We start from the raw sequence: 56,189 nt of genomic DNA on the forward strand, positions 1-56,189 counted from the left end.
TCCTTGAAGAACATCTTCAGCATGTCGGCGGCGATCTGGAACATGCCGAACGGGCCAACGCGGTTCGGACCGTAACGGTCCTGCCACCAGCCCAGCAGGCGACGTTCGACAAAGCTGAGCAACGCGCCTGCGACCACAACGGCCAGCAGGATCACGATGGCTTTGATGACCGTCAGGATCACATCGATCACTTCAGGGGTGAACCAGGTCATTGCGCTGCCTCCTGCAGACCGTCGACGGACACGCCGGCGAATGCCGGTGGAATGCCGGCGATGCCCGCAGGCAAGGCCACCAGACCAGCGCCCAGTTCTTCATTGATGCGCAGCGGCAGACGCAGGGTCTGGCCGGCCACGTTCAGGCTCAGCAGAGCACCGTCGTTGACGCCCAGACGATCCGCTTCGGATTTCGCCAGAGCCACGTACGGAGCTGGAATGCGTTCTTGAACCGGTGCGGCTTTCGACGAGTTCTCGTCGCTGCCGAACAGGTGGTAGAACGGCACGGCCTGCCAGGTGCCCGGCGCCGGGCTGAACGCACGCGGTGCGGCAGCGAACCAGTTCAGCGAGTCGCCGGTGCTTTCGATCAGGCGGGTGCCCGGGTCGCCAGCGCGCAGGTGACCACCGACTTCGTCCTGGAACTTGTTCCAGGCTTGCGGCGAGTTCCAGCCCGGCGACCAGGCGAATGGCACTTGCTGACGAGGTTCAGCCGAACCCGAGTAACCTTCCATGGAGAAGGCGAACGCGGTGTCTTGGTCTTGCGGGGTGCGTGGTTCGTGAACGCTGATGTCGGCGCGCATCGCGGTGCGACCGGAATAACGCAGCGGCTCACGCGCCAGTTTCAGACCCTTGATGCGGAACGCGGCAGACGGCGCGGCATCGACGATACGTGCCAGTTGCTCGGTGCTTGAAGCCACGGCAGCGGTGACGTGGTCGAGTTGCGTCCAGTCGATCGGCTGGTTCAGCAGGGTCGAGCGCAGGGCGTGCAGCCAGCGCCAGCCTTCGTGAACCAGGATGCTCGCATCCATGTATTGCGGATCGAAAACCTGGAAGAAGCGCTGGGCGCGACCTTCCTGGCTGACCAGGGTCCCGTCGCCTTCCGCGAAGCTCGCCGCAGGCAGAACCAGTTGCGCGCGGTCGGTGGTGGCGGTCTTCTGGTGGTCAGCAACGATCACTACTTTCGCAGCGTTCAGGGCCGCATCGACCTTGGCTTTCGAGGTGCGGGTGTACAGATCGTTTTCCAGCACGACGATGGCGTCGGCCTTGCCGTCGATCACGGCTTGCAGCGCGGCGTCGACCGATTCGCCACCGAGCATGGCCAGGCCGAGGCTGTTGGCTTCCGGCACGATCAGGCTGATCGAACCGTTCTTCTCGCGCAGCTTCAGAGCCTTCGCAATGTTTGCCGCAGCCTCGATCAGCGCTTTGGAGCCCAGCGAAGTACCGGCGATGATCAGCGGGCGCTTGGCCGCGAGCAGGGCGTCGGCGATGCGCTTGGCCAGTTCCAGGGCTTCTGCGTCCAGACCTTCAACGGCCGGTGCGCTGGCGTCCAGGGCGTGGGCCACGGCGAAACCGATGCGCGCCAGATCGTCTGGAGCGGCGTGTACGCATTCTTCGGCGATGTCGTCGAGCTTGGTTTCGGCCAGGCTGGCGATGAACAGCGGGTTCAGCGCGTGCTGACCGATGTTCTTCACGGCGGCGTCGAGCCAAGGCTGAACGCGCATGGCTTCGGCCATGTCTTCGGCCTTGCCCTTGACCGACTGACGCAGGGACAGCGCCATACGTGCAGCCGTCTGGGTCAGGTCTTCACCGAGGACGAAGATCGCGTCGTGGTCTTCGATGTCGCGCATGTTCGGCACTGGCAGCGGGCTGTCTTTGAGCACTTGCAGGACCAGACGGATGCGCTCCAGTTCGCAGGCTTCGATACCGGAGTAGAAGTGCTCGGCGCCCACCAGCTCACGCAGCGCGTAGTTGCTTTCGAGGCTGGCACGCGGCGAACCGATACCGACGATGTTGCGACCGCGCAGCAGATCGGCAGCCTTGTCCAGCGCCTGATCCAGTCCAAGCTTGGTGCCGTCGGCCAGCATCGGCTGACGTGGGCGATCGGTGCGGTTGACGTAGCCATAACCGAAACGGCCACGGTCGCACAGGAAGTACTGGTTCACCGAACCGTTGAAACGGTTTTCGATGCGACGCAGTTCGCCGTAACGCTCGCCCGGGGAGATGTTGCAACCGCTGGAGCAGCCATGGCAGATGCTCGGCGAGAATTGCATGTCCCATTTGCGGTTGTAGCGCTCGGAGTGAGTCTTGTCGGTGAACACACCGGTCGGGCAGACCTCTGTGAGGTTGCCGGAGAACTCGCTTTCGAGGGTGCCGTCTTCAACGCGACCGAAGTACACGTTGTCGTGGGCGCCGAATACACCGAGGTCGGTGCCGCCAGCGTAGTCCTTATAGAAACGCACGCAGCGATAGCAAGCGATGCAGCGGTTCATTTCGTGGGAAATGAACGGGCCCAGTTGCTGGTTCTGGTGGGTGCGTTTGGTGAAGCGATAACGGCGCTCGTTGTGGCCAGTCATCACGGTCATGTCTTGCAGGTGGCAGTGACCGCCTTCTTCGCACACAGGGCAGTCGTGCGGGTGGTTGGTCATCAGCCATTCGACAACACTGGCGCGGAACGCCTTGGATTCTTCATCGTCGATGGAGATCCAGGTGTTGTCGGTGGCAGGGGTCATGCAGGACATGACGATGCGACCACGGGTGTCGTTCTCGTCGGTGTACTGCTTGACCGCGCATTGGCGGCAGGCCCCGACGCTACCAAGCGCGGGGTGCCAGCAGAAATAAGGGATGTCGAGGCCCAGCGACAGACATGCCTGTAACAGGTTGTCTGCCCCGTCGACTTCGAGCGCTTTGCCGTCTACGTGGATAGTGGCCATGGTTCAAAGGTCTTCGTTGGCCCGGTGTCAGCGGGCGTGGCTAATGGAATCTTGTTATCCGTCCGAATCCAGTCAGCCCCGAAAGGCGTCATCGGACGAAAGGCGAAGGGCACGGACCCTTCGCCTTTTTAAGCGTTTACGCGCCGACTACGATCGGCCTTGCCAGAGGCGGGACGGCGGCGCTTGCAGGCGCGATACCGGCTTCGAACTCTGGACGGAAGTATTTGATGGCACTGCCCAACGGCTCCACGGCACCCGGTGCGTGAGCACAGAAGGTCTTGCCCGGGCCGAGGAAGCCGACCAGACCCAGCAGGGTCTCGATGTCGCCCGGCTGACCGCGGCCTTCTTCGATGGCCATCAGGAGCTTGACGCTCCATGGCAAGCCATCACGGCACGGGGTGCAGAAGCCGCAGGATTCGCGAGCGAAGAACTGCTCCATGTTGCGCAGCAACGACACCATGTTGACGCTGTCGTCCACCGCCATCGCCAGGCCGGTACCCATCCGGGTGCCCACTTTGGCGATGCCGCCGGCGTACATTTGTGCGTCGAGGTGTTCCGGCAACAGGAAACCGGTACCGGCGCCACCTGGCTGCCAGGCCTTGAGCTTGTAACCGTCGCGCATGCCGCCGGCGTAGTCTTCGAACAGCTCGCGACCGGTGACGCCGAATGGCAGTTCCCACAGGCCCGGGTTCTTGACCTTGCCGGAGAAGCCCATGAGCTTGGTGCCCATGTCTTCGCTGCCTTCGTGAGCCAACGATTTGTACCAGTCAACGCCGTCGGCAATGATCGCCGGCACGTTGCACAGGGTTTCGACGTTGTTCACGCAGGTCGGCTTGCCCCATACGCCGACGGCGGCAGGGAAGGGCGGCTTGGAGCGCGGGTTGGCGCGGCGGCCTTCGAGGGAGTTGATCAGTGCGGTTTCTTCACCGCAGATGTAACGCCCGGCGCCGGTGTGGACGAACAGTTCGAAATCGAAGCCGCTGCCCAGAATGTTTTTACCCAAAAGGCCCGCAGCCTTGGCTTCTTCCACGGCACGGTTCAGGTGCTTGGCGGCGGTGGTGTACTCGCCACGCAGGAAGATGTAGCCACGGTAGGTTTTCAGTGCGCGGGCACTGATCAGCATGCCTTCGATCAGCAGATGGGGCAGTTGCTCCATCAGCATGCGGTCTTTCCAGGTGTTCGGCTCCATTTCATCCGCGTTGCAAAGCAGGTAGCGGATGTTGATGGATTCGTCTTTAGGCATCAGGCCCCACTTCACGCCAGTGGGGAAGCCTGCACCGCCGCGACCTTTCAAGCCGGCGTCTTTCACGGTCTGGACGATGTCGTCCTGAGCCATGTCGGCGAAGGCTTTGCGCGCAGCGGCGTAACCGTTCTTGGCCTGGTATTCGTCGAGCCACACGGCTTCGCCGTCGTCACGCAGACGCCAGGTCAGCGGGTGAGTCTCGGCCGAACGCTTGATGCGGTTGGCGGGACTGAAAGATGTCAGGGTCATACGTAGCCCTCGAGCAGTTTGGCCACGCCAGCAGGCTGCACGTCGCCAAAGGTGTCGTCGTCGATCATCAGCGCCGGTGCCTTGTCGCAGTTGCCGAGGCAGCAGACAGGCAGCAGGGTGAAACGACCGTCGGCGGTGGTCTGACCCAGGCCGATGCCCAGATTGTTCTGGATTTCGCTGACCACCGACTCGTGGCCGCCGATGTAGCAGACCATGCTGTCGCAGACGCGAATGATGTGACGGCCAACCGGCTGACGGAAGATCTGGCTATAGAACGTCGCCACGCCTTCTACGTCGCTGGCCGGGATGCCGAGGATCTCGCCGATCGCGTACAGGGCGCCATCCGGCACCCAGCCGCGTTCTTTCTGAACGATCTTCAGGGCTTCGATCGACGCCGCGCGCGGGTCTTCGTAGTGATGCAGCTCGTGCTCGATGGCCGAGCGCTCGGTTTCACTCAAGGTGAAACGGTCTGTCTGGATAAGCGTGCTGTTCATGCTTAGCGGTCCACGTCGGCCATAACGAAGTCGATACTACCCAGGTACGCAATCAAGTCCGCGACCATGCTGCCTTTGATCACCGAAGGGATCTGTTGCAGATGCGGGAAGCTCGGAGTACGGATCCGGGTACGGTAGCTCATGGTGCCGCCGTCGCTCGTCAGGTAATAACTGTTGATGCCCTTGGTCGCTTCGATCATCTGGAAGGATTCGTTGGCCGGCATGACCGGGCCCCACGAAACCTGCAGGAAGTGCGTGATCAGGGTTTCGATGTGCTGCAGCGTGCGCTCTTTCGGCGGCGGCGTGGTCAGCGGGTGATCCGCCTTGTACGGGCCTTCCGGCATGTTGCGCATGCATTGATCGATGATCTTGATGCTCTGGCGCATCTCTTCGACGCGGACCATGCAGCGATCGTAGGCATCGCCGTTGGCGGCCAGCGGTACTTCGAACTCGAAGTTCTCGTAGCCGGAGTATGGGCGCGCTTTACGCAGGTCGAAGTCGCAACCGGTGGAACGCAGGCCGGCACCGGTGACGCCCCATTCCAGGGCCTCTTTGGTGTTGTACTGGGCAACGCCGATGGTCCGACCCTTGAGGATGCTGTTCTGCAGGGCAGCCTTGGTGTATTCGTCGAGGCGCTTTGGCAGCCATTCGACGAAGTCTTTCACCAGTTTGTCCCAGCCGCGTGGCAGGTCGTGGGCGACGCCACCGATGCGGTACCAGGCCGGGTGCAGACGGAAACCGGTAATGGCTTCGATCACCGTGTACGCCTTCTGGCGGTCGGTGAAAGTGAAGAACACCGGGGTCATCGCACCAACGTCCTGGATGTAGGTCCCCAGGAACAACAGGTGGCTGGTGATCCGGAAGAACTCGGCCATCATGATGCGGATGACGTCGACCTTCTCGGGCACCTTGATGCCGGCCAGCTTCTCGACCGAGAGCACGTACGGCAGGTTGTTCATCACACCGCCGAGGTAGTCGATACGGTCGGTGTACGGAATGAAGCTGTGCCAGGACTGACGCTCGGCCATCTTCTCGGCACCACGGTGGTGGTAACCGATGTCCGGTACGCAGTCGACGATCTCTTCACCGTCCAGCTGCAGGATGATGCGGAAGGCACCGTGCGCGGAAGGGTGGTTCGGGCCCAGGTTGAGGAACATGTAGTCCTCGTTGGCACCGGAACGCTTCATGCCCCAGTCTTCAGGACGGAAGCGCGCGGCTTCTTCCTCAAGCTGTTGCTTGGCGAGGTTGAGGCTGAACGGATCGAATTCGGTGGCGCGCGCCGGGAAGTCCTTGCGCAGCGGGTGACCTTCCCAGGTCGGCGGCATCATGATGCGCGACAGGTGCGGGTGGCCTTTGAAGTCGATGCCGTACATGTCCCAGACTTCACGCTCGTACCAGTTGGCGTTCGGCCAGATGCTGGTGACGGTCGGCAAGCTCAGGTCGCTTTCGGACAAGGCGACTTTGATCATCACGTCACTATTACGCTCAAGCGACATGAGGTGATAGAACACGGTGAAGTCGGCGCCCGATGGCAGCCCTTGACGCTTGGTGCGCAGACGCTCGTCCACGCCGTGCAGGTCATAGAGCATGACGTACGGCTTGGGCAGGTTGCGCAGGAAAGTCAGGACTTCGACGAGTTTGGCGCGCGCCACCCACAGCACCGGCATGCCGGTGCGGGTCGACTGAGCGGTGAACGCTTCGGCGCCAAAACGGTTGTTCAATTCGACGACCACATCCTGGTCGTCTGCCTTATAAGGCGGGATGTACAGAGCGCTGCCTGTAGTCATGGTTATTTTTTCGCTTTCGGTCAACGTAAAGAATGAAGCCAGCTTCTCGTTTCTTTTGTAAGAACAGATCTGGATCAGACTTCGTCAGGGCTGCGCAGGTTGGTCACTGCGATTCGCTGTTCGCGGCGCTGTTCCTTCTGCGAAGGCATGTCGGCGCGATAAACGCCTTGATCACCAACGACCCAGGACAGTGGGCGACGCTCCTGGCCAATCGATTCCTGCAACAGCATCAAGCCTTGCAGAAATGCTTCTGGACGGGGCGGGCAGCCAGGTACGTAGACGTCCACGGGCAGGAACTTGTCCACCCCTTGAACCACGGAGTAGATGTCGTACATGCCACCGGAGTTGGCGCACGAACCCATGGAGATCACCCACTTCGGCTCGAGCATTTGCTCGTAGAGACGCTGAATGATCGGCGCCATCTTGATGAAGCAGGTACCGGCGATAACCATGAAGTCGGCCTGACGCGGTGATGCCCGGATAACTTCGGCGCCAAAGCGCGCGATGTCGTGGGGCGCCGTGAAGGCGGTGGTCATTTCCACATAGCAGCACGAAAGGCCGAAGTTGTACGGCCACAGGGAGTTTTTACGCCCCCAGTTGACCGCACCACTCAGCACGTCTTCGAGCTTGCCCATGAAAATGTTTTTGTGGACTTGATCCTCTAACGGATCGGAAACGGTTTCCCGTTCGCCAATCGGATACTGCTCGTTAGGAGCATCGGGGTCGATTCTGGTGAGATTGTATTGCATTGCCAAAGCCTCATTGTTTCAGCTTCGCCTGCCGCTTGCGACGAGCTTCCGGAGCCCAGTCAAGGGCGCCCACTCGGAACAGGTAGACAAGACCTGCCAACAGAATTGCTATGAAAACGAGAGCTTCGACGAATCCGGTCCAGCCGCTTTCGCGGACGGACACAGACCATGCAAAGAGAAAGAGGGCTTCGATATCGAAGATCACGAACAGCATCGCGACCAGATAGAATTTGGCTGAGAGCCGCAAGCGGGCGCCACCGGTAGGTAGCATGCCGGACTCGAACGGTTCGTTTTTGCTGCGGCCCCAGGCTTTTGACCCGAGGAGGCTGGAGACGCCGAGCATGAAGGCACACAGGCCGACTACACCCAGAAGGAAAATGGCAAAGCCCCAGTTGTGGGCCATGAGTCCTGTCGCTTCGGGCATGCTGGTAATCCTTAACAGAGAGCAAAGGTCTCTGAGCTTGATAAAGAAATAAGGCAGTGACGATATGTCGCAGCAATCAATCGCGCTGATTTTATGGCTAAACACCCTGCAAGTAAAATTCCTATAGCGAAATTATTTATTGGAATAAGGACATAGCGCACCTCCAATGCCCTGCAGCCCATGCATTGCGGGCATTAGCCGGGTTTCTGCCAATTATGTTTTGTAAGAAATGTAACGAACATAGTTGCCGCTAAATGATAATTGATATCGTTTGGAGTGGTTTTGTAACTGTTTAGCGGCGCAGTAACCGGAAAGTTGTCTTATATGCCTGTTACTGCAAGTAGCGGTGGCGCTCGTTTTACCCGATTTTTGTGACGCGGGTACTGGTCTGGATCAATGTTTTGTCCGAGCGCCGCCGGTCATTGCAGGAGTGAGCCTGCTCGCGATGGCGGTGTGCCTGCCAAGACATAAGGTGACGGACACACCGCTATCGCGAGCAGGCTCACTCCCACAAGGTTTCGTGGCGCTTGGGAGGTCTTGAGCCCAACACATGCCCCATGTAGGAGCTGCCGAAGGCTGCGATCTTTTGATTTTGCTTTTAAAAGACAAGATCAAAAGATCGCAGCCTTCGGCAGCTCCTACATGGGGGAGGGCGTGTTTTCGGGGCGCAAAAAAACGCCCCGAACCAGTCGGGGCGTCAGTCTTGCGGCTTTGCGGTTAGCTTTCTATACGATCCGCAAAGGCCGTTTGCTCAGCGAAGCCGAATCAGTGGAACTGTTCTTCTTCGGTCGAACCGGTCAGTGCGGTGACCGAGGACGAGCCACCCTGGATCACGGTGGTCATGTCGTCGAAGTAGCCGGTGCCCACTTCCTGCTGGTGAGCCACGAAGGTGTAACCCTTGGCGGCGTCAGCGAATTCCTGCTCCTGCAACTTCACGTAGGCAGTCATGTCGTTGCGGGCGTAGTCGTGCGCCAGGTTGAACATGCTGTGCCACATGTTGTGAATGCCGGCCAGGGTGATGAACTGGTGCTTGTAGCCCATGGCGGACAGTTCGCGCTGGAACTTGGCGATGGTCGCGTCGTCCAGGTTTTTCTTCCAGTTGAAGGAAGGCGAGCAGTTGTACGACAGCAGTTGGTCCGGGTATTCCTTCTTGATCGCTTCAGCGAAGCGACGGGCTTCTTCCAGATCCGGCTTGGCGGTTTCGCACCAGATCAGGTCGGCGTACGGCGCGTAGGCCAGGCCACGAGCGATCGCCTGATCCAGGCCTGCACGCACCTTGTAGAAGCCTTCCTGGGTACGTTCGCCAGTCACGAACGGCTGGTCGTACGGGTCGCAATCCGAGGTCAGCAGGTCAGCAGCGTTAGCGTCGGTACGGGCCAGAATGATGGTCGGGGTACCGGCAACGTCGGCAGCCAGACGTGCAGCCACCAGCTTCTGCACGGCTTCCTGAGTCGGAACCAGTACTTTACCGCCCATGTGACCGCATTTTTTCACGGAAGCCAGTTGGTCTTCGAAGTGAACGCCGGCGGCGCCTGCTTCGATCATGCTCTTCATCAGCTCGTAGGCGTTCAGTACGCCGCCGAAACCGGCTTCGGCGTCAGCCACGATTGGCGCGAAGTAGTCGATGTAACCTTCGTCGCCCGGGTTCTTGCCGGCTTTCCACTGGATCTGGTCAGCACGACGGAACGAGTTGTTGATGCGCTTGACCACGGTTGGCACGGAGTCCACCGGGTACAGCGACTGGTCCGGGTACATGGATTCTGCGGAGTTGTTGTCCGCAGCCACTTGCCAGCCCGACAGGTAGATCGCCTGGATACCGGCCTTGACCTGCTGAACAGCCTGGCCGCCGGTCAGGGCGCCCATGCAGTTGACGAAATCTTTCTCAGGGCGGAAGGATGGCTTGGCACCCTGGGTCACCAGGTTCCACAGCTTCTCGGCGCCCATTTTCGCAAGGGTGTGCTCAGGTTGAACCGAGCCACGCAGACGGACGACGTCAGCAGCGGAGTAAGTGCGAGTCACGCCTTTCCAGCGCGGGTTTTCAGCCCAGTCTTTTTCAAGGGCTGCAATTTGCTGTTCGCGTGTCAGTGCCATGGAGATAAACCTCGTCGCGTCTTTATGAAAAGTAGTTCTGCGGTGGAAAATTCCTGCGCTCGCTGACCAGAAGCTTAGGTGGTCAAGTCGGATTCGGCGGGGTAGGCGACGGGATGAACGATGGGCTCGAGGGGAAGTGAGCAGGTAGTGGCGGACTGCGGGGCGCATTCGGGCGTCGTGGGCCTTTATACGAACTACAGCGTGAAGCCGGGTTACCTAATTACGCTTCCGTCCCTCGGGACAACTTCGTTCCAGTCGGCAACCTCGTCAAACACACCTTGTGGGCGGTACAGACACGAAGCGGTTCGCGGGGTAGGTGCGAACGTCGCTTCGAAGGCCCTTGCCAGGGCCTCTGATTAGCGGGAGCGAGGCCATCATGCCTTCGCTTTTTTGCCTCGTCAAACGTTTTGTAGTGCTTTTTTACAGGCACTACATCTTTCGTCTAATACGACTAATCAGTCAGTTTTCGGTGCTTTAGTCCAGGGCGTCGACTTTTACCTTCAAGGTCATGTCATCCCGGCCTTGAGTCGAGTAGCTGCGGGTCAGGCCCTGTTTGTCGGCCTGAGTCTGGCGATTCACGCCGGCGAGGGTGATCCATTCGCCCAGGCGTCCGCTGACGGTTGTGTCGGTGCTTTGCACGTTCACTACATCAGGACGTTCCTGGCTCATGCGGTCACGGTTGGTGCTGATCGACAGGTGAACGATGTCGCCGGTGACGCTGGCCGTGACATAGAAGCCCTGGGTGACGTTGCGGTATTGCGTCTGGCTGCTGTAATCGCCGTACGAGTTGGTCTGGCTGCTGGTGATCGGCACGCTCTGGCCGACCTGGATCAGTGCCGGCATGCCGTCGGTGGCCTGCACTTGCTGCACGCCGCCGTCACGGCTGGCGGTGCTGCGGCTGATGATGCGGGTCTGGTTCGGCTGCGTGCCGTTGACCGAGTAGCCTTCATCGCCGCGACCGTTGTTTTCATTGGTATCGACAGTGATCAGCAGGCGTTTGGGGGCAGTGTCCAGTTGAGTGATCAGCGCCTTGAGTTCCTGGATCTTGTCCGGCTCGGCCTTGATGATCAGTTGGTTGCCGTAGGCGCTGACCTGACCGTCCTTGCCGAGGAAGTCCTGCGCCATCGGCAGCATGTCGGCGCTGGTGCGGTAATTGAGAGGCACGATTTCTGTGGCTGCCATCACCGATAGGCTGCAACCGAGCAGCAGGGTGGTGAGCAGGGTGCGTAGGGACATGTCCGTTATCTCCGCTTTCGAAAGGCTTGATATTGCCAGTTTGTCGGCCTGCGGTGGTGCAAGTTGAATCGTAGACAGCAAAACGCCCCGGCATCCGAAAATGACGGGGCGTTTTGAGGGTGTTCACATACCGCTTTTTGTGGCGAGGGAGCTTGCTCCCGCAGGGCTGCGCAGCAGACCTCTAATGTTTAGGGTCGCTTCGCGCCCCAGCGGGAGCAAGCTCCCTCGCCACAGAATCTCCAGAGATCAGAGGATCTCTGCTGATCAGGCCGAATGACGAACCATATCGACATGCGGAATCCCGGCTTCGAGGAATTCCTCGCTGACCAGGCTGAAACCCAGGCGCTCATAAAACGCCGTGGCCTGCACCTGCGCGCTGAGCATCTGCTGCTGCAGGCCGCGCGCTTCGGCTTCGGCGATGACCGCTTGCATCAGCGCATCGCCAACCTTCATCCCGCGCCAGTCCTTCAGGACTGAAACCCGGCCAATGTGCCCGTCGGGCAACAGGCGGGCGGTACCGATCGGAAAGTCGCCTTCGAACGCCAGAAAATGCACGGCGGTCGCGTCATCGGCGTCCCATTCCAGTTCAGGTGGTACCGATTGTTCGGCGATGAACACCGTTTCACGAATGCGCCGGATCTCGGCGTTGTCCTTTTGCCAGTCTGCGACACGTACGCGAATCTTATTCATCGGCGAATCCCAGGCTGCCCTGTTTGACCAGCTCGCACAGCAGGCCGCGACCGTCTTCGTCGTCCAGCCATTCGCCGAGGTTGTCGGCGTGCAGCGCGTCGGCGGCGCAGATCAGCTTCAGCAGCTCGCGCAGCTTGCCCGGCAGGTAACGGCTCTGGCCACTGGCGAACAGCAGCAGGTCGTCATCGACTTCCGACCAGGCCAGACGCGCGCTCGGGTTGCGGATCAGTACGGCGCCATCCTGCAGGGCGGCGAGGAAGTCGTCTTCTTCGACGTCTTCAGGGCCGACCACCAGTTCCGGGTAGCGCGGCTCGGTCATGTACTGGCCGAACCAGGTCAGCAGCAGGCGTTCATCGCTCATATGTTCGGCGAGCAGGCTTTTCAGGCGGTCCAGCGCATCGTGCTGAATCTGGTGCGGATCGGCCGCTGGCTGCGCGTCGGCGTCGGTGTAGCGCTCTTCGTCCGACAGGAACTGGCTGAGGAAGTCAGTGAAGTGGGTCAGCACTTCAGAGGCGCTCGGGGCGCGGAAGCCGACCGAGTAGGTCATGCAGTTGTCAACGGCGATCCCGCAGTGAGCCAGGCGCGGCGGCAGGTAAAGCATGTCGCCCGGTTCCAGGACCCACTCTTCGGTCTGTTCGAATTCGGCGAGGATGCGCAGGTCCGCGTGCTGCAGCAGCGGGCTGTCGGTGTCGCACATCTGGCCGATTTTCCAGTTGCGCTTGCCGTGGCCTTGCAGCAGGAACACGTCGTAGTTGTCGAAGTGCGGACCGACGCTGCCACCTGGCGCTGCGAAGCTGATCATTACGTCATCGACGCGCCAGCTCGGCAGGAAGCGGAAGTTTTCCAGCAGCTCGCTGACTTCCGGCACGAATTGATCAACGGCCTGAACGAGCAAGGTCCACTCTTTTTCCGGCAATTTGCTGAATTCGTCTTCGGCGAACGGGCCGCGACGCAGCTCCCACGGACGCTCGCCGTGCTCGATCACCAGGCGCGACTCGACCTCTTCTTCCAGAGCCAGGCCCGCCAGTTCGTCGGCGTCGATCGGGCTTTCGAAGTCAGGAATGGCCTGACGGATCAGCAGCGGCTTTTTCTGCCAGTAATCGCGCATGAATTCGCGCGCTGTGAGACCGCCCAGGAGTTGAAGAGGAGTGTCAGGATTCATGTGTAACCTATTGAAAAAAAGCATTTTTCAGACGGGAATAAAAACGCCCGGCGCGGCCGGGCGTCTCAAACGGGTCAAGCGGTGAATCAGATGCGTTTGGCTTGCGCTACAGCGTTGCCGATGTAGTTGGCCGGGGTCAGCTGTTTCAGCTCGGCTTTCGCTTCGGCCGGCATGTCCAGGCCGTCGATGAAAGTCTGCAGCGCTTCGGGGCTGATGCCCTTGCCGCGGGTCAGTTCTTTCAGTTTTTCGTACGGGTTTTCGATGTTGTAGCGGCGCATCACGGTCTGGATCGGCTCGGCCAATACTTCCCAGCATGCGTCGAGGTCAGCAGCAATCTTCTGCTCGTTGAGCTCCAGCTTGCTGATGCCTTTGAGGCTGGCTTCGTACGCGATCACGCTGTGGGCGAAGCCGACACCGAGGTTACGCAGCACGGTGGAGTCGGTCAGGTCGCGCTGCCAGCGGGAGATCGGCAGTTTGCTCGCCAGGTGCTGGAACAGTGCGTTGGCGATGCCCAGGTTGCCTTCGGAGTTTTCGAAGTCGATCGGGTTGACCTTGTGCGGCATGGTCGACGAACCGATTTCGCCAGCGATGGTGCGCTGCTTGAAGTAACCCAGGGAGATGTAGCCCCAGATGTCACGGTCGAAGTCGATCAGGATGGTGTTGAAGCGTGCAATCGCGTCGAACAGCTCGGCGATGTAGTCGTGCGGCTCGATCTGCGTGGTGTACGGGTTGAAGCCCAGGCCCAGCTCGTCTTCGATGAAGGCGCGGGCGTTGGCTTCCCAGTCGATCTGCGGGTAGGCCGACAGGTGGGCGTTGTAGTTGCCTACCGCGCCGTTGATCTTGCCCAGCAGCGGCACGGCAGCGACCTGCGCGATCTGACGCTCGAGGCGGTAAACCACGTTGGCCAGCTCTTTGCCCAGAGTGGTCGGCGAAGCCGGCTGACCGTGGGTGCGCGACAGCATCGGCACGTCGGCGAAACGGATGGCCAGTTCGCGGATGGCGTTGGCGGTCTGGCGCATCAGCGGCAGCATCACGTCGTCACGGCCTTCGCGCAGCATCAGGGCGTGGGACAGGTTGTTGATGTCTTCACTGGTGCAGGCAAAGTGGATGAACTCGCTGACCTTGGCCAGCTCCGGCAACTTGGCCGCCTGCTCCTTGAGCAGGTATTCGATCGCCTTGACGTCGTGGTTGGTGGTGCGCTCGATCTCTTTGACGCGCTCGGCGTGCTCCAGCGAGAAGTTTTCAGCCAGTTCATTGAGAACGGCGTTGGCCTCGGCGGAGAAGGCTGGCACTTCCGGGATACCGGCGTGGGCGGCCAGGCGCTGGAGCCAGCGCACTTCAACCAGGACGCGGGCACGGATCAGGCCGTACTCGCTGAAAATCGGGCGCAGGGCCTGGGTTTTGCCGGCGTAGCGGCCGTCAACAGGGGAAACCGCAGTGAGCGAAGAGAGCTGCATGGGGTGTTCTCGGACAGTCGGGCAACGAAATGGGGCGCGTATCATACATGAAAAAATCCGCCGGTCCGTTGCCAACTGACCGGCGTATTACGCGTTACAGACTACAAAACTTTTATTGCGCGACGATTTACTCGCTGCGCATCAATGGATACAGCTCTTTGAGCAGCTTGCGCCGGCTGATCACCAACTGCCAGCGGTGCCCGCCGAGCTGTCGCCACAGGCGTGCCGAGCGGATGCCGGCCAGCAGCAGCGCACGGATCTTCGAGGCGTTGCTCGGTTGCTGCAGGTTGCGCATGTCGCCATGCACCTGAATGCGTTGGCGCAGGGTGCTCAGGGTGTCCTGATACAGCGCGCCGCAGGCGGCGATCACGTTTTCGTGGGCCGGGCCGAAGTGTTCGACCTGCGACTGGATCTGCGGCAGGCGCTTGCCAATGGTGTCGAGCATGTCGCCACGCTTGGCCAGTTGCCGTTCAAGGCCGAGCATCGACAGCGCGTAGCGTAAAGGCTCGCGTTGCAAGGTGCTCGGGTCGCGCTCCAGTGCGCCGATCAAGGCACGATAGCCCTCGCGCAGGTTGATATCGTCGCCGCCATACACGTCCAGTGTGTCTTTCGGGTCGCGTACCAGCAGGCTGCCGAGCATGCAGCTCAGGCCGGCTTCGCTGGTCTGGCCGGTCTTGGCGATCCGGTCGACCAGCACGGCGGCGAGAAACACGCCGCCCAGCGCCGTCAGTTGCTCCTGAGTCGGGCTCATGCCTGGCCGCTCCACGGCTCGGCGACTTCAATCACGCCGCCACCGAGGCAGATTTCACCGTCGTAGAACACCACGGACTGGCCCGGGGTCACCGCGCGTTGCGGTTCGTCGAACACGGCGCGGTAGCCGGTGGTGGTTTTTTCCAGGGTGCAGGCCTGATCGCTCTGGCGATAACGCACTTTGGCGGTCAGGCGCAGCGGCTGGCTCAGGTCGATCGGGTTGACCCAGTAGATTTCCGAAGCGAGCAGGGCGCTGGAGAACAGCCATGGATGGTTGTTGCCCTGGCCGACGATCAGTTCGTTGTTGTCCAGATCCTTGCGCAGCACGTACCACGGCTCATCACCGGCGTCCTTCAGGCCGCCAATGCCCAGGCCCTGACGCTGACCGATGGTGTGGTACATCAAACCGTGGTGACGGCCGATGACTTCGCCTTCAGTGGTCTTGATCTCGCCCGGTTGCGCCGGCAGGTATTGCTTGAGGAAGTCGCTGAAGCGGCGCTCGCCGATGAAGCAGATCCCGGTGGAATCCTTTTTCTTGGCGGTCGCCAGCTCATATTTCTCGGCAATCGCGCGTACTTCAGGCTTCTCCAGCTCGCCGACCGGGAACAGGGTCTTGGCGATCTGTTCGCCGCCAACGGCGTGCAGGAAGTAGCTCTGGTCCTTGTTCGGATCAAGGCCCTTGAGCAGTTCGGTGCGGCCATCGATGTCGCGGCGGCGCACGTAGTGGCCGGTGGCGATCAGGTCGGCACCGAGCATCATGGCGTAGTCGAGGAACGCCTTGAACTTGATCTCGCGGTTACACAGGATGTCCGGGTTCGGCGTGCGACCGGCCTTGTATTCAGCCAGGAAGTGCTCGAACACGTTATCCCAGTACTCGGCGGCGAAGTTGGCGGTGTGCAGCTTGATGCCGATCTTGTCGCACACAGCCTGGGCATCCGCCAGGTCGTCCATGGCGGTGCAGTATTCCGTTCCGTCGTCTTCTTCCCAGTTCTTCATGAACAGGCCTTCCACCTCATAACCCTGCTCGATCAGCAGGAGAGCGGAAACGGAAGAGTCCACGCCGCCGGACATGCCGACAATGACGCGCTTCTTGGATGTGTCAGAAGGGGCTGGATCACGCATAGGGATTCAATGAGTGTCTTGAAAAAGGACGCGATTCTATCAGGCTCACGGCCTCAAGGCTAAAGAGAAGGGCGGATCAGTTCGAGACTGAAGTGGTGGCCGGCCAGATAATCGTCGATGCAGCGGATGATCAGCTCGCTGCGCCAGTGCTCGCGCTGGGCGATTAATTCGCTGCGGGTCAACCACTTGGCGCCGACGATGCCGTCGTCCAGTTGATAGTCCGGGTGGTGTTTCACCGCTTTGGCGCTGAAACACACACGCTGGTACGTCACGCCGTTGCTCGGCGCGGTGTACAGGTAAATGCCGATCACGCCGGTGGGCTCGACGTCCCAGCCGGTTTCCTCAAGGGTTTCGCGCACGGCGGCTTCGGTCAGGGTTTCGTCCGGGTCGAGATGGCCGGCGGGCTGGTTGAGCACGTTACGCCCGGCCTTGTGCTCTTCGACCATCAGGAAGCGGCCGTTGTCTTCGACGATGGTGGCGACGGTGATGTGGGGGAGCCATTCCATGAGTTGTCCTCAAATATTGAATTGAAACCCGATCCCTTGTAGGAGTGAGGCTGCTCGCGATAGCGGTATACCATTCAACAACTATGGTGCCTGAAATTACGCTATCGCGAGCAGGCTCACTCCTACAGGGGATTTGTGTTGTATTCAGAAACACAAACCCCGGCACAGGGCCGGGGTTTGTGATGTTCCCTTTACAACCTTAAACCAGCGCAGCAACCGCCGCGTTGAAGGTCGCGCTTGGGCGCATGGCCTTGCTGATCAGCTCGGCGTCGGCGTGGTAGTAACCACCGATGTCCACTGGCTTGCCCTGAACGGCGTTGAGCTCGGCAACGATGGTCGCCTCGTTCTCGGTCAGAGTCTTGGCCAGGGGCGCGAACTGCGCTTGCAGTGCAGCGTCTTCGGTCTGGGCAGCCAGGGCCTGAGCCCAGTACATCGCCAGGTAGAAGTGGCTGCCGCGGTTGTCGATGTTGCCGACTTTGCGCGATGGCGACTTGTTGTTGTCCAGGAACTGGCCGGTGGCCTGGTCCAGGGTCTTGGACAGAACCAGCGCTTTCGGGTTGTTGTAGTTCACACCCAGGTGCTCGAGGGAGGCTGCCAGCGCGAGGAACTCGCCCAGCGAATCCCAGCGCAGGAAGTTCTCTTCAACCAGTTGCTGCACGTGCTTCGGAGCCGAACCGCCGGCGCCGGTTTCGAACAGGCCACCGCCGTTCATCAGCGGCACGATCGACAGCATCTTGGCGCTGGTGCCCAGTTCCATGATCGGGAACAGGTCGGTCAGGTAGTCGCGCAGTACGTTGCCGGTCACCGAGATGGTGTCGAGGCCGGAGCGAGTGCGCTGCAGGGTGTACTTCATGGCATCGACCGGCGCCATGATCTGGATGTCCAGGCCGCTGGTGTCGTGATCCTTCAGGTAAGCCTGAACCTTCTCGATCACTACGCCGTCGTGGGCACGCATCGGGTCCAGCCAGAAGATTGCCGGGGTGCTGCTGGCGCGAGCACGGTTGACGGCCAGTTTGACCCAGTCCTGGATCGGCGCGTCTTTGGTCTGGCACATGCGGAAGATATCGCCAGCTTCAACAGCTTGTTCCATCAGCAGGTTGCCCTTGCTGTCGGTGACGCGAACCACGCCGTCAGCCTTGGTCTGGAACGTCTTGTCGTGCGAGCCGTACTCTTCGGCTTTCTTCGCCATCAGGCCGACGTTTGGCACGCTGCCCATGGTGGTCGGATCGAACGCGCCATTGGCTTTGCAGTCTTCGATCACGGCCTGGTAGATGGTTGCGTAGCAACGATCCGGGATCACAGCCTTGGTGTCGTGCAGCTGGCCGTCGGTGCCCCACATCTTGCCGGAGTCACGGATCATCGCTGGCATCGAGGCGTCGACGATGACGTCGCTCGGCACGTGCAGGTTGGTGATGCCCTTGTCGGAGTTGACCATCGCCAGCGATGGACGCGCGGCGTAGACCGCTGCCATGTCAGCTTCGATCTGCGCTTGCTGCTCGGCCGGCAGGGCCTTGATGCGAGCGTACAGATCGCCGATGCCGTTGTTCAGGTTGAAGCCGATCTCGGCCAGCACGTCAGCGTGCTTGGTCAGGGCGTCTTTATAGAACTCGGCAACGATCTGGCCGAACATGATCGGGTCGGAGACCTTCATCATGGTCGCTTTCAGGTGTACCGACAGCAGCACGCCTTGCGCTTTGGCGCTTTCGATTTCAGCAGCGATGAACGCACGCAGGGCGTTTTTGCTCAACACGGCGCAGTCGAGGATCTCGCCAGCCTGAACGCTGGTTTTTTCTTTCAGGACGGTAGCGGTACCGTCTTTGGCGATCAGCTCGATTTTCACAACGTCAGCGGCGTCGATCAGGGCAGCTTTTTCGCTGCCGTAGAAATCGCCGGTGCTCATGTGAGCAACGTGGGACTTGGAGTCTTTGGCCCAGGCGCCCATTTTGTGCGGGTGCTTGCGCGCATAGTTCTTGACCGACAGCGGAGCGCGGCGGTCGGAGTTGCCTTCACGCAGAACCGGGTTCACGGCGCTGCCCTTGATCTTGTCGTAACGCGCCTTGGCTTCTTTTTCGGCGTCGGTGGTCACGGTTTCCGGATAGTCCGGCAGGTTGTAACCCTGGGCTTGCAGTTCTTTGATTGCCGCTTGCAGCTGAGGCACCGAAGCGCTGATGTTCGGCAGCTTGATGATGTTGGCTTCAGGCGTAACGGCCAGGTCGCCCAGTTCGGCGAGGTGGTCGGCTACGGCTTTGTCGCCCAGTTGCTCGGGGAAGCTGGCCAGGATGCGTGCTGCAAGAGAGATATCGCGGGTTTCCACGGCGATATCGGCCGAGGCGGTGTAAGCCTCGATGATCGGCAGCAGGGAATAGGTGGCGAGGGCTGGAGCTTCGTCGGTGAAGGTATAGATGATCTTCGAGCGGGTGGGCATATTCGGATTAACTCTCTCTTCTTTGCTAAAGCGTGCGCAGAAACTCGAGGGGCGCCGGGTAAGCGCGTTCGTTCAAAGTCATCCATGAACCGAATGTCGAGATTCTTCGCGGTGATGTTGGGTGCATCAGTAGAGCGTCAAGCAGTCGGACTGCGGTAACAACCCGACCAATCAGGCGGAAAGTCTCGTGCTAGAGAGGCCAGCCGTCGTGACCCTTTGGTCAGCGGGCGGCATTATACATAGGTAGCTGGCAATCTGCCGATGGTTCATATGCAACCCGCCTCGTCCATTGGTCTAAAGGTCGCAGGGCGGAGTGGGGCGTAGAGTCGCCGGGAATGCTTGAGTTTGGCGCTTTTCCCTTTGCTTTCAGGCTTGTACGAAGCCAGATATGCCTGCGCCGTGAACAGAGGGTTTGCGTGTTGATTTAACTGGGTTACGCTCGAACCAAGCCAGATGTTCAATCCAAACAATGGAGTTCAGCATGGGTTACAAGAAGATTCAGGTTCCAGCCGTCGGCGACAAAATCACCGTCAATGCAGACCATTCTCTCAATGTTCCTGATAACCCGATCATCCCCTTCATCGAAGGTGACGGCATTGGTGTCGACATCAGCCCGGTGATGATCAAGGTTGTCGATGCTGCTGTTCAGAAGGCCTACGGCGGCAAGCGCAAGATTTCCTGGATGGAAGTCTATGCCGGCGAAAAAGCCACTCAGGTTTACGACCAGGACACCTGGCTGCCCCAGGAAACCCTGGACGCGGTCAAGGATTACGTGGTTTCCATCAAAGGCCCACTGACCACGCCGGTCGGTGGCGGTATCCGTTCGCTGAACGTGGCCCTGCGCCAGCAACTCGACCTGTACGTCTGCCTGCGCCCGGTGCGCTGGTTCGAAGGCGTACCGAGCCCGGTGAAAAAGCCCGGCGACGTCGACATGACCATTTTCCGCGAGAACTCCGAGGACATCTACGCCGGTATCGAGTGGAAGGCCGGTTCCCCGGAAGCCACCAAGATCATCAAATTCCTTAAAGAAGAAATGGGCGTCACCAAGATCCGTTTCGACGAAAACTGCGGTATCGGCGTCAAGCCGGTGTCCCTCGAAGGCACCAAGCGTCTGGCGCGCAAGGCCCTGCAATATGTGGTCGACAACGATCGCGACTCGCTGACCATCGTGCACAAAGGCAACATCATGAAGTTCACCGAAGGTGCCTTCAAGGAATGGGCCTATGAAGTGGCGGCCGAAGAATTCGGCGCGACCCTGCTCGACGGCGGTCCGTGGATGCAGTTCAAAAATCCGAAAACCGGCAAGAACGTCATCGTCAAAGATGCCATCGCCGACGCCATGCTTCAGCAGATCCTGCTGCGCCCGGCGGAATACGATGTGATCGCGACCCTCAACCTCAACGGCGACTACCTCTCCGACGCCCTGGCGGCGGAAGTGGGCGGTATCGGTATTGCGCCGGGTGCCAACCTGTCCGACACCGTGGCGATGTTCGAAGCCACCCATGGCACCGCGCCGAAGTACGCCGGCAAGGACCAGGTCAACCCGGGTTCGCTGATTCTCTCGGCCGAGATGATGCTGCGCCACATGGGCTGGACCGAAGCGGCGGATCTGATCATCAAGGGCACCAACGGCGCCATTGGTGCGAAAACCGTGACCTACGACTTCGAGCGTCTGATGGACGGCGCCAAGCTGGTCTCGTCTTCAGGCTTCGGTGATGCGCTGATTTCGCACATGTAAGCGATACAGGTACAAAAAAACCGCCTTCGGGCGGTTTTTTCATGGCGGGAAAACTGTTCAGGTCAGCTCGACACCTTTTCGGCACGAGAGGCATGCGCAGCCGTCTCGCTGGCAACCGTCGCGCCTTTGATTTTCACGGCATGCAGGCCTTTGGGCCCCTGGACGATCTCGAAGCTGACGAGTTGTCCGGCCTTGAGGGTTTTATACCCGTCCATCTCAATGGCGGAGTAGTGTGCAAAGAAATCGATTTCTTTGCCATCCTCGTCTCGTCCTTCGCGGGCATCGGTGTTGATGAAGCCGAATCCCTTGGCATTGTTGAACCACTTGACCTTGCCGACAGCCATGCTCAAATCCCTCTGCAACAGACTCCATCGCTGGAGTATCATCCAGGACATCCGCAATCGAATTCGTTTAAATGAATTGACTCCGCGGATCTTTTTTACCCACTGTGGGCTCTATTGGTTGTAACACCGTTTTCCCGATAGTCAAGGTGACCGGGCAGTCGGAGTTGAAAAGGTGCACAGCCGCCCCCACCACTGTATTTGCACAACTGACGAACCTTTCTTTCCATGCATGCAATCAGCCAGATTCGACTAACATTCAATCAGGATCGCCCGCTTCTCCAAAAGGATCTTCCACAGGAGCACGACGACGATTCGGCAGGCGTTGCTGTTCAGGAAGCAAAGCCTGCGTTACAGGCGCCGCCGATGTACAAGGTGGTTTTGTTCAACGATGACTACACACCGATGGATTTCGTCGTCGAAGTGCTCGAGGTGTTTTTTAACCTGAATCGCGAGCTGGCGACCAAGGTCATGCTGGCCGTCCACACAGAAGGACGGGCAGTATGTGGAGTGTTTACCCGCGACATCGCCGAGACAAAGGCCATGCAGGTCAACCAGTACGCCAGGGAAAGCCAGCATCCGCTACTCTGTGAAATCGAGAAGGACGGTTAATCGCCGACCACTTGGGTATGAGGTGAAGCTATGTTAAACCGCGAGCTCGAAGTCACCCTCAATCTTGCCTTCAAGGAGGCTCGTTCGAAGCGTCATGAATTCATGACCGTCGAACACCTGCTGCTGGCCCTATTGGACAATGAGGCTGCCGCCACCGTATTGCGTGCCTGCGGCGCAAACCTCGACAAACTCAAGCACGACCTGCAGGAGTTCATCGACTCCACCACGCCATTGATCCCCGTCCATGACGAAGATCGTGAAACCCAGCCAACTCTGGGCTTCCAGCGTGTACTGCAGCGTGCTGTTTTTCACGTACAGAGCTCGGGCAAACGCGAAGTGACTGGCGCCAACGTGCTGGTTGCAATCTTCAGTGAGCAAGAGAGTCAGGCCGTGTTTCTGCTGAAACAGCAGAGCGTTGCGCGTATTGATGTCGTCAATTACATCGCCCATGGCATTTCCAAAGTGCCGGGGCATGGCGATCACTCTGAAGGTGAACAAGATATGCAGGACGACGAGGGCGGTGAGTCTTCTTCCTCAGGCAATCCTCTGGATGCTTATGCCAGTAACCTGAACGAACTTGCGCGCCAGGGGCGTATCGATCCGCTGGTCGGCCGCGAAATGGAAGTCGAGCGTGTCGCGCAGATTCTCGCGCGTCGGCGCAAGAACAATCCGCTGTTGGTGGGCGAGGCGGGCGTGGGTAAAACCGCGATTGCCGAAGGCTTGGCCAAGCGCATTGTCGACAACCAGGTGCCGGACCTGCTGGCCAACAGCGTCGTCTACTCGCTCGATCTCGGTGCTCTGCTCGCGGGCACCAAGTATCGCGGCGATTTCGAGAAGCGCTTCAAGGCGCTGCTCAATGAACTGAAAAAACGTCCGCAGGCGATCCTGTTCATCGACGAGATCCACACCATTATCGGTGCGGGGGCTGCGTCCGGTGGAGTGATGGATGCCTCGAACCTGCTCAAGCCATTGCTCTCGTCTGGCGACATTCGCTGCATCGGCTCGACCACGTTCCAGGAATTTCGCGGCATCTTCGAGAAGGACCGTGCCCTGGCGCGGCGCTTCCAGAAAGTCGATGTCGTCGAGCCGTCGGTGGAAGATACCATCGGCATCCTGCGCGGCCTGAAAGGGCGTTTCGAGCAGCACCACAACATCGAATACAGCGATGAGTCGTTGCGCGCTGCCGCTGAACTGGCATCGCGCTACATCAATGACCGGCACATGCCGGACAAGGCCATCGACGTGATCGACGAAGCGGGCGCCTACCAGCGTCTGCAACCAGTCGAAAAACGTGTGAAACGCATTGAGGTGCCGCAGGTTGAAGACATCGTGGCGAAGATCGCGCGGATTCCGCCGAAACACGTCACCAGTTCCGACAAGGAACTGCTGCGCAACCTGGAGCGTGACCTGAAGCTGACGGTGTTTGGTCAGGACGCCGCGATCGATTCGCTGTCGACCGCGATCAAGCTGTCCCGTGCCGGCCTCAAGTCGCCTGACAAGCCTGTCGGTTCGTTCCTGTTCGCAGGTCCTACCGGTGTCGGTAAAACCGAGGCCGCGCGGCAGCTGGCCAAGGCGTTGGGGATCGAACTGGTGCGCTTCGACATGTCCGAATACATGGAGCGTCACACCGTATCGCGTCTGATCGGTGCACCTCCAGGCTATGTCGGGTTCGATCAGGGCGGTCTGTTGACCGAAGCGATCACCAAGCAGCCGCACTGCGTATTGCTGCTCGATGAAATCGAGAAGGCGCATCCGGAAGTCTTCAACCTGCTGCTGCAGGTGATGGACCACGGTACGCTCACCGACAACAACGGGCGCAAGGCGGACTTCCGCAACGTGATCATCATCATGACCACCAACGCCGGTGCCGAGACTGCAGCGCGTGCTTCGATCGGTTTCACTCATCAGGATCACTCGTCCGATGCGATGGAAGTGATCAAGAAGAGCTTTACGCCTGAATTCCGTAACCGTCTGGACACCATTATCCAGTTTGGTCGCCTCAGTCATGAGGTCATCAAAAGTGTGGTGGACAAGTTCCTCACCGAACTGCAGGCGCAGCTGGAAGACAAGCGTGTGTTGCTGGAGGTTACCGATGCGGCGCGCAGCTGGCTGGCGGCCGGTGGTTACGATTCGGCCATGGGCGCACGTCCGATGGCGCGCCTGATCCAGGACAAGATCAAGCGTCCGTTGGCGGAGGAGATTCTGTTTGGCGAGCTGGCCGAGCATGGCGGTGTGGTTCACATCGACATCAAGGATGGTGAGTTGACGTTTGACTTCGAAACTACCGCAGAAATGGCCTGACGGCCTTGGATCAAGAGGGCGCCTTCGGGCGCCTTTTTGTTGTCTGGTGTTTTTGTGTGTATATCCGTTGCTGCGGTGATGGCTTATTACGGTTTCGCCCTTACGGCGACTCACTTTTTTTCAAACGCCAAAAAAAGTAAGCAAAAAACGCTTGCTCCTACGTGCGGCCCGCTCGCTGGGGCTCGGGGTACCTTCGCTGCGGGATCGATCCGGGCGCAGCGTCTACGGTTTGCTTCGCTGCACCTCCTCTCGCTGTGTTTGGCTGCGCCAAACGGTCGCTGCGCTCCCACGCCCGGATCAATCCCTCCACTCAGCCTGCCGACGTCGCCCATGGATCAAGAGCTGCAGCCGAGCTAACGCTCATCCTGTTGAGTGGTGAGAGGCGGGTGCGGTCTGCTGTTGATTTCTGTGGAGCTGTCTTTTCAGCGATGGCGGCCTGACAGCCGACCAACCTCTAATTGAATACACCCAATCCCATGTAGGAGCTGCCGAAGGCTGCGATCTTTTGATCTGGCTCTGGCTTTTGATGTGGCTTTTGATCTCCAGCCCCTTCGGCAGGCCGAGCGAAGGTGTTCATCCGGGGGTTGGGCGCGCAGCGCCATGCGGCGAAGCCGCATACATCGAGAGGAGGTGCAGCGAAGCAAACCGTAGGCGATGCCCCCGGATGGACACCGTAGCGAGGGAGCACTGAGCCTCAGCGAAGTGCCGTACGCCGGGGCCAAGCCTTTTGGGTTACCTTTTCGGCGTTTGGAAAAGGTGACTCGCTGTAAGAGCGAAACCGCCAGCGGCAACACCCGCAGCAACGGATATGCCCCCAATCCCCAATCCCCAACCCCAAAGCGCAGACACAAAAACGCCCGGCATAAACCGGGCGTTCTGTATTGACTTGATTAGCGAGCGCGGTAAGTGATGCGCCCTTTGCTCAAGTCATAGGGCGTCAGCTCGACGCGCACTTTGTCACCGGTAAGAATACGAATGTAGTTCTTGCGCATCTTGCCGGAAATATGCGCGGTTACGACGTGCCCATTTTCCAACTCCACACGAAACATGGTGTTGGGCAGGGTGTCGACGACAGTGCCTTCCATTTCGAAGCTGTCTTCTTTCGACATGCAGTAAAGCCCTCGGTATCCAATGAATGGCCCGGTGCAACTGCGCCAGGCAAAAGCGGCGTGCATTGTGCCCGAAAAAGGGGGTTTAAGCCAAGGGGTTTAGGGCTTGCGATTAGTTCAGGATCACCCAGCGCTGATTAATCAGCAATTCGATGGGGCGATATTGGGTTTTGTAGTTCATCTTTTTGCAGTTCTTGATCCAATAACCGAGATACACCGCCTCCAGCCCCAACCGCTGACTTTCGGCGATTTGCCACAGGATCGCGAAACGACCCAGGCTGCGACGCTCTTCGTCGGGTTCGTAAAAGGTGTAGACCGCCGACAGGCCGTTGGGCAGCAGATCGGTCACCGCGACGGCGAGTAACCGTCCGTCGAGACGAAATTCATAGAAGCGCGAGAAGGGCAGGTCGCGCACCAGAAAGGTCGAGAACTGATCGCGGCTCGGTGGGTACATGTCGCCGTCGGCATGCCGCTGTTCGATATAGCGCTGGTACAGATCGAAATATTCTTCGCTGAAGTGCGGTTTTATCGGGCGTACCTGCAGATCGGCATTGCGTTTGAAAATGCGTTTCTGCTGGCGGTTGGGGTTGAACTGCGCCACCGGGATGCGCGCAGGCACGCACGCATTGCAATTCTGGCAATGGGGCCGATACAGATGATCGCCGCTGCGACGAAAGCCCATTTCCGACAGATCTGCGTAGACGTGCACATCCATGGGCTGGCTCGGGTCGAGAAACAGCGTCGTCGCCTGCTCCTCGGGCAGATAACTGCAGGAATGCGGCTGAGTGGCATAGAACTTCAAGCGCGCCAACTCGGTCATGATCAACCCTCGGGATAAGCTGGTGAATTAAGTGTAAGCCACGCGCGCAAAAGTCGCTCAGCAAACCCAGGTGGCGCGACTGGGTTGATCCAGGTGGCGGGCCAGATAGCCGGCGAATTCGTGGCGGGGGATCGCCCGGGCGCCGAGGCTGTGCAGATGATCGGTCGGCATCTGGCAGTCAATCAGGACGAATCCTGCGTCTTTCAGGTGTCGCACGAGAGTGGCAAAGCCGTATTTGGAGGCGTTGTCGGCGCGGCTGAACATCGATTCGCCGAAAAACAGCTGTCCCATCGCCAGGCCATACAGGCCGCCGACCAGTTGGCTCTGATCCCAGACCTCGACCGAGTGGGCGAAGCCGCGTCGGTGCAGTTCCAGATAGGCGTCCTGCATGGCTTCGGTGATCCAGGTGCCGTCGGCGTAATCCCGCGGTGCAGCGCAGGCGCGAATCACCGCGTCGAAATCCTGATCGAAGGTCACCTGATAGCGTTCCTTGCGCAGCAGTTTGCCAAGGCTGCGCGAGACATGCAGTTCGTCGGGAAACAACACGGTACGAGGATCCGGTGACCACCAGAGAATCGGTTGGCCCTCGGAAAACCACGGAAAGCAGCCGTGGCGATATGCCTGAATCAGCCGATCGGCCGACAGATCGCCACCGGCGGCGAGCAATCCGTTGGGGTCGCGCATGGCCTTTTCCAGCGGCGGAAAAGTCAGGGAGTTACGTTGTAACCAAGTCAGCATGGCATTCAGGCTTGCAGAAGGGGAGGGCGGTGCGGGCTGTATGGCCCGCGATAAAGTGTGCCGTTAAATGACAGGAATGTCGTCCAGATACTTCTCCGCGTCCAGTGCCGCCATGCAACCGGCCCCGGCCGAGGTCACGGCCTGGCGGTAAACGTGGTCGGCCACATCGCCGGCAGCGAAGACGCCGGGGATCTCGGTGGACGTGGCGTCGCCGTCACTGCCGCCCTTGACCCGCAAATAGCCGTCGCGCATCGACAGCTGGCCCTGGAACAGATCGGTGTTGGGTTTGTGACCAATCGCGATGAACACGCCGGCCAGCGCCAGATCACGGGTTTCGCCGGTACGACTGTCCCGCAGACGGGCGCCAGTCACGCCGCTGGCGTCGCCCAGTACTTCGTCCAGATTCTGGTTCCAGTGCAGGCGAACGTTGCCATTGGCGGCTTTTTCGAACAGTTTGTCCTGGAGGATTTTCTCCGAGCGCAACTTGTCGCGCCGGTGGATCAGATGCACTTCTTTGGCGATGTTCGACAGATACAGCGCTTCCTCGACAGCGGTGTTGCCGCCGCCGACCACCGCGACCACCTGATTACGGTAGAAAAAACCGTCACAGGTCGCGCAGGCTGAAACGCCTTTGCCGGCGAAGGCTTCTTCAGAGGGCAGGCCCAGATACTGCGCCGAGGCGCCAGTAGCGATGATCAGCGCGTCGCAGCTGTAAGTGCCGCTGTCGCCGATGAGTTCGAACGGGCGCTGCTGCAACTTGGCGGTGTGGATGTGGTCGTAAACGATCTCTGTGGCAAAGCGTTCGGCGTGTTTCTGCATGCGCTCCATCAACACCGGACCGGTCAGACCTTCGACGTCCCCGGGCCAGTTGTCGACTTCGACGGTGGTGGTGAGCTGGCCACCGGCCTGCAGCCCGGTAATGACCACCGGTTTGAGGTTGGCGCGCGCGGCGTACACGGCGGCGCTGTAACCAGCAGGGCCGGAGCCGAGAATGATCAGGCGTGAATGCTTCGCTGCGTTCATCAAATACACCTCATAAGCCTTTGTCACAAAAGACAATGCATGCTCAAATTGAACCGCAGGATTTGTGCGGTTGGCTATGCTCAGCTATGGGGTTTGAAGCATGGCATCAGCCGCACAAACCCGTACAATGCCGGGCTGTTACAGGATATTTGCCGAGCGCTGTGTTTATGGCTGTGTTTATAAAAGCTGCGGCACAGTGTTAAAAGTAGTCTCAGTTGCGCCGGTTCACTTTTTTACCTGCCTGGATTGGGCAGTTTTTTATCGTCATTCAATAGATGGACGCGCCCCGGGCGCAGGAAAAGAAGCGTTTTGAAGAAATCCACCGAAGCACCAAAAACAGTCGTTCCGCTCTGGCGCCAGCAATTGCACTACCGGCTCAAGGAAGGTGCATTGATCGCCATCGGTGCCTTGTGCCTGTTCCTGATGATGGCCTTGCTGACCTACGGCAAGGACGATCCGGGCTGGAGCCACAACAGCAAGATCGACGACGTGCAGAACTTCGGCGGCCCGGCCGGTTCCTACAGCGCCGATATCCTGTTCATGGTGCTGGGTTACTTCGCATACATTTTCCCGCTGCTGCTGGCGATCAAGGCGTATCAGATCTTCCGCCAACGCCACGAACCATGGCAGTGGAGCGGCTGGCTGTTCTCCTGGCGTCTGATCGGCCTGGTGTTCCTGGTGCTGTCCGGCGCGGCGCTGGCGCATATCCATTTCCACGCTGCCACCGGTCTGCCGGCCGGCGCGGGCGGGGCGCTGGGCGAAAGCCTTGGTGATCTGGCGCGCAATGCCCTGAATATCCAGGGCAGCACGCTGCTGTTCATTGCCCTGTTCCTGTTCGGCCTGACGGTGTTCACCGACCTGTCGTGGTTCAAGGTGATGGATGTCACCGGCAAAATCACCCTCGACCTGTTCGAGCTGTTCCAGGGCGCGATCAACCGCTGGTGGTCGGCCCGTACCGAGCGCAAGCAACTGGTCGCGCAACTGCGTGAAGTCGATGACCGCGTCCATGACGTGGTGGCCCCGACCGTCACCGACAAGCGTGAACAGGCCAAGGTCAAGGAACGTCTGATCGAGCGCGAGCAGGCCCTGAGCAAGCACATGTCCGATCGCGAGAAGCAGGTGCCGCCGGTGATCGCCCCGGCGCCGGCCAAGGCGCCCGAGCCAAGCAAGCGTGTGCAGAAAGAGAAGCAGGTGCCGTTGTTCGTCGACAGCGCCGTGGAAGGCACCTTGCCGCCGATCTCGATCCTTGATCCTGCGGAAAAGAAACAACTCAATTATTCGCCTGAATCCCTGGCGGCGGTCGGCCACTTGCTGGAGATCAAGCTCAAGGAATTCGGCGTCGAGGTCACTGTGGACTCGATCCACCCGGGCCCGGTGATTACCCGTTACGAAATTCAGCCTGCCGCCGGCGTCAAAGTCAGCCGCATCGCCAACCTGGCGAAAGACCTTGCACGTTCGCTGGCCGTGACCAGTGTGCGCGTGGTCGAGGTGATTCCGGGCAAGACCACGGTTGGTATCGAGATCCCCAACGAAGACCGGCAGATCGTGCGGTTCTCCGAAGTGCTGTCGACCCCCGAGTACGATAACTTCAAGTCGCCGGTCACCCTGGCCCTGGGCCACGACATCGGCGGCAAACCGGTCATCACCGACCTGGCGAAGATGCCGCACCTGCTGGTGGCCGGTACCACCGGTTCCGGTAAGTCGGTGGGGGTGAACGCGATGATCCTGTCGATCCTGTTCAAGTCCGGCCCGGAAGACGCCAAGCTGATCATGATCGACCCGAAAATGTTGGAGCTGTCGATCTACGAAGGCATTCCGCACCTGCTGTGCCCGGTCGTGACCGACATGAAGGACGCCGCCAACGCTTTGCGTTGGAGCGTTGCCGAGATGGAACGCCGCTACAAGCTGATGGCGAAGATGGGCGTGCGTAACCTTTCAGGCTTCAACGCCAAGGTCAAGGAAGCCCAGGACGCCGGCGAGCCGTTGAGCGATCCGCTGTACAAGCGCGAAAGCATTCACGACGAAGCGCCGCTGCTGCAGAAGCTGCCGACCATCGTCGTGGTCGTGGACGAATTCGCCGACATGATGATGATCGTCGGCAAGAAGGTCGAAGAACTGATTGCCCGTATCGCGCAAAAGGCGCGTGCCGCCGGTATCCACTTGATCCTCGCGACCCAGCGGCCGTCGGTGGACGTGATCACCGGTCTGATCAAGGCCAACATTCCGACCCGTATGGCGTTCCAGGTGTCGAGCAAGATCGACTCGCGGACCATCATCGACCAGGGCGGCGCCGAGCAACTGCTGGGCCACGGTGACATGCTCTACATGCCGCCGGGCACCAGCCTGCCGATCCGGGTTCACGGTGCGTTCGTTTCCGACGATGAAGTACACCGTGTGGTGGAAGCGTGGAAACTGCGTGGCGCACCGGAATACAACGACGACATCCTCAACGGTGTCGAAGAGGCGGGCAGCGGTTTTGAAGGCAGCAGCGGTGGCGGCGACGGTGATGATCCGGAGACCGACGCGCTGTATGACGAAGCCGTGCAGTTCGTTCTGGAAAGCCGCCGGGCGTCGATTTCTGCAGTACAGCGCAAGCTGAAGATCGGTTACAACCGTGCTGCGCGCATGATCGAAGCCATGGAAATGGCCGGGGTCGTCACCTCAATGAACACCAACGGCTCACGTGAAGTCCTGGCTCCGGGCCCGGTTCGCGACTGATTGCAAACGCAAGAGGCGGGACAATGATGTGCCGCCGCTCTCCCAACGAGTATTCAAGAGGACTCCCATGCGTCTTATCCGCATGCTGTTGCCAGTACTGGCGCTGACCACGCTCACGGCCCACGCCGACGACAAGGACGTGGCGCGTCTGACCCAACTGCTGGAAACATCGAAAACCCTGACCGCGAACTTTTCCCAACTGACCCTCGATGGCGGCGGCACCCAGTTGCAGGAAACCACCGGTGAGATGACCCTGCAGCGTCCGGGTCTGTTCTACTGGCACACCAATGCGCCGAATGAGCAGACCATGGTTTCCGACGGCAAGAAGGTCACCCTGTGGGACCCGGATCTGGAGCAGGCGACCATCAAGAAACTCGATGAACGTCTGACCCAGACCCCGGCGCTGCTGCTGTCCGGTGACGTGTCGAAGATCAGTCAGAGCTTCGACATCACCGCGAAAGAGGCGGGCGGCGTGATCGACTTCACCCTCAAGCCGAAGACCAAGGACACCCTGTTCGACAACCTGCGTCTGTCGTTCCGCAATGGTCTGGTCAATGATATGCAACTGATCGACAGCGTCGGCCAGCGCACCAACATCCTGTTCACCGGGGTCAAGGCCAACGAAGCGGTACCGGCGTCGAAGTTCAAGTTCGATATCCCGAAGGGCGCTGACGTCATCCAGGAATAAATCCCGGCTCCCGGGTTGGGCTCTTGTGGCTTGGAGCTTTTGTGGCGAGGGAGCTTGCTCCCGCTGGGGCGCGAAGCGGCCCTGCTCTTGAATCAAAAGCGGCGACTGCTCCGCAGTCCAGCGGGAGCAAGCTCCCTCGCCACAGGGTTTCCAACAGGTTTCAGACAATCAGAGGTTTCAACGCTACGTGATGGATCTGTTTCGCAGTGCACCGATTGCCCAGCCACTGGCCGCGCGTTTGCGCGCGACCAATCTGGATGAGTATGTCGGTCAGGAGCACGTACTCGCTCGCGGCAAGCCTCTGCGTGAGGCGCTGGAGCAGGGTGCCCTGCATTCGATGATCTTCTGGGGACCGCCGGGTGTGGGCAAGACCACCCTGGCGCGGTTGCTCGCGGAAGTCTCTGATGCGCACTTCGAAACGGTCTCGGCGGTGCTCGCCGGGGTCAAGGAGATCCGTCAGGCGGTTGAAATCGCCAAGCAGCAGGCCGGCCAGTACGGCAAGCGCACGATTCTGTTCGTCGATGAAGTGCACCGCTTCAACAAGTCGCAGCAGGATGCGTTCCTGCCGTACGTTGAGGACGGCACGCTGATTTTCATCGGCGCCACCACCGAAAACCCCTCGTTCGAACTCAACAACGCCTTGTTGTCGCGGGCCCGCGTGTATGTGCTGAAAAGCCTCGACGAGGCGGCGCTGCGCAAACTGGTGCACCGCGCACTCACGGAAGAGCGCGGGCTGGGCAAGCGTAACCTGACGCTGAATGACGAAGGCTTTCAGATGCTGCTGTCGGCCGCCGATGGCGATGGCCGGCGTCTGCTCAATCTGCTGGAAAACGCCTCGGACCTGGCTGAAGACAACAGTGAAATCGGCACCGAACTGCTGCAAAGTCTGCTCGGCGATACCCGTCGGCGCTTCGACAAGGGCGGCGAAGCGTTCTATGACCAGATCTCGGCGCTGCACAAATCGGTGCGCGGCTCCAATCCCGACGGCGCGCTGTACTGGTTCGCGCGGATGATCGACGGTGGTTGCGACCCCCTTTACCTGGCCCGGCGCGTGGTGCGCATGGCCAGCGAAGACATTGGCAACGCTGACCCGCGAGCCCTGAGCCTGTGCCTCGCCGCGTGGGAAGTGCAGGAGCGCCTTGGCAGCCCTGAGGGCGAGTTGGCGGTGGCCCAGGCCATCACGTATCTGGCCTGTGCACCGAAAAGCAATGCGGTGTACATGGGCTTCAAGACCGCACTGCGCGCCGCCGCTGAAAACGGCTCGCTGGAAGTGCCGCTGCACCTGCGCAACGCGCCGACCAAGCTGATGAAGCAATTGGGTTACGGCGACGAATACCGTTACGCCCATGACGAGCCGGACGCCTATGCCGCCGGCGAAGATTATTTTCCGGAAGAGCTTGAGCCGATCCCGTTCTACCAGCCGGTGCCCCGAGGCCTGGAATTGAAGATCGGCGAAAAGCTCAATCACCTCGCTCAACTCGACCGTTTAAGCCCAAGACAGCGGAGAAAATAGTGCTTCCATTGATTGTTGCAGTCTCCGCCGGCGGGATTGCCGGTACGCTGTTGCGCTTCGCCACGGCCAATTGGGTCAGTGCCAATTGGCCGCGGCACTTCTATACCGCGACGCTGGCCGTTAATATCGTGGGCTGTCTGTTGATTGGCGTGTTGTACGGCCTGTTTTTGATACGCCCGGAGGTGCCGATCGAGGTGCGTGCCGGGTTGATCGTCGGCTTCCTCGGAGGGCTGACGACTTTTTCATCCTTTTCACTGGATACGGTGCGCCTGCTGGAAAGCGGGCAAGTGCCGCTGGCCCTGGGCTATGCGGCACTCAGCGTATTCGGCGGGCTGCTCGCGACGTGGGCTGGCCTGTCTTTGACCAAACTTTGATAACGAGAAACCGACATGCTCGATTCCAAACTGTTACGTAGCAACCTTCAGGACGTAGCGGACCGCCTGGCTTCCCGTGGCTTTGCCCTGGATACCGCGCGCATCGAAGCGCTGGAAGAACAGCGCAAGACCGTCCAGACCTGCACCGAAGCACTGCAGGCTGAGCGTAACGCGCGTTCCAAATCCATCGGTCAGGCCAAGCAGCGCGGCGAAGACATCGCGCCGCTGATGGCGGACGTCGAACGCATGGCGGGCGAGCTGAGTGCCGGTAAAGTCGAACTGGACGCGATCCAGACCGAGCTGGACTCGATCCTGCTGGGTATCCCTAACCTGCCACACGAATCCGTTCCGGTCGGTAAAGACGAAGACGACAACGTTGAAGTGCGCCGCTGGGGCACGCCGACCGCGTTCGACTTCGAGGTCAAAGACCACGTCGCGCTGGGCGAGAAGTTCGGCTGGCTGGATTTTGAAACTGCCGCCAAGCTGTCCGGCGCACGTTTTGCATTGCTGCGCGGTCCGATCGCCCGTCTGCACCGCGCGCTGGCGCAGTTCATGATCAACCTGCACGTCAACGAGCACGGCTACGAAGAGGCCTACACGCCTTATCTGGTTCAGGCTCCGGCGCTGCAAGGCACCGGTCAACTGCCGAAGTTCGAAGAAGACCTGTTCAAGATCGCTCGCGAAGGTGAAGCCGATCTGTACCTGATTCCGACCGCCGAAGTGTCGCTGACCAACATCGTGGCCGGTGAAATCGTCGACTCGAAACTGCTGCCGATCAAGTTCGTTGCCCACACCCCGTGCTTCCGCAGTGAAGCCGGCGCGTCGGGTCGCGACACTCGCGGCATGATCCGTCAGCACCAGTTCGACAAAGTCGAGATGGTCCAGATCGTTGAGCCATCGACCTCGATGGACGCGCTGGAAAGCCTGACCGCCAATGCCGAGAAAGTCCTGCAACTGCTGGGTCTGCCTTACCGCACCCTGGCGCTGTGCACCGGCGACATGGGCTTCAGCGCCGTGAAGACCTACGACCTGGAAGTGTGGATTCCGAGCCAGGACAAGTACCGCGAAATCTCGTCGTGCTCCAACTGCGGCGATTTCCAGGCCCGCCGTATGCAGGCGCGTTTCCGCAACCCGGAAACCGGCAAGCCTGAGCTGGTGCACACCCTCAACGGTTCGGGTCTGGCCGTCGGTCGCACCCTGGTTGCTGTGCTGGAAAACTACCAGCAGGCCGACGGTTCGATCCGCGTGCCGGACGTGCTGAAGCCGTACATGGGTGGCCTTGAGGTCATCGGCTAAATGAAATATCTGCCGCTGTTTCACAACCTGCGCGGCAGTCGTGTGTTGGTTGTCGGTGGGGGGGAGATTGCCTTGCGCAAATCCCGCCTGCTGGCCGATGCCGGTGCGCTACTGCGGGTGGTCGCACCTGAGATCGAAAGCCAACTGCGTGAACTGGTCACCGCCAGCGGTGGCCAGTGCCTGCTGCGCGGTTACGTGGAAGCGGACCTGGACGGTTGCGGGTTGATTATCGCCGCCACCGACGATGAAGCGCTGAATGCGCAAGTCTCCAGCGATGCGCATCGGCGCTGCGTGCCGGTCAACGTGGTGGATGCGCCGCAGTTATGCAGCGTGATTTTCCCGGCGATTGTCGATCGTTCGCCGCTGATCATTGCGGTGTCCAGCGGCGGCGATGCGCCGGTGCTGGCGCGGCTGATTCGCGCCAAGATCGAAACCTGGATTCCTTCGACTTATGGTCACCTGGCCGGACTGGCTGCGCGTTTCCGCAATCAGGTGAAAAACCTGTTTCCAGATGTGCAGCAACGTCGCGGTTTCTGGGAAGACGTGTTTCAAGGTCCGATTGCCGACCGGCAACTGGCCGGGCAGGGCGCCGAAGCCGAACGTCTGTTGCAAGCCAAGATCGATGGTGAGGCCACGGTAACCACCGGTGAGGTGTATCTGGTGGGCGCCGGGCCGGGTGATCCGGACCTGCTGACCTTCCGCGCCTTGCGCCTGATGCAGCAAGCCGACGTGGTGCTGTACGACCGCTTGGTCGCCCCGGCGATTCTTGAACTGTGCCGTCGCGATGCCGAGCGTGTCTACGTCGGCAAGCGTCGCGCCGATCACGCGGTGCCGCAGGATCAGATCAACCAGCAATTGGTCGATCTGGCCAAGGCCGGCAAGCGCGTGGTGCGGTTGAAGGGTGGCGATCCGTTCATCTTCGGTCGCGGCGGTGAAGAGATCGAAGAACTGGCGGCCCATGGCATCCCGTTTCAGGTGGTGCCGGGAATCACGGCGGCCAGCGGTTGCGCGGCGTATGCCGGGATTCCGCTGACCCATCGTGATTACGCGCAGTCGGTGCGGTTCGTCACTGGCCACCTGAAGGACGGTTCCACCGATCTGCCTTGGGCTGACCTCGTCGCCCCGGCGCAGACGCTGGTGTTCTACATGGGCCTGGTGGGTTTGCCGGTGATTTGCGAGCAGTTGATCAAGCACGGTCGCTCGGCGGATACCCCGGCGGCGTTGATCCAGCAGGGCACCACGGTCAATCAGCGGGTCTTCACCGGCACGTTGGCCGACCTGCCGCGCCTGGTGGCGGAGCATGAAGTGCATGCGCCGACCCTGGTGATCGTCGGTGAAGTGGTGCAGCTGCGCGAGAAACTGGCGTGGTTCGAGGGCGCTCAGACGCAAGTCTGAGTCAAAGCAAAAAGATCGCAGCCTTCGGCAGCTCCTACATGAGAATGCGTTTCCTGTAGGGGCTGCCGAAGGTTGCGATCTTTTGCTTTTGTTGTTAGCCCTTAAACCAAACCCCTTTCCCATCCAGCCGTGCCCGATCATGCGCCACGCTGAAATCCTGCGCCGGCCCCTTCGGCACAACGCCGGTCGGGTTGATCGTCTTGTGACTGCCGTAGTAATGATTTTTGATGTGCTGAAAATCCACCGTCTCGGCAATCCCCGGCCACTGGTACAGCTCACGCAGCCAGTTCGACAGGTTCGGGTAATCGGCAATCCGACGCAAATTACACTTGAAGTGCCCGTGATACACCGCGTCGAAGCGAATCATCGTGGTGAATAAACGCACGTCGGCTTCGGTCAGGTATTCACCGCTCAGGTAACGATTGGCGCCCAGCAGCCGCTCCAGATGATCGAGTTCGGCAAACACCTCGTCGAACGCTTCTTCATAAGCCGTTTGCGAGGTGGCGAAGCCTGCGCGATACACGCCGTTGTTCACCGCCGGGTAGATCCGCTCGTTCAGCGCATCGATCTCGCCATGCAAGGGCGCTGGGTAGAAGTCCAGATCGTTGCCGGTCAGGCCATCGAAGGCGCTGTTGAACATGCGGATGATCTCCGCCGATTCATTGCTGACGATGCGCTTGAGTTTCTTGTCCCACAGCACCGGCACGGTGACGCGGCCAGTGTAGTCCGGGGTGTCGGCGGTATAGCGTTGGTGCATGAAGTCGAAGTGATCGAGCTTGTCGCCGGTCGAACCGAGCGCCGTGTCGAAGGTCCAGCCGTTTTCCAGCATCAGCCAGCTGACCACGGACACGTCGATCAGGCTTTCCAGGCCTTTGAGCTTGCGCAGGATCAGCGTGCGGTGGGCCCAAGGGCAGGCGAGCGATACATAAAGGTGATAGCGCCCGGCTTCGGCGGCAAAACCGCCTTCACCGCTCGGCCCGGGCTGGCCGTCAGCGGTGACCCAGTGACGGCGCTGTGCCTGTTCGCGCTGGAACGCACCGTCCTTGCTGCTTTCGTACCACTTGTCCTGCCAGTGGCCATCGACGAGTAAACCCATGATCAAGACTCCTGAATCCAATAAGCATTGGAGCCGAGTCTATTCCGATGAGTTCGAACAAAAAGCGCAAAGATCGGGCGTCTATGATCGGTTAAATCGATTTGTCCCGCGCCGCCCAGTACTGCTCGGCGGTTGCGAACGCTTGCTCGCGACTTTGACCGAGGCCGCGCAGGGCCAACGCCATGGTCGAGATCAGGGCCATTTGCGGGTAGCTGTCGACCACATCGCCGCGCCACACCGCTTTGAGATGTTCAACGTCCAGTGTGGCCGGTTTGACGTGGCGCTGGCTCGACAGTTGCGGCCATTCCTCGTCCCAGCTCTGGCCGCCAGTGGTGCCGTACAGGTGGCTGTCGGCATCCGGGTTGATCTCGATTTCGCCGCCGTCGCCCTTGACCACGATCGCCGTGTCGCCGAGCAGGCCGCTGGCGTCGCGGTGCACCGCTTGGTAACCCGGGTGGAAGATACTTTGCAGGCCACACCGGGCGCCCAGCGGATTGAGAATCCGCGCGAGTGAATGGATCGGCGAGCGCAGGCCCATGGTGTTGCGCAGGTCGATCATCTTCTGCAATTGCGGCGCCCAGTCCATCAGCGGCATGAACGCCAGGCCACCGTTGTCCAGCGCGCTGCCGACCTGCTGCCAGGTGCGGCACAGCGGGATGTGCAGCTCGCCGAGCAGTTGTTCGGTGTACAAGCGTCCGGCGGTGTGTGCGCCGCCGCCGTGCATGAAAATCCGTACGCCGTTTTGCGCCAGGCACTTGGCTGCCAGCAGGTACCACGGCAAATGGCGTTTCTTGCCGGCATAGGTCGGCCAGTCCAGATCGACGGTCAATGCCGGCGCCTGCAAGCGCTCGCGCAAGGCTTCGGTGAAACCGGCCATTTCCTCGGCGCTTTCTTCCTTGTGCCGCAGCAGCATCAGGAACGCGCCGAGCTGGGTGTCTTCGACTTTGTCGTCGAGCACCATGCCCATCGCCTCCCGGGCTTCCTCACGGGTCAGGTCGCGGGCGCCGCGCTTGCCCTTGCCAAGGATCCGCACGAATTGAGCGAACGGGTGTTCGGCGGGCGTTTCGAGGGTCAGCGCTGGAAAGTCGGTCATAAGCAATTCGTCGGTTTGGGCAGGCCCGCCAGTTTCGCGGCGAGTTTGGCAGGGGTGCCTTTGAACAGTCGGTTCAGGTGCAGGCTGTTGCCTTTGTCCGGGCCGAGTTTCAGTGCGGTGTATTTGATCAACGGACGGGTGGCCGGCGACAGCTGGAATTCAGCGTAGAAGCTGCGCAGCAGTTCGAGGACTTCCCAGTGTTCGGCGCTCAACTCGATGTCTTCAGCGGCGGCGAGGGCGCCGGCGACGTCGTGGGACCAGTCGTCGAGGTCGACCAGAAAGCCGTCCTTGTCCAGGGCGATGGCGCGGGCGCCGACGGTCAGGGAATTCATAGCCAGCTGTTGACCTTGTCGTGGTGGATCGACAATTCGACGAAGGCCGGGTAATCGATGGCTTCGGCCCAGTCCGGCAACTGCACGGCGCGTGCCTGTGCATCTTCGGCCAATACGAACAGTTTCAACTGACGGCTGTGCAGCGCGATGAACGGCGGGGTGCCGGGTTGCAGGGCATAGACGGCGTCGCCGGATAACAGCAAGGCGTCGGCAGCGCCGATCACGCGCAGGCAACTGGTCAGGCGCTCGTCGCCGAACGGGGAATGAGACAACACATGCAAAGTCGACATCAGAGGGTGATCACCTGGTCGTAACGGTCAATAAGGGCAGTGATTTGTTCGGCGCCGAGCGGCTGCGCTTCCTCCAGCGACCGATTGCTCAGGCCGCGTACGCTGGCGCTGTCGGCGCAGTAGAACAGCTCTTCAACGCCGAACATCGGCAGTGCCTGCAGATTGGCGCTCAGGTCTTTCTGTTGCAGGGCCTTGGCGTTTTGCCCAGCGGCCAGTTGCAGCACGCCGTCATCGAGAAACAGCAGGCCGATCGGCAGATCGAAGGCGCCGCCGGCCAGCACGATGTCCAGCGCTTCGCGCGCGCCCGGGCCGGACCACGGCGATTGACGGCTGATGATCAACAGGGATTTGGCCATGTCACGCGCCTCCGAAACAGATCAGTCGATCGGCGTCCTGCACGGCATCGTGCAATTGGCCGAGGCCGGACAACTCCCACGGCGCGCTGACCGAGACCGCATCACGCTGGTAGCGCTTGGCTTCTTCGCCGTTCAATGCGCCACGGCGCAACGCAGCGGCGATGCACACCACGCCGTCCAGTTGCTGCTCGGTGATGAACGTGCGCCATTGTTTGGGCAGATCCAGTTCGTCCTGCGGGGTGACGACCGCGTCGGAGGCGTTGTAGACGCCGTCCTGATAGAAAAACAGCCGGACAATCTCATGCCCACCGGCCAGCGCCGCCTGGGCAAACAGCAGGGCACGGCGCGAGGAGGGCGCATGGGCGGCGGAAAACAGCGCAATGGCGAACTTCATGACGAACTCGATCAGCAAAACTGCGGTCATGATAAAGCTTTATCGGTGTAGCGGCGAAACCCAAGTTGCCTGAGTGCATGCCCCTGTAGGCGCTGTCGAGTGAAACGAGGCTGCGATCTTTTGATTCTGATCTTTGAAATCAACATCAAAAGATCGCAGCGTGCCGCAGCTCCTACAGTATGAAAGGCGTTTTCAGCGGGGCATATAGCCCAGTTGCCAACGGCGCGGAATGGTCAGGGAGAGCACGCCCAGCGCCGCGGCCAGCAGACCGCTGACGAACAATGCCCGCAGTCCCAGGTGATGTTCCAGCACCGCGCCCAGAATCGCGCCGATGAACATGCCGGTCCACGGCACCAGTTGCACTCGCCAGCCGTTACGGCGTTCGCCGAGCATCCAGCGGCCCAGTCCACGGCCGAACCGCGACAGCGCCCCGGTCACGTAGGTCAGGCCCACGGGCAGACCGTTCACTTCCTCGACTGCCGCGTTGAGCATGCCCATGGCGATGATCGCCGCCAGCAGCGCCGGCAGTTGCGTGTCAGACGGCCAGGCGGCCGCCGCGCAGAGCAGGGTGGCGATGCACAGCAACAAGGGCAGCGTGCGCCGCCCGCTGATGCGCCCGATCACAATCCCCAGGGCATTGCCGAGCACAAACGTGACGACCAGGATCACCAGGCGCAACGTCAGTCCCAGATCGCCGACACTGATCGCCACCGCCAGCCGCGTGGTGTTGCCGCTCATGAACGAGACGAAGTCGCCGCTGGCCATGAAGCCGATGGCGTCGGTCATGCCCGCCAGTACCGACAGGGCGGCCACCAGCGCCAGACCGATGCGGCCGCGCCATTTCTGCCGATGCAAATGACCGGAGGTGGCGCGGTGAGTCGAAGTGGAAGGCAACATCGGCGACGATATCCTTGAGCAGTGGTTATGATTCCAGCCCGTACAGGTCACAGTAATCCGGCCAGCTCATGTGCGCCATTTCTGCGACCTCGCGATGCACCTCCATTTGCTGCTCCAGATAATCCTCAGGCGTTGCAGCCGTCAACAGTAAAGTCAGTTCCCAGGCGAACAGTCCCTGATCTTCAGCCTCGGCTTCGAACGCCTCGTGCAGGCGTTCTTCACGATACTGCGCCGCGGTTTCGCCCTTGACCTGAGCCAGCAGCGGGTTGAGGTGATCAAGGGTGTCGCGCAGTTCGGGACGCGCGTCGAGGAACAGTTTCAGGGCTTGTTCATGTCGCTGGTCGGTGGGCGCCATGTGCGATCCTTTGTGAGGCTGGTGACCTTAGGGTGCCGCAGCAGCCCGTGCGTGTCGCGCTATAAATGCAGTAAAGCAGAACGTTTTTGCCTGTTGCGGTGATACAGTCCGCTTTTTTCTGAATGAGCGAATGCAATGCGAATTCTGATGGTAGCGCTGGCTGCGACGGTGCTGGCCGGTTGCGCGGGTTCGGTGATGGACGATTCTCGCACCAGAGCCCCGTACAAAGTCCTGACCTCGGACAAACCCGAGAAGGTTGTGGCCCAGTGCGTGCAGTTCGGCTGGCAGGACGAAGCGGTGTTTGGCGTGGATGCCGGGGCGTATCTGCAACCGGGCAAGAAGGGCGGGTCGACGGTGTACACGCGTTCGGCGGAATCGTTTGTCGACGTGACTAGTGATGCTTCGGGCACCGTGCTCAATTATTACGCGCAGAAGGATGATTTTGTAGCCAAGCGGCGGTTGGCGGCGTTGGCAACCTGCCTTTGATCATGTATTGAGACGACTGCCGTCATCGCGAGCAGGCTCACTCCGGTACTGGACTTGTGTTTGCCACCATTCCTGTAGGAGTGAGCCTGCTCGCGATGGGGCCCGTGAATTCAGCCGTTCAAACGCTTCTGGAAATAATGCCGGCGATGCCCCGGCGGATAATCGACAATCTCGCCAAACTGGCTGAAACCCAGCTTCTTGTAGAATTCCGGCGCCTGAAAATCGAAGGTGTCCAGCCAGATGCCCAGGCAACTCTTCTCGTTAGCCAGCTCTTCGGCCATGGCCATCAGTCTTGAGCCAATGCCTCGGCCACGAGCTTTCTCCGGCACTGAAAGCAACTCGATATACATCCACTGGAATATCACCCGGCCATACAAGCCGCCGAGAATCGCGTCGTGCTCATCCCGCACCATGAGCGCGAAAGGTTCCGATGTGGAGCCACCGGTCTTGGCATCGTTATAGGCAATCAATGGCTCGAGAATGGCCTTGCGTTGTTCTTCCGTGGGGTTCTTCGACAACTCGATTCGCAACGTCATGCGCAACTTCCTTGTGAGGTGAACCGCCAGCCTATCCTGCCCGGGGGGCGTCTTCCAAGTCCTGCCTCATCCCTTTGGAACCGCCGTTGTCGTGCCGGGGTCTAGCGTTTACAGCGTCATTCCGAACGCGGTTGATGAGGACCCCCCATGAATATTTTCGAAGCCCTTCGCGAAAGCCACGACCGCCAGCGTAATTACGCCAAAGCCCTGGTCGAAACCAGCGGCGATACCCCGGAGCGGGTTGAAGCCTACAAGCAGCTTAAAGCCGAACTGCAGGCCCACGAAACCGCCGAAGAACGCCACTTCTATATTCCGCTGATGGAGTTCGACAACGGCGTCGACCTCAGCCGCCACGCGATCTCCGAGCATCACGAGATGGACGAGATGATGGAAGAGCTGGACGAAACCGAGATGTCCAGCCCGGCGTGGCTGGCAACGGCGAAGAAGCTCGCGGACAAGGTCCATCACCATCTCAAGGAAGAAGAGCAGAAGTTCTTCCAGATGGCCGGCAAGTTGCTCGATGACAAGCAAAAGGAACAGCTCGCCGGCCAATACGAAAAGGAGTACCAGGCACAACTGCCGTGAGCGCTGAATGGCGGTTTTTGCAGTGTCGGCGTGTAGGCCTTTAGCCATACGTCAGGTGGGTTTTGTCGCAATAAACTGTATATACATCCAGTATTTTCGATGTTTACTGCCGCCGAAGGTGGAGGCCTGCGACAAAACCGCCGATGGACAAAAAAACCACCTCCGTTAGCTTGAAGGCCTCTCCTCGGGAAGGAGAGTTCTTAAATCAACGGAGTGAACAACATGAATCAACCACAAGCTCAAACCCAACTGCGACACGGTCGCGTCACCTCTCCAGCCAGCCGTGGCTCGGTCGCTATCGACCTGGGCCTGCTGGCCGGCTGGCAAGTCAACGAAATGGAAGGCGGCAAGAACTTCCCGGCGCTGGTGGCCGGGCCGTTCCCGGCGCCGTATGGCTCCGACAGTGACAGCGTCACGCCGCCTGCTGACGGCTACGTTCTCAGTGGCGGCAAGACGGATGCCCGCGATTGTGTGAACTTCACCAGCACCGAGATGAGCAAAAAACTCAATCGTCCATTCGAGTGGCCGCTGCTCAATGTCACGCCGGGCCAGACCCTCAAGGTCAACTGGGTGTACACCGCGCCGCACACCACCCGTGGTTATCGCTGGCTGATCACCAAGGATGGCTGGGATCCGCAGCAACGCATCAGCCGTGCGCAACTGGAAGCACAGCCGTTCTTCGAGGATTTCTACACCCAGGTGCCGTACTACAGCCATGCGGGTGAGATGAAGGCCAAGGTCGATCACGAAGTGAAACTGCCGGCCAACAAGAAGGGTCATCACGTGATCGTGCTGATGTGGATCGTCGCCAACACCGGCAACGCTTTCTATCAGGCGTTCGACGTCGACTTCAAATAACGGCGCAACGCCAAACCCACAGGTTCTGAAGGATTAGAACATGTCAAAAATCGACTTCACACTCGTGCAAAACCAGGCGGCCGACGCGGCCTCGCTGATGCCAAGCATCGCCGGCAAGAAGATCCTCATGGGCTTCTGGCACAACTGGCCGGCGGGCCCGAATGACGGTTACCGTCAGGGCCGGTTCGCCGAAATCGCGCTGGAGGCGGTGCCCAAAGAGTACAACGTGGTCGCGGTGGCGTTCATGAAGGGCAGCGGGATTCCGACCTTCAAGCCGTTCAACGTCTCCGACGCCGAGTTCCGTCGCCAGGTCGGCGTGCTCAACAGCCAGGGGCGGGCGGTGCTGCTGTCTCTGGGTGGCGCCGATGCGCACATCGAGTTGCGGGCCGGACAGGAACAACCACTGGCCAATGAAATCATCCGTCTGGTGGAAATTTACGGCTTCGATGGACTGGACATCGATCTTGAACAGAGCGCGATTGATTTCGCTGCCAACAAGACCGTGCTGCCAGCCGCGCTGAAACTGGTCAAGGATCACTACGCAGGCCAGGGCAAGCACTTCATCATCAGCATGGCCCCGGAGTTTCCGTACTTGACCACCAACGGCAAATACGTCGGTTACCTGCAGGCACTCGAAGGCTATTACGACTTCATCGCCCCGCAGTTCTATAACCAGGGCGGCGATGGGGTCTGGGTGCCGGAAGCCAATAACGGCAATGGTGCGTGGATCGCGCAAAACAACGACGCGCTGAAAGAAGACTTCCTCTATTACCTGACCGAAAGTCTGGTGACTGGCACCCGGGGCTTCACCAGAATCCCGGCGGACAAATTCGTCATTGGCCTGCCAGCTAACGTTGACGCCGCAGCCACCGGTTATGTGATCGACAGCACCGCAGTGGGCAACGTGCTCAAGCGTCTGGCGATCAAGGGGTTGCCGATCAAGGGGTTGATGACCTGGTCGGTGAACTGGGACAACGGTGTCAGCAAGGACCGTGTGCCGTACAACCGGGAGTTCAGTCGGCGTTATGGGCCGCTGATTCACGGCGTACTTACAGCGGCGCAGGAAACGGATGAGGCGTTGTCGCGTCTCGCCCGTTAGACGCAAATAAAAAAGCTCGGTAGCGCTGCCGGGCTTTTTTTGTGGGCGCGATTATTCGAATATGGGCGTTTTCCGATGACACAAGGTTCAGGCGTCATGATCAAAACTGCCCAGCGGGTCAACATTGTCGACGCTCAGGTGTTGTCCCACGACTGGTACCTGCTGAAGAAAATCACCTTTGACTACCTGCGCAACAACGGCGACTGGCAGCGTCAGACGCGCGAGGTCTACGACCGTGGCAATGGTGCCGCGATCCTGCTGTTCAACCGTGAGAAACGCACGGTGGTGCTGACTCGCCAATTCCGTTTGCCGGTGTTCGTCAACGGCCATGACGGCTTGTTGATCGAAGTGGCGGCGGGGCTGCTCGAAGGCGCGGCACCGGAGCAGCGGATCCGCGACGAGGCCGAAGAGGAAACCGGCTACCGCGTGCACGACGTGAAGAAAGTATTCGAGGCCTACATGAGCCCCGGCTCGGTAACCGAGAAGCTGCACTTCTTCATTGCCGAGTACGACGCGAAGTCGAAGGTCAGTGAGGGTGGAGGCCTGGAAGAGGAAACCGAGGAACTGGAAGTGCTGGAGTGGGGTTTTGATGAAGCCTTGGCGGCGTTTCATCGCGGCGAGATCTGCGACGCCAAGACCATCATGCTGTTGCAGTATGCGGCGATGAATAACCTGTTCGCCCGATAAAGCAACGATCGCAGCCTGCGGCAGCTCCTACATTGAAACATTCCCCCTGTAGGAGCTGCCGCAGGCTGCGATCTTTAGATCTTTTAAAACAACTCTCCCGTTTTGCCGACCGCCGACCAGCCACCCCCCTCCAGCGTCAGCAACCGCTCCTTGGCCTCGAGCCCTCCGGCAAACCCGGTCAGTTTTCCCGAGGCGCCAATCACCCGATGACACGGCGCCACAATCGAAATCGGGTTGCGCCCGTTCGCAGCGCCCACCGCACGCACCGCGGTCGGATTGCCAATCTGTTCGGCGATCTGGCTGTAGGTGCGGGTCTCGCCAAAGGGGATGGTCAGCAGCGCCGCCCAGACCTTCTTCTGAAAATCGGTGCCGACAAAATCCAGCTCCAGGTCGAAGCGATCCCGGCGGCCAGCAAAATATTCTTGCAACTGTCGCGCGGCTTTCTGCAAGAACGGATTGTCTGGCGCTTCAGTCATCGGCCCGAGGCGCACCCGGCCCGGTTTATCGTTTTCCCAGAGGATGGCCGCCAGTCGTGCGCCGTTCGCCACCAGCTTCAATTCGCCGACCGGTGAAGGCAGGGTAATGAACGTGTAAGGCATGGGGCAGAACTCCGGATCGGCACGGCGAGAGCGCCCAGCATACTGCCTGATCCGGGAGGCGCAAATCACAATAGCGACCATACTGCTTGTTGCTTTTGAAGCGTTCCCCTCTGTTTTGCACAGCCCCTCAAAACAAAAAAAAGAGATCGACTCATGAAGTACGAACCTTTGACCAAAACGCTGATTGCGACGTCACTGGCACTGAGCTGCCTCATGGCCCACGCCGCCTCGGTGGCACCGGTTGCCGCCGAAAACGGCATGGTGGTCACCGCCCAACACCTGGCTTCCCACGTCGGCGTCGATGTGTTGAAAAATGGCGGCAACGCGGTGGATGCCGCGGTTGCCGTGGGGTATGCGCTGGCGGTGGTGTACCCCGCGGCGGGCAACCTCGGTGGTGGCGGTTTCATGACCATTCAACTGGCGGACGGGCGCAAGACGTTCCTCGATTTCCGCGAAAAGGCCCCGCTGGCGGCCACCGCCAACATGTACCTGGACAAGGACGGCAACGTCGTCCCGGACCTCAGCACCCGTGGTCATCTCGCCGTGGCCGTGCCGGGCACCGTGTCGGGTATGGAGCTGGCGCTGAGCAAGTACGGTACCAAGCCGCGCAAGGACATGATCGCGCCAGCGATCAAACTGGCTGAAGACGGTTTCGAACTGGAGCAGGGCGACGTCGATCTGCTGGATTACGCCACCGATGTGTTCAAGAAAGACATGCGCGATTCCGGGTCGATCTTCCTGCACAACGGCGAGCCGATGCAGGTCGGGCAGAAACTGGTGCAGAAGGATCTGGCGAAAACCCTGCGCACCATTTCCGAAAAAGGCGCCGACGGTTTTTATAAAGGCTGGGTGGCCGACGCCATCGTCACCTCCAGCCAGGCCAACAAGGGCATCATCACCCAGGCCGACCTCGACAAATACAAGACCCGCGAACTGGCCCCGGTGGAGTGCGATTACCGTGGCTACCACGTGGTCTCGGCGCCACCACCGAGTTCCGGTGGCGTGGTGATCTGTCAGATCATGAACATCCTCGAAGGTTATCCGATGAAGGATCTGGGCTTCCATTCCGCCCAGGGCATGCACTACCAGATCGAAGCGATGCGCCACGCCTATGTCGACCGCAACAGCTATCTGGGCGACCCGGATTTCGTCAAGAATCCGATCGAACACCTGCTGGACAAGAACTACGCGACCAAACTGCGCAACGCGATCCAGCCGCAGAAGGCCGGCATCTCCGCCGAGCTGAAACCCGGCGTCGCGCCGCATGAAGGCAACAACACCACGCACTATTCGATCGTCGACAAGTGGGGCAACGCGGTGTCGGTGACCTACACCCTCAACGACTGGTTCGGTGCCGGCGTGATGGCGAGCAAGACCGGGGTGATCCTCAACGACGAGATGGACGACTTCACCTCCAAGGTCGGCGTGCCGAACATGTACGGTCTGGTGCAGGGCGAGGCCAACGCCATCGCTCCAGGCAAAGCGCCGCTGTCATCGATGAGCCCGACCATCGTCACCAAGGACGGTAAAGTGGTGATGGTGGTCGGCACGCCAGGTGGCAGCCGGATCATCACCGCCACCTTGCTGACCATGCTCAACGTCATCGACTACGGCATGGGCCTGCAGGAAGCGGTCGACGCGCCGCGCTTCCACCAGCAATGGATGCCGGAAGAAACCAACCTCGAAGACTTCGCCGCCAGCCCCGATACGAAGAAGATCCTCGAGAGCTGGGGCCACAAGTTTGCCGGGCCGCAGGACGCCAACCACATCGCGGCGATCCTGGTCGGCGCGCCGTCGCTGGGCGGTAAGCCGGTAGGCAAAAACCGCTTCTACGGTGCCAACGATCCACGGCGCAATACCGGGTTGTCACTGGGCTACTGAGAGGCGTAAAAAAGGGGGCGGGCTCAGCTCCGCCCCTGTCTCAAGGATCGATCAAGGAAGGCCCATCATGTCTAGCGCATTACTGATCATCGACGTCCAACAGGCTCTCTGCTCGGGCCAATACCAGTGCTTCGACATCCATCGTGTCATCGACTCCATCAACCAACTCAGCACGCGCGCGCGCAAGGCCGGCGTACCGGTAGTGCTGATTCAGCATGAAGAAAAGGACAGCCCGCTGGCCCATGGTGCCGAAGGCTGGCAACTGGCCGAAGGCCTGCTGACTGAAGCAAAAGATCTGCGTGTACGCAAAACCACCCCGGATTCGTTCTACCAGACCGACCTGAGCAAACTGCTGCCCAGCGAAGACTTCGAGCGCCTGATCATCTGCGGTCTGCAAACCGACTACTGCGTCAACGCCACCGTACGCAAGGCTCATGAACTGGGTTACGACGTGGTGCTCGCTGCTGACGCCCATTCCACCGTCGACAACGGCAACATCAGCGCCGAAGACATCATCGCCGAACATAACAAGGACCTGGCGCACCTGACTGGCGCTACAGCCCGGGTTGACGTCGAACCCGCCGCCGAGATCATTTTCTAAAGCCAGCGGAATACCCCTGCAGGCGCGAGCCTGCTCGCGAAGGCGGTCTGTCTGTAACCCAAGTGTTGGCTGACACGACGTCTTCGCGAGCAAGCTCGCTCCCACAGTGGCTCGATGCATCCAGCCTGGCCTCTGTAGGAGCGAGCCTGCTCGCGAAGGCGGCAGCACAGACAACACTTCACTGGCATAATGCCGCCGCCCCGAAGAATGGAATCTGTCGATGTTGTCTTTCAAACTCCGCCACGCTGTTCTGCTGGCGTCCCTGATGTTTATGCCAGCTGTACACGCCAGCAGTTTCGATTGCGCCAGCGCTGCCAGTCCGGCGGAAAAAACCATTTGCTCTGATCCCTATATCTCGAACCTTGATGAAAAACTGGGCTCGCAGTGGCGTGCTACGTTGCCAAAAGTTGTGGATTCGAAAGCCTTGAAGGTCGATCAACGAGGCTGGCTAAAGCAACGCAATCAATGTGCTGCGGATGTTGCTTGTCTACGCCGGCAATACCTGATGCGCCTCAAGGCACTTGAGTTCATGACCAGCCCCTTCAATTGGGACGCGACCTGGCAGCTCATTCCGTGGGGCGTTTCATCGGCGGTTGAGGTTAAAACCAGGCGCATCGACGCCACTCATATCGCTTTTGATATTTCAGGAGTGGCTGGCGCCAACTCCGGCGACATGGAGGGTGTCGCCACCATCGAGGGCAGCGAAGCACACTACGCCCAAGACAACTGTTCGTTGAAATTCAGCGCATTCAACGGACTGTTGGACATTGCACAAGAGGGTGCAGACCCTACTTGCGGTGGGGGTATGGGGATTTATTACGGTGGGCGCTACGTGGCGTCGGAACAGCCACTGTCGATTGATTACGACCTGCTCAGTCTGGGGGTGGCGCGGACCGAGCAGGAAAACCAACTGTTGCACGCTCTGCTCAAAGACGATTATCAGACGTTATTGCAAAACAGTGGAGCGATGGTGACCGGCGAGGCTTCCCGTGATGTGCCGGAGGCTCAGGTCGATGAGTTCTGGTTACGCGGGCTGGCCAACACCAATGCGGGCGTTCTGATGCGAGCGCCGGACGCGCGGGTATGGCTCGTATTGTTGGTGTTCGATGAGCAGCGCAAATTGCGTGCCCGCTATTACACCAACGTACCGAAATGGAAAAAGCGTGTGCCCGAAGCATTACTTGCCTGGCACAAGCGAATAGCGGACGGCGAGACTTTGCCGCTGGACTTCATGCCCTGACTCTTTGCGGCGAATTACTCGGCGAGGCATCGACGGGGCTGCGCCAGCAACCGCTCGATCTGCGCCAGCTCCCAGGTACTCAGCAGGTTGACCGGATTGGTGCCGTAACGTTGCCATGTCTCCAGGTTACCTTCGCGGCCATCCGGGGCTCGGGCGCGTTCACAGTGGTGCAGGCGTCCGCCCTCGAAGTCCAGCCGCAACCGCCAGCCTTCGACCTCGACCGAAACCAGGCCTGTATCGCCCGGTTCCTCGACAGGTCGCAGGGACAGCACGCCCAGCGCCGCATCGCGCAGGCACTGGCAAACTTCACGGGCGGTGAGCACGCAGGACATTTTCAACTCAAGTGACAGAACACAGCGTGCCAGCATAGAGCGCAGGCGCCGTGCTGTCAGCGACACTGGCCCGATTCCTAACTATTCCGTAACATCCGCAACCCTCTTTTCCTCCCGCGAACACCCTCGGCCATGCTCTCAGGCCGTTTAGTCAGGTAAGCCATGAAACCACAACGTCTGCGCGCCGATGTCCTGGCCGGACTCACCACCTCGTTTGCCCTGTTGCCCGAATGCATTGCGTTTGCGCTGGTGGCCCACCTCAATCCGCTGATGGGCCTGTACGGCGCCTTCATCATTTGCACGTTGACCGCGTTGTTCGGCGGTCGGCCGGGGATGGTCTCCGGGGCGGCGGGTTCGATGGCGGTGGTGATCGTCGCGCTGGTGGTGCAGCACGGCGTGCAGTACCTGCTGGCGACGGTGTTGCTGGGCGGCTTGATCATGATGGCGTTCGGCTTGTTGCGCCTGGGCAAACTGGTGCGCATGGTGCCGCATCCGGTGATGCTCGGCTTCGTCAACGGCCTGGCGATCATCATTGCACTGGCGCAACTGGAGCACTTCAAGAGCGGCGAACACTGGCTCAGCGGCACGCCGTTGTACCTGATGACCGGGCTGGTGTTGCTGACCATGGCCATCGTCTACATCCTGCCGCGCCTGACCCGCGCGGTGCCGCCGGCCCTGGTAGCGATCCTCGGCGTGGGGCTGCTGGTCTACCTGTTCGGCCTGCCGACCCGCACCCTTGGCGACATGGCGCACATCGCTGGCGGTCTACCGAGCTTCGCGCTGCCGGACATCCCGTGGAATCTGGAAACCCTGCGCATCATCGCCCCCTACGCGATTCTGATGGCGCTGGTCGGTCTGCTGGAAACCCTGCTGACCCTCAACCTCACCGACGAAATCACTGAAACCCGTGGCTACCCGGATCGCGAATGCGTAGCGCTGGGCGCGGCGAACATGGTCTCCGGTGCGTTCGGGGGCATGGGCGGTTGCGCGATGATCGGCCAGACCGTGATCAACCTCAGCTCTGGCGGGCGTGGGCGCTGGTCCGGGGTGGTGGCGGGCGTGCTGATTCTGTTGTTCATCCTGTTCCTGTCACCGCTGATCGAGCGGATTCCGCTGGCGGCGCTGGTGGGCGTGATGTTCGTGGTCTCGCAGCAGACCTTCGCCTGGGCCTCGTTGCGGGTATTGAACAAAGTGCCGCTCAACGATGTGCTGGTGATCATCGCGGTGACCACCATCACCGTGTTCACCGATCTGGCCACCGCCGTACTGTGCGGGATCATCATCGCCGCGCTGAACTTCGCCTGGCAGCAGGCTCGCGAGTTGTACGCCGATGAGCATCTGGAAGCCGACGGCAGCAAACTCTACCGCCTGCACGGCACGCTGTTTTTCGCCTCGACCACGCCGTTCCTCAACCAGTTCGACCCGGCCAATGACCCGACCAAGGTGACGCTGGATTGCCGGCATCTGAGCTTTGTCGATTACTCGGCGATTGCCGCGTTGAAGACTTTGCGCGAGCGTTACGAGAAAGCAGGGAAGGAGTTGCAGGTGTTTCATCTGTCCGAGCGCTGCAAGAAGCTGCTGAAACGCGCCGGCGTGGAACATCACTGATCAATAGTGGGAGCGAGTCCGCTCGCGAAGGCGTTCTGTCATTCAACCCTGAAGTTGACTGAACCAACACTTTCGCGAGCGGGCTCGCTCCACATTCTTTCTGGTTTCAGGCAGCAGGCGGGAAGTCGATATCGGTCAGCGCCGCGTTGTTCAGGTAGTTGGTCAGCGTCTGCACCGCCACCAGAGCAATCACTTCAATGAGCTTGCTGTCATCAATGCCGGCAGCACGGGCGGCGGCGATCTGCTCATCGCTCAGGTGGCCGCGGTTTTGCGTCAACTGCTGGGCGAGGGCGGCGTAGGCGTTGAGTTCACCTTGACGCGCCGCGCCGATGTCCTGCGCCGAGAGTCCCGCCTTGCTGGCAAACAGGCTGTGCGCCGCCAGGCAATAATCGCAGCCGTTGACCTGTGACGTGGCGAGATACACCGCTTCTTTTTCCTTGGTGCTCAGCGACGTCTTGCCCAGGATCGTCGAGGCCTGCACGTAGGTTTCCAGGGCCACCGGAGCTTTGGCCAGGGTGGTGAAGAGATTGGGCAGGAAGCCGATTTTCCTCTTGACCCCTTCGAGAATCGGGCGGGTGGCATCAGTGGCGTGTTCAAGGTGGGTAGCGTGAATGCGGCTCATGGTGATTCTCCAGAAGTCCGGTGCGAAGTGCGCCGGGGATGGAGGCCATGTTATTGAGCGCGACTGGTGCTTTGGCGGCAAATCGTCGAGGATATGCGACAGATCGTCCAAATCTGTTGAGGGAGTCTTCCATGGATCGCCTCTCCACGTTGCTCAGCCATTTCGGCGTGAACGCCGGTACCTTTCACAGCGGCACGTTTTGCGGCGTCGGTATGCACGAGGACGAACCGGTTGGGCATGTGCATCTGTTGCAGGCCGGCGAGTTGCTGCTCAAACCGGGCACTGAACGCGAGATCCGCGTCAATGAACCCTCACTGATTTTCTTCCCCAGACCCTTCACACACCGTATGGCAGCCGACGAGGCCATGGGCGCGCAACTGGTCTGCGCCACGCTGACGTTTGACGGTGGTTCGGGCAATGCCCTGGCGGCCGCGTTGCCGGATTATCTGGTGCTCAAACTCACGGATGTGCCGGAGTTGGGCAACACCCTGGAGTGGCTGTTCAGAGAGGCCTTTGACGGTCATTGCGGACGCGTGGCGGTGATGGATCGTCTGTTCGAACTGCTGGTGATCCTGCTGTTGCGGCACCTGATCAGCAGCCGTGTTCAGCAACCGGGCATGATGGCCGGGCTGGCCGACCCGCGCTTGTCCCGCGCCTTGACCCTGATGCATGAGCAACCGGCCAAACCCTGGCGCGTGGCGGATCTGGCGACTGCCGCCAACCAGTCTCGCGCGGGATTCGCCGAGCAGTTTCGCCGCGTTGTCGGGCAGTCGCCGGCCGATTATCTGGTGAGCTGGCGCATCAGTCTGGCGCAGAAGCGTCTGCGTGAGGGCCGGCCGATCGCGCTGATCGCTGAAGAGGTCGGTTATGAAAGTCCTTCGGCACTGGCCCGGGCTTTTCGTCGCAAGACCGGACTCAGCCCTCGGGAATGGAAGGGCGGTGTCTAAACGTCAGCGGGCGAATTTCTTTGCGCCGGCCACACAGAGAATCACCCCCAGCGTCACCGCCAGCATGCCGACACTGACCTGTTCGTGCAGCAACGTCGCGGCCAGCGCCAGGCCGAAAAACGGTTGCAGCAATTGCAGCTGTCCGACGGCGGCAATCCCGCCCTGAGCCAGGCCGCGGTACCAGAACACGAAGCCGATCAGCATGCTGAACAACGACACGTAGCCCAGGCATATCCAGGCCGAAACGCTGATGGTGCGCAATGACGCGGGCGCCAGCCAGAGACTGGTCAGCGCCATCAGCGGCAAGGACAGTACCAGCGCCCAGCAGATCACCTGCCAGCCACCGAGGGTGCGCGACAGTTTCGCGCCTTCGGCATACCCCAGGCCGCAGGCCAGAATTGCCCCCAGCATCAGCAAGTCACCGGTAGGCGAGGCGGTCAGCCCCTGGGACAGGGCGAAGCCAACCACCAGCGCGCTGCCCAGCATCGAGAAGATCCAGAATACCGGGCGCGGTCTTTCGCCGCCGCGCAAGACAGCGAAGATCGCCGTGGCCAGCGGCAGTAATCCTACAAACACAATCGAATGCGCTGACGTCACGTGTTGCAGTGCCAACGCCGTCAGCAACGGAAAGCCCAGCACCACGCCCAGTGCGACGATCACCAGCGACAGCCACTGATTGCGCGCCGGACGTCGTTCGCGAAACAGCCACAACAGGCACACCGCACACAGCCCGGCGATGGCTGCGCGCAACACCGTGAGAAACACCGGATCGAACTCCAGCACCGCCAGCCGCGTGGCCGGCAGTGAGCCGCTGAAGATCACCACGCCGATAAAGCCATTGATCCAGCCGCTGGTTTTTTCCAGAGCCGGGTTCACCCGGTTCGAAGTCTGTTCCATACAAGGTCGCGCTCAAAAGGTGGGGTTGCTTTCGAGCAATCCTGGGGCCGAGAATCAGGACAATCAAATAATTGTCATGGATACATCCGGCATGCCGCGCTCCCGCTACAAGACCCTCGTTGACACCTATGCCGCGGACATTCGCTCGGGGCGCCTGGCGCCCGGAACGCGCCTGCCAACCCACCGTGAACTGGCAGCCCGGGAAGGATTGGCGCTGGTCACCGCGTCGCGGGTGTACGCCGAGCTCGAGGCGATGGGGCTGGTCAGCGGTGAAACCGGGCGCGGGACGTTTGTGCGCGAAACCTCATTGTCGCCGGGGCAGGGCATCGATCAGAAAGACGTCGCGGTGGGCATGATCGACCTCAATTTCAATTACCCGTCGCTGCCCGGTCAGGCCGATCTGTTACGCAGCGCATTGCGCCAACTGGCGCTGTCGGGGGATCTGGAAGCCTTGCTGCGTTATCAACCCCACGCCGGGCGCCAGCATGAGCGCGCCTCGATTGCGCGGCATTTGCACGACCGCGGAGTGCAGGTGGAAGCCGGGCAAATACTGATCGTCAATGGTGCCCAGCAAGGGTTGGCGGTGACGCTGATGGCCTTGCTCAAACCCGGCGATGTGATTGCGGCGGATGCGCTGACCTATTCCGGCTTCAAGGTGCTGGCCGAAGCCCTGCATCTGGAAGTGGTGGCTATCCCGCTTGGTGATCACGGGCCGGATCTTGTGGCGCTGGACAAACTTTGCCGCAGCCGTTCGGTGCGTGCCGTGTACAGCATGCCGACGCTGCACAATCCGTTGGGTTGGGTGACGCCGATTGAACAGCGCGAGCAATTGGTCGCACTCGCCCGGCGGCATGATCTGACGATCATCGAAGACGCGGCCTACGCCTTTCTGGTGGAAAACCCACCACGTACGCTGGTCGACCTGGCGCCGGAGCGCACGGTGTATGTGTCGGGACTCTCGAAGAACATCGCCACTGGCCTGCGCGTTGGTTTCATTGCGGCGCCACTGCACACGGTGCCAGCGTTGGAGCGAATCATCCGCGCCACCACCTGGAACACCCCCGGCGTGATGACCGCGATGGCTTGCGGTTGGCTCGACGATGGCACCGTCACCCAGCTGGAACAACAAAAACGCCACGACGCCAGGGCCCGCCAAGCGCTGGCCGCCGAGTTGCTGCAGGGGCTGACCTGCATCGGCCATCCGTCCTCATATTTCCTGTGGTTGCCGTTGCCGGAAGACGTGCGCGCGGATCAGATTGTGGTCGAGTTGATGCATGAGCAGATTTCGGTCACCACCGCCGAACCGTTTGCGGTGTCGGCGCATGTGCCGCATGCCATCCGGCTGGCGTTGGGGTCAGTGCAAATGGAGGTGTTGCGGCAGGCGTTGATCACCGTCAGGAAGGTTATCGGCGCTTACCTGTAAAAGACACCTCCTGTGAAAACACGCCTGCGGCGAGGGCGCTTGCCCCCTCTGCGGTGAGCTCGCTGCGCAGGCCAGCGGGGGCAAGCGCTCTCGCCACAAAATGTTAGCCTTGGCTCAACTGCACCACACCGTTCTGGATCGCCCGATGAATAACACCGTTTCATTTCTTCTTGCCCTGACCGCCACCGCCATGCTGTTCAGCTCAACCACCCGCGCCGCCGGCGACCCCGCCGCCGGCGAAAAAATCTTCCCGCGCCTGTGCGGCGGTTGCCACCAGGTAGGCCCGGACGCGCGCCCGGGGTTCGGCCCGCCACTCAACGGCATCATCGGCCGGGCGGCAGGGACCTCGGCCAATTATGTGTATTCCGATGCGATGAAAAACTCTGGCGTGACCTGGGATCGCTCCACGCTGACCGCGTATCTGAAAGACCCCAAAGGCGTGGTGCCGGGCACGCGGATGATTTTCTGGGGGCTGAGCGATGAGGAGAAGATTGATAATTTGCTGGCGTATCTGCAGCAGTATTCCCATTAAAGTTTTGGCTCGGCCTGGACGACGGACCACGGCATGAAACGTGTCGAACCGATACTAATGAGCCACCACCTCCGGTAGAGTGTGCGCCGCCCGAGAGATGGATCCCGGGCTACTACCCATGGAGTTTGTAGTGAAATATCTGAGCAAAGTAGTCGCCGCCGCACTGTTCGGTGTGGTTCTGGCAGGTTGCACCGGCACCCCGATGAACACCAAACAATATGACAGCAGCCAATACACCGTGCTTGGCCACAGCGAAGCGACCGCCACCGGCCTGATGCTGTTCGGCGTGATCCCGATCCGGCAGAACAGCCGCTTCGTGCGTGCCCAGACCGCGGCCATCAACGCCAAGGGCGGCGATGCCATGATCAACACTCAAGTTCAGGAAAACTGGTTCTGGGCATGGGTTCTGAGCGGCTACACCACCAAGATTTCCGGTGATGTGATCAAGCTGAAAACCGCTCAGTAAGCA

55 protein-coding genes and 1 pseudogene (1 of these 56 cut by a window edge) are annotated in these 56,189 nt (G+C 60.3%); 22 read left to right on the forward strand and 34 right to left on the reverse strand.

The annotated features are described in order from the left end of the window. The 16 genes from nuoH to NN484_RS20765 all read right to left on the reverse strand — a co-directional run. Positions 1–212, reverse strand: the start of a protein-coding gene (nuoH, locus tag NN484_RS20690) for an NADH-quinone oxidoreductase subunit NuoH (protein ID WP_007964859.1). Its footprint begins 796 nt before the window's first position; the window shows 212 of its 1,008 coding nt (coding positions 1–212); the start codon lies at positions 210–212; its stop codon lies off the left edge, out of view. Then, complete coding sequence (nuoG, locus tag NN484_RS20695) at positions 209–2,923, reverse strand: NADH-quinone oxidoreductase subunit NuoG (protein WP_274657753.1); 2,715 nt, start codon at positions 2,921–2,923, stop codon at positions 209–211. The genes nuoH and nuoG overlap by 4 nt, the downstream gene beginning before the upstream one ends. Before the next feature lie 136 nt (positions 2,924–3,059). Next, a complete protein-coding gene (nuoF, locus tag NN484_RS20700) occupies positions 3,060–4,415 on the reverse strand; it encodes an NADH-quinone oxidoreductase subunit NuoF (protein ID WP_274657754.1) in 1,356 nt (451 codons plus the stop codon). After that, entirely contained in the window at positions 4,412–4,909 is a 498-nt protein-coding gene (gene nuoE, locus NN484_RS20705; protein ID WP_003223804.1) for an NADH-quinone oxidoreductase subunit NuoE, read from the reverse strand. Before nuoE ends, nuoF begins: the two co-directional genes overlap by 4 nt. A gap of 2 nt (positions 4,910–4,911) precedes the next feature. After that, on the reverse strand, positions 4,912–6,696 hold the full coding sequence (nuoC, locus tag NN484_RS20710; protein WP_127651031.1) for an NADH-quinone oxidoreductase subunit C/D: 1,785 nt from the start codon (positions 6,694–6,696) through the stop codon (positions 4,912–4,914). A 74-nt stretch (positions 6,697–6,770) separates the two neighbouring features. Then, positions 6,771–7,445, reverse strand: coding sequence for a NuoB/complex I 20 kDa subunit family protein (locus tag NN484_RS20715; protein ID WP_003223809.1), 675 nt, complete (start codon positions 7,443–7,445; stop codon positions 6,771–6,773). A 10-nt stretch (positions 7,446–7,455) separates the two neighbouring features. Next, positions 7,456–7,869 carry an NADH-quinone oxidoreductase subunit A gene (locus NN484_RS20720; protein WP_003223812.1) on the reverse strand — a complete coding sequence of 138 codons (414 nt, stop codon included), beginning with the start codon at positions 7,867–7,869 and terminating at the stop codon, positions 7,456–7,458. A 765-nt stretch (positions 7,870–8,634) separates the two neighbouring features. Continuing rightward, positions 8,635–9,960, reverse strand: a complete 1,326-nt coding sequence (aceA, locus tag NN484_RS20725) for an isocitrate lyase (protein ID WP_127651030.1) — start codon at positions 9,958–9,960, stop codon at positions 8,635–8,637. A gap of 474 nt (positions 9,961–10,434) precedes the next feature. Beyond that, a complete protein-coding gene (locus tag NN484_RS20730) occupies positions 10,435–11,196 on the reverse strand; it encodes a secretin N-terminal domain-containing protein (RefSeq protein ID WP_274657756.1) in 762 nt (253 codons plus the stop codon). A 264-nt stretch (positions 11,197–11,460) separates the two neighbouring features. After that, positions 11,461–11,886 (reverse strand): GNAT family N-acetyltransferase, encoded by a 426-nt coding sequence (locus tag NN484_RS20735; protein ID WP_003223818.1) that lies wholly within the window; start codon positions 11,884–11,886, stop codon positions 11,461–11,463. After that, positions 11,879–13,048 carry a ribosomal protein uL16 3-hydroxylase gene (locus NN484_RS20740; RefSeq protein ID WP_127651027.1) on the reverse strand — a complete coding sequence of 390 codons (1,170 nt, stop codon included), beginning with the start codon at positions 13,046–13,048 and terminating at the stop codon, positions 11,879–11,881. The genes NN484_RS20735 and NN484_RS20740 overlap by 8 nt, the downstream gene beginning before the upstream one ends. A gap of 86 nt (positions 13,049–13,134) precedes the next feature. Beyond that, on the reverse strand, positions 13,135–14,505 hold the full coding sequence (gene purB, locus NN484_RS20745; protein WP_003223822.1) for an adenylosuccinate lyase: 1,371 nt from the start codon (positions 14,503–14,505) through the stop codon (positions 13,135–13,137). 127 nt (positions 14,506–14,632) lie between these two features. Then, positions 14,633–15,256: a high frequency lysogenization protein HflD gene (gene hflD / locus NN484_RS20750; RefSeq protein ID WP_127651026.1), complete on the reverse strand. Its 624-nt coding sequence runs from the start codon at positions 15,254–15,256 to the stop codon at positions 14,633–14,635. Further along, positions 15,253–16,377: a tRNA 2-thiouridine(34) synthase MnmA gene (gene mnmA, locus NN484_RS20755; protein ID WP_127651025.1), complete on the reverse strand. Its 1,125-nt coding sequence runs from the start codon at positions 16,375–16,377 to the stop codon at positions 15,253–15,255. Before mnmA ends, hflD begins: the two co-directional genes overlap by 4 nt. Before the next feature lie 59 nt (positions 16,378–16,436). Then, positions 16,437–16,883: an NUDIX hydrolase gene (locus NN484_RS20760; RefSeq protein WP_127651024.1), complete on the reverse strand. Its 447-nt coding sequence runs from the start codon at positions 16,881–16,883 to the stop codon at positions 16,437–16,439. A 199-nt stretch (positions 16,884–17,082) separates the two neighbouring features. After that, complete coding sequence (locus NN484_RS20765; protein ID WP_127651023.1) at positions 17,083–19,308, reverse strand: NADP-dependent isocitrate dehydrogenase; 2,226 nt, start codon at positions 19,306–19,308, stop codon at positions 17,083–17,085. Positions 19,309–19,789: 481 nt separating this feature from the next. Between NN484_RS20765 and icd the strand changes: the two genes are divergently transcribed. Further along, entirely contained in the window at positions 19,790–21,046 is a 1,257-nt protein-coding gene (gene icd / locus NN484_RS20770) for an NADP-dependent isocitrate dehydrogenase (protein ID WP_127651022.1), read from the forward strand. Positions 21,047–21,108: 62 nt separating this feature from the next. Here icd and NN484_RS20775 read toward each other — a convergent pair whose 3' ends face one another. Beyond that, complete coding sequence (locus NN484_RS20775; protein ID WP_215500928.1) at positions 21,109–21,390, reverse strand: cold shock domain-containing protein; 282 nt, start codon at positions 21,388–21,390, stop codon at positions 21,109–21,111. Between the two features lie 225 nt (positions 21,391–21,615). On the opposite strand from NN484_RS20775, the gene clpS reads away from it, so the two are divergent. Continuing rightward, positions 21,616–21,999, forward strand: coding sequence for an ATP-dependent Clp protease adapter ClpS (gene clpS / locus NN484_RS20780; RefSeq protein ID WP_011334948.1), 384 nt, complete (start codon positions 21,616–21,618; stop codon positions 21,997–21,999). A gap of 30 nt (positions 22,000–22,029) precedes the next feature. Beyond that, complete coding sequence (gene clpA / locus NN484_RS20785) at positions 22,030–24,300, forward strand: ATP-dependent Clp protease ATP-binding subunit ClpA (RefSeq protein ID WP_127651020.1); 2,271 nt, start codon at positions 22,030–22,032, stop codon at positions 24,298–24,300. Positions 24,301–25,190: 890 nt separating this feature from the next. Here clpA and infA read toward each other — a convergent pair. From infA to trxB, 4 genes are all read right to left on the reverse strand, one after another. Continuing rightward, the gene (gene infA, locus NN484_RS20790) at positions 25,191–25,409 is read right to left on the reverse strand and encodes a translation initiation factor IF-1 (RefSeq protein ID WP_002553999.1); all 219 of its coding nucleotides are present in this window, start codon (positions 25,407–25,409) and stop codon (positions 25,191–25,193) included. Positions 25,410–25,521: 112 nt separating this feature from the next. Beyond that, positions 25,522–26,229 carry an arginyltransferase gene (locus NN484_RS20795; RefSeq protein ID WP_025109006.1) on the reverse strand — a complete coding sequence of 236 codons (708 nt, stop codon included), beginning with the start codon at positions 26,227–26,229 and terminating at the stop codon, positions 25,522–25,524. A 57-nt stretch (positions 26,230–26,286) separates the two neighbouring features. Continuing rightward, a complete protein-coding gene (aat, locus tag NN484_RS20800) occupies positions 26,287–26,967 on the reverse strand; it encodes a leucyl/phenylalanyl-tRNA--protein transferase (protein ID WP_127651019.1) in 681 nt (226 codons plus the stop codon). Between the two features lie 63 nt (positions 26,968–27,030). Beyond that, a complete protein-coding gene (trxB, locus tag NN484_RS20805; RefSeq protein WP_274657757.1) occupies positions 27,031–27,990 on the reverse strand; it encodes a thioredoxin-disulfide reductase in 960 nt (319 codons plus the stop codon). Positions 27,991–28,299: 309 nt separating this feature from the next. Here trxB and NN484_RS20810 point away from each other — a divergent pair, with 309 nt between their 5' ends. From NN484_RS20810 to cysG, 6 genes are all read left to right on the forward strand, one after another. Beyond that, positions 28,300–30,708 (forward strand): DNA translocase FtsK, encoded by a 2,409-nt coding sequence (locus tag NN484_RS20810; RefSeq protein WP_127651017.1) that lies wholly within the window; start codon positions 28,300–28,302, stop codon positions 30,706–30,708. Positions 30,709–30,775: 67 nt separating this feature from the next. Then, positions 30,776–31,396 carry an outer membrane lipoprotein periplasmic chaperone LolA gene (gene lolA / locus NN484_RS20815; RefSeq protein ID WP_127651016.1) on the forward strand — a complete coding sequence of 207 codons (621 nt, stop codon included), beginning with the start codon at positions 30,776–30,778 and terminating at the stop codon, positions 31,394–31,396. Positions 31,397–31,586: 190 nt separating this feature from the next. Continuing rightward, entirely contained in the window at positions 31,587–32,909 is a 1,323-nt protein-coding gene (locus tag NN484_RS20820) for a replication-associated recombination protein A (protein ID WP_064587012.1), read from the forward strand. Then, positions 32,909–33,283 (forward strand): fluoride efflux transporter CrcB, encoded by a 375-nt coding sequence (gene crcB, locus NN484_RS20825; protein WP_127651015.1) that lies wholly within the window; start codon positions 32,909–32,911, stop codon positions 33,281–33,283. The genes NN484_RS20820 and crcB overlap by 1 nt, the downstream gene beginning before the upstream one ends. Positions 33,284–33,298: 15 nt before the next feature. After that, positions 33,299–34,579: a serine--tRNA ligase gene (gene serS, locus NN484_RS20830; RefSeq protein ID WP_274657758.1), complete on the forward strand. Its 1,281-nt coding sequence runs from the start codon at positions 33,299–33,301 to the stop codon at positions 34,577–34,579. Further along, positions 34,580–35,974 (forward strand): siroheme synthase CysG, encoded by a 1,395-nt coding sequence (gene cysG, locus NN484_RS20835; protein WP_215500924.1) that lies wholly within the window; start codon positions 34,580–34,582, stop codon positions 35,972–35,974. It begins immediately after the preceding gene. 94 nt (positions 35,975–36,068) lie between these two features. Here the strand turns inward: cysG and NN484_RS20840 are convergent, their stop codons facing one another. The 8 genes from NN484_RS20840 to NN484_RS20875 form a co-directional block, all read right to left on the reverse strand. Continuing rightward, positions 36,069–37,070 (reverse strand): glutathione S-transferase family protein, encoded by a 1,002-nt coding sequence (locus tag NN484_RS20840; RefSeq protein WP_274657759.1) that lies wholly within the window; start codon positions 37,068–37,070, stop codon positions 36,069–36,071. A gap of 91 nt (positions 37,071–37,161) precedes the next feature. Next, a complete protein-coding gene (locus NN484_RS20845; protein WP_274657760.1) occupies positions 37,162–38,163 on the reverse strand; it encodes a glycosyl transferase family protein in 1,002 nt (333 codons plus the stop codon). Beyond that, a complete protein-coding gene (locus NN484_RS20850) occupies positions 38,160–38,495 on the reverse strand; it encodes a TusE/DsrC/DsvC family sulfur relay protein (RefSeq protein WP_127651010.1) in 336 nt (111 codons plus the stop codon). The genes NN484_RS20845 and NN484_RS20850 overlap by 4 nt, the downstream gene beginning before the upstream one ends. Then, on the reverse strand, positions 38,492–38,785 hold the full coding sequence (gene tusB, locus NN484_RS20855; protein ID WP_274657761.1) for a sulfurtransferase complex subunit TusB: 294 nt from the start codon (positions 38,783–38,785) through the stop codon (positions 38,492–38,494). Before tusB ends, NN484_RS20850 begins: the two co-directional genes overlap by 4 nt. Beyond that, complete coding sequence (tusC, locus tag NN484_RS20860) at positions 38,785–39,141, reverse strand: sulfurtransferase complex subunit TusC (protein ID WP_274657762.1); 357 nt, start codon at positions 39,139–39,141, stop codon at positions 38,785–38,787. The genes tusB and tusC overlap by 1 nt, the downstream gene beginning before the upstream one ends. A 1-nt stretch (position 39,142) precedes the next feature. Further along, complete coding sequence (gene tusD / locus NN484_RS20865; RefSeq protein ID WP_215501097.1) at positions 39,143–39,535, reverse strand: sulfurtransferase complex subunit TusD; 393 nt, start codon at positions 39,533–39,535, stop codon at positions 39,143–39,145. A gap of 192 nt (positions 39,536–39,727) precedes the next feature. Beyond that, the gene (locus NN484_RS20870; protein ID WP_127651007.1) at positions 39,728–40,432 is read right to left on the reverse strand and encodes a YoaK family protein; all 705 of its coding nucleotides are present in this window, start codon (positions 40,430–40,432) and stop codon (positions 39,728–39,730) included. 25 nt (positions 40,433–40,457) lie between these two features. Further along, positions 40,458–40,787: a DUF6388 family protein gene (locus tag NN484_RS20875; protein WP_274657763.1), complete on the reverse strand. Its 330-nt coding sequence runs from the start codon at positions 40,785–40,787 to the stop codon at positions 40,458–40,460. Between the two features lie 135 nt (positions 40,788–40,922). Here NN484_RS20875 and NN484_RS20880 point away from each other — a divergent pair, with 135 nt between their 5' ends. Next, entirely contained in the window at positions 40,923–41,273 is a 351-nt protein-coding gene (locus tag NN484_RS20880) for a hypothetical protein (RefSeq protein ID WP_127651005.1), read from the forward strand. A 110-nt stretch (positions 41,274–41,383) separates the two neighbouring features. Here NN484_RS20880 and NN484_RS20885 read toward each other — a convergent pair whose 3' ends face one another. After that, positions 41,384–41,809 (reverse strand): GNAT family N-acetyltransferase, encoded by a 426-nt coding sequence (locus NN484_RS20885; protein ID WP_274657764.1) that lies wholly within the window; start codon positions 41,807–41,809, stop codon positions 41,384–41,386. Positions 41,810–41,956: 147 nt separating this feature from the next. On the opposite strand from NN484_RS20885, the gene NN484_RS20890 reads away from it, so the two are divergent. From NN484_RS20890 to NN484_RS20905, 4 genes and pseudogenes are all read left to right on the forward strand, one after another. Continuing rightward, positions 41,957–42,394 (forward strand): hemerythrin domain-containing protein, encoded by a 438-nt coding sequence (locus NN484_RS20890; RefSeq protein ID WP_274657765.1) that lies wholly within the window; start codon positions 41,957–41,959, stop codon positions 42,392–42,394. A 222-nt stretch (positions 42,395–42,616) separates the two neighbouring features. Beyond that, positions 42,617–43,252, forward strand: coding sequence for a lytic polysaccharide monooxygenase auxiliary activity family 9 protein (locus NN484_RS20895; RefSeq protein WP_127651002.1), 636 nt, complete (start codon positions 42,617–42,619; stop codon positions 43,250–43,252). Between the two features lie 40 nt (positions 43,253–43,292). Continuing rightward, positions 43,293–44,294, forward strand: a pseudogene (locus tag NN484_RS20900) (chitinase); the annotation flags it as partial. A gap of 153 nt (positions 44,295–44,447) precedes the next feature. Next, complete coding sequence (locus NN484_RS20905; protein WP_127651000.1) at positions 44,448–45,038, forward strand: NUDIX domain-containing protein; 591 nt, start codon at positions 44,448–44,450, stop codon at positions 45,036–45,038. Positions 45,039–45,121: 83 nt separating this feature from the next. On the opposite strand, the gene NN484_RS20910 is transcribed toward NN484_RS20905, so the two are convergent. Then, complete coding sequence (locus NN484_RS20910; protein ID WP_215500916.1) at positions 45,122–45,637, reverse strand: methylated-DNA--[protein]-cysteine S-methyltransferase; 516 nt, start codon at positions 45,635–45,637, stop codon at positions 45,122–45,124. Between the two features lie 153 nt (positions 45,638–45,790). Between NN484_RS20910 and ggt the strand changes: the two genes are divergently transcribed. The 3 genes from ggt to NN484_RS20925 all read left to right on the forward strand — a co-directional run bounded on the left by ggt (position 45,791) and on the right by NN484_RS20925 (position 49,359). Further along, positions 45,791–47,518, forward strand: a complete 1,728-nt coding sequence (gene ggt, locus NN484_RS20915; protein ID WP_215500915.1) for a gamma-glutamyltransferase — start codon at positions 45,791–45,793, stop codon at positions 47,516–47,518. A 67-nt stretch (positions 47,519–47,585) separates the two neighbouring features. Then, the gene (locus NN484_RS20920; RefSeq protein WP_215500914.1) at positions 47,586–48,119 is read left to right on the forward strand and encodes a cysteine hydrolase family protein; all 534 of its coding nucleotides are present in this window, start codon (positions 47,586–47,588) and stop codon (positions 48,117–48,119) included. 220 nt (positions 48,120–48,339) lie between these two features. Next, the gene (locus tag NN484_RS20925; RefSeq protein WP_274657766.1) at positions 48,340–49,359 is read left to right on the forward strand and encodes a lysozyme inhibitor LprI family protein; all 1,020 of its coding nucleotides are present in this window, start codon (positions 48,340–48,342) and stop codon (positions 49,357–49,359) included. Positions 49,360–49,373: 14 nt separating this feature from the next. On the opposite strand, the gene NN484_RS20930 is transcribed toward NN484_RS20925, so the two are convergent. Beyond that, on the reverse strand, positions 49,374–49,691 hold the full coding sequence (locus NN484_RS20930) for a DUF7693 family protein (protein WP_215501096.1): 318 nt from the start codon (positions 49,689–49,691) through the stop codon (positions 49,374–49,376). A gap of 162 nt (positions 49,692–49,853) precedes the next feature. Between NN484_RS20930 and NN484_RS20935 the strand changes: the two genes are divergently transcribed. Next, positions 49,854–51,299 (forward strand): SulP family inorganic anion transporter, encoded by a 1,446-nt coding sequence (locus NN484_RS20935; protein WP_215500912.1) that lies wholly within the window; start codon positions 49,854–49,856, stop codon positions 51,297–51,299. A gap of 106 nt (positions 51,300–51,405) precedes the next feature. Here NN484_RS20935 and NN484_RS20940 read toward each other — a convergent pair whose 3' ends face one another. Beyond that, on the reverse strand, positions 51,406–51,921 hold the full coding sequence (locus NN484_RS20940; RefSeq protein ID WP_274657767.1) for a carboxymuconolactone decarboxylase family protein: 516 nt from the start codon (positions 51,919–51,921) through the stop codon (positions 51,406–51,408). Between the two features lie 131 nt (positions 51,922–52,052). Between NN484_RS20940 and NN484_RS20945 the strand changes: the two genes are divergently transcribed. Next, positions 52,053–52,868 carry an AraC family transcriptional regulator gene (locus NN484_RS20945; RefSeq protein ID WP_215500910.1) on the forward strand — a complete coding sequence of 272 codons (816 nt, stop codon included), beginning with the start codon at positions 52,053–52,055 and terminating at the stop codon, positions 52,866–52,868. A 3-nt stretch (positions 52,869–52,871) separates the two neighbouring features. On the opposite strand, the gene NN484_RS20950 is transcribed toward NN484_RS20945, so the two are convergent. Beyond that, positions 52,872–53,765: a DMT family transporter gene (locus NN484_RS20950; protein WP_274657768.1), complete on the reverse strand. Its 894-nt coding sequence runs from the start codon at positions 53,763–53,765 to the stop codon at positions 52,872–52,874. A 91-nt stretch (positions 53,766–53,856) separates the two neighbouring features. Between NN484_RS20950 and NN484_RS20955 the strand changes: the two genes are divergently transcribed. The 3 genes from NN484_RS20955 to NN484_RS20965 all read left to right on the forward strand — a co-directional run bounded on the left by NN484_RS20955 (position 53,857) and on the right by NN484_RS20965 (position 56,186). Beyond that, entirely contained in the window at positions 53,857–55,188 is a 1,332-nt protein-coding gene (locus tag NN484_RS20955; protein ID WP_274657769.1) for an aminotransferase-like domain-containing protein, read from the forward strand. Positions 55,189–55,333: 145 nt separating this feature from the next. Then, the gene (locus NN484_RS20960) at positions 55,334–55,720 is read left to right on the forward strand and encodes a c-type cytochrome (protein ID WP_215500907.1); all 387 of its coding nucleotides are present in this window, start codon (positions 55,334–55,336) and stop codon (positions 55,718–55,720) included. 130 nt (positions 55,721–55,850) lie between these two features. Then, complete coding sequence (locus tag NN484_RS20965; protein WP_127650988.1) at positions 55,851–56,186, forward strand: hypothetical protein; 336 nt, start codon at positions 55,851–55,853, stop codon at positions 56,184–56,186. Positions 56,187–56,189 lie beyond the last annotated feature (3 nt).

The sequence above is a fragment of the Pseudomonas serboccidentalis genome (assembly GCF_028830055.1).
GTDB lineage: Bacteria > Pseudomonadota > Gammaproteobacteria > Pseudomonadales > Pseudomonadaceae > Aquipseudomonas > Aquipseudomonas serboccidentalis.

Coding starts and splice junctions, on each gene's coding strand:
- nuoG (WP_274657753.1), bottom strand. CDS start 2,923: ATGGCCACTATCCACGTAGACGGCAAAGCGCTCGAAGTCGACGGGGCA.
- nuoF (WP_274657754.1), bottom strand. CDS start 4,415: ATGACCCTGACATCTTTCAGTCCCGCCAACCGCATCAAGCGTTCGGCC.
- nuoE (WP_003223804.1), bottom strand. CDS start 4,909: ATGAACAGCACGCTTATCCAGACAGACCGTTTCACCTTGAGTGAAACC.
- nuoC (WP_127651031.1), bottom strand. CDS start 6,696: ATGACTACAGGCAGCGCTCTGTACATCCCGCCTTATAAGGCAGACGAC.
- NN484_RS20715 (WP_003223809.1), bottom strand. CDS start 7,445: ATGCAATACAATCTCACCAGAATCGACCCCGATGCTCCTAACGAGCAG.
- NN484_RS20720 (WP_003223812.1), bottom strand. CDS start 7,869: ATGCCCGAAGCGACAGGACTCATGGCCCACAACTGGGGCTTTGCCATT.
- aceA (WP_127651030.1), bottom strand. CDS start 9,960: ATGGCACTGACACGCGAACAGCAAATTGCAGCCCTTGAAAAAGACTGG.
- NN484_RS20730 (WP_274657756.1), bottom strand. CDS start 11,196: ATGTCCCTACGCACCCTGCTCACCACCCTGCTGCTCGGTTGCAGCCTA.
- NN484_RS20735 (WP_003223818.1), bottom strand. CDS start 11,886: ATGAATAAGATTCGCGTACGTGTCGCAGACTGGCAAAAGGACAACGCC.
- NN484_RS20740 (WP_127651027.1), bottom strand. CDS start 13,048: ATGAATCCTGACACTCCTCTTCAACTCCTGGGCGGTCTCACAGCGCGC.
- purB (WP_003223822.1), bottom strand. CDS start 14,505: ATGCAGCTCTCTTCGCTCACTGCGGTTTCCCCTGTTGACGGCCGCTAC.
- hflD (WP_127651026.1), bottom strand. CDS start 15,256: ATGAGCCCGACTCAGGAGCAACTGACGGCGCTGGGCGGCGTGTTTCTC.
- mnmA (WP_127651025.1), bottom strand. CDS start 16,377: ATGCGTGATCCAGCCCCTTCTGACACATCCAAGAAGCGCGTCATTGTC.
- NN484_RS20760 (WP_127651024.1), bottom strand. CDS start 16,883: ATGGAATGGCTCCCCCACATCACCGTCGCCACCATCGTCGAAGACAAC.
- NN484_RS20765 (WP_127651023.1), bottom strand. CDS start 19,308: ATGCCCACCCGCTCGAAGATCATCTATACCTTCACCGACGAAGCTCCA.
- icd (WP_127651022.1), top strand. CDS start 19,790: ATGGGTTACAAGAAGATTCAGGTTCCAGCCGTCGGCGACAAAATCACC.
- NN484_RS20775 (WP_215500928.1), bottom strand. CDS start 21,390: ATGGCTGTCGGCAAGGTCAAGTGGTTCAACAATGCCAAGGGATTCGGC.
- clpS (WP_011334948.1), top strand. CDS start 21,616: ATGCATGCAATCAGCCAGATTCGACTAACATTCAATCAGGATCGCCCG.
- clpA (WP_127651020.1), top strand. CDS start 22,030: ATGTTAAACCGCGAGCTCGAAGTCACCCTCAATCTTGCCTTCAAGGAG.
- infA (WP_002553999.1), bottom strand. CDS start 25,409: ATGTCGAAAGAAGACAGCTTCGAAATGGAAGGCACTGTCGTCGACACC.
- NN484_RS20795 (WP_025109006.1), bottom strand. CDS start 26,229: ATGACCGAGTTGGCGCGCTTGAAGTTCTATGCCACTCAGCCGCATTCC.
- aat (WP_127651019.1), bottom strand. CDS start 26,967: ATGCTGACTTGGTTACAACGTAACTCCCTGACTTTTCCGCCGCTGGAA.
- trxB (WP_274657757.1), bottom strand. CDS start 27,990: ATGAACGCAGCGAAGCATTCACGCCTGATCATTCTCGGCTCCGGCCCT.
- lolA (WP_127651016.1), top strand. CDS start 30,776: ATGCGTCTTATCCGCATGCTGTTGCCAGTACTGGCGCTGACCACGCTC.
- NN484_RS20820 (WP_064587012.1), top strand. CDS start 31,587: ATGGATCTGTTTCGCAGTGCACCGATTGCCCAGCCACTGGCCGCGCGT.
- serS (WP_274657758.1), top strand. CDS start 33,299: ATGCTCGATTCCAAACTGTTACGTAGCAACCTTCAGGACGTAGCGGAC.
- cysG (WP_215500924.1), top strand. CDS start 34,580: ATGAAATATCTGCCGCTGTTTCACAACCTGCGCGGCAGTCGTGTGTTG.
- NN484_RS20840 (WP_274657759.1), bottom strand. CDS start 37,070: ATGGGTTTACTCGTCGATGGCCACTGGCAGGACAAGTGGTACGAAAGC.
- NN484_RS20845 (WP_274657760.1), bottom strand. CDS start 38,163: ATGACCGACTTTCCAGCGCTGACCCTCGAAACGCCCGCCGAACACCCG.
- NN484_RS20850 (WP_127651010.1), bottom strand. CDS start 38,495: ATGAATTCCCTGACCGTCGGCGCCCGCGCCATCGCCCTGGACAAGGAC.
- tusB (WP_274657761.1), bottom strand. CDS start 38,785: ATGTCGACTTTGCATGTGTTGTCTCATTCCCCGTTCGGCGACGAGCGC.
- tusC (WP_274657762.1), bottom strand. CDS start 39,141: ATGGCCAAATCCCTGTTGATCATCAGCCGTCAATCGCCGTGGTCCGGC.
- tusD (WP_215501097.1), bottom strand. CDS start 39,535: ATGAAGTTCGCCATTGCGCTGTTTTCCGCCGCCCATGCGCCCTCCTCG.
- NN484_RS20870 (WP_127651007.1), bottom strand. CDS start 40,432: ATGTTGCCTTCCACTTCGACTCACCGCGCCACCTCCGGTCATTTGCAT.
- NN484_RS20875 (WP_274657763.1), bottom strand. CDS start 40,787: ATGGCGCCCACCGACCAGCGACATGAACAAGCCCTGAAACTGTTCCTC.
- NN484_RS20880 (WP_127651005.1), top strand. CDS start 40,923: ATGCGAATTCTGATGGTAGCGCTGGCTGCGACGGTGCTGGCCGGTTGC.
- NN484_RS20885 (WP_274657764.1), bottom strand. CDS start 41,809: ATGACGTTGCGAATCGAGTTGTCGAAGAACCCCACGGAAGAACAACGC.
- NN484_RS20890 (WP_274657765.1), top strand. CDS start 41,957: ATGAATATTTTCGAAGCCCTTCGCGAAAGCCACGACCGCCAGCGTAAT.
- NN484_RS20895 (WP_127651002.1), top strand. CDS start 42,617: ATGAATCAACCACAAGCTCAAACCCAACTGCGACACGGTCGCGTCACC.
- NN484_RS20905 (WP_127651000.1), top strand. CDS start 44,448: ATGATCAAAACTGCCCAGCGGGTCAACATTGTCGACGCTCAGGTGTTG.
- NN484_RS20910 (WP_215500916.1), bottom strand. CDS start 45,637: ATGCCTTACACGTTCATTACCCTGCCTTCACCGGTCGGCGAATTGAAG.
- ggt (WP_215500915.1), top strand. CDS start 45,791: ATGAAGTACGAACCTTTGACCAAAACGCTGATTGCGACGTCACTGGCA.
- NN484_RS20920 (WP_215500914.1), top strand. CDS start 47,586: ATGTCTAGCGCATTACTGATCATCGACGTCCAACAGGCTCTCTGCTCG.
- NN484_RS20925 (WP_274657766.1), top strand. CDS start 48,340: ATGTTGTCTTTCAAACTCCGCCACGCTGTTCTGCTGGCGTCCCTGATG.
- NN484_RS20930 (WP_215501096.1), bottom strand. CDS start 49,691: ATGTCCTGCGTGCTCACCGCCCGTGAAGTTTGCCAGTGCCTGCGCGAT.
- NN484_RS20935 (WP_215500912.1), top strand. CDS start 49,854: ATGAAACCACAACGTCTGCGCGCCGATGTCCTGGCCGGACTCACCACC.
- NN484_RS20940 (WP_274657767.1), bottom strand. CDS start 51,921: ATGAGCCGCATTCACGCTACCCACCTTGAACACGCCACTGATGCCACC.
- NN484_RS20945 (WP_215500910.1), top strand. CDS start 52,053: ATGGATCGCCTCTCCACGTTGCTCAGCCATTTCGGCGTGAACGCCGGT.
- NN484_RS20950 (WP_274657768.1), bottom strand. CDS start 53,765: ATGGAACAGACTTCGAACCGGGTGAACCCGGCTCTGGAAAAAACCAGC.
- NN484_RS20955 (WP_274657769.1), top strand. CDS start 53,857: ATGCCGCGCTCCCGCTACAAGACCCTCGTTGACACCTATGCCGCGGAC.
- NN484_RS20960 (WP_215500907.1), top strand. CDS start 55,334: ATGAATAACACCGTTTCATTTCTTCTTGCCCTGACCGCCACCGCCATG.